The following is a 53,828-nucleotide window of genomic DNA, read 5'->3' on the forward strand; positions in this document are numbered from 1 at the left end:
GGGGAGCTACGCCATCGGCGGGCGGCGTGGCCGGTGGCGTGGCGGAAGCGTCGGTCGCCGGCGTGGCGGGCGCGCCGGTGGCTGCGGCGTCGCGGTCCGGGGGGGTCGCAGGCGCTGGTGCCGCAGGTGGCGCTGGAGCCGGTGGTGGCGGTGTGGTCAGCGCGGCGACGGACTCGCCCTCGCCGATGCCGCTTTGACCGGCCGCGGGACCGGGGTCGGTTTCACCGCCTTCGGGCGACAGGCGCTGGGTGAACTTCGTTCCCTCGCCGGCAGCGGCCGGTGCCGGTGCATCGGCCGCGGGCTTGGCCGGCGCCGGCTTTACCAGCGGTTCGGTCGAGACCGTCTTGGTGTCGCCGCCGAGGCCCAGCATCGAGCCAAAGGCATCCTTGTTCAGCCAGATGCCATAGCCGCCGCCGGCGACCACCAGAAGCGCGACGACAGCCGCGATCAACCCGCCATAGCTGCGCCTGCGCTCGGCGGGGCGCAGGCGTTGGAACGTGTCCGCCGCCGGCTGCTCGTCATTGGCAAAGACATCGGCGCTATCGTCGTCGGCGTCCAGCTCCGCGGCTTGCTTGTCGATGGTTTCTGCACGCGCCACAGGCGGAGGCGGTGTCGGAGCGGGCCTCTGCCAGCTCGGCTCTGTCCTGGTGGTCGGCGCCGGCTGCACGGGTTTCGCCGGCTGCCAGGCCGGCGCAGGCGTGGCGGAAGGCTTTACATGACTGGACTGGTTCTTGTTGCGGTCGATGGAGGAGAAGATGTGCTCCAGCTCCGCCAGTGGGTCGGATGCCGGCAGTGCCCTGGCATAGTCGCGCTCGACGCTCGAGATGGCATCTTCCAGGGATCGCTTCTGCGTGCTTATGGCTTCGGCGGCGAGCGGCGGCGAATACTCCGCAAGCTTCTTCGCCAGCATGGTACGAACGCTTTCATAGATCCGCGTACGCTTTTCGGGCGTTTCGTCGCCGTGCTTGTCGAGCGCCTTTTTCAGAATAGCAACGAAATCTGCCATGCTTCAGTCGACCTGTATTGTGTTTCCGCGCCGGCCCCCGCAAATCGGCCGCGATGCCCGGAAAGGCTTCAGAAAACTAGTCTTGAAACGGATCGGTCACAAGTATCGTGTCGTCCCGTTCCGGGCTGGTGGAAAGGAGCGCGACGGGTGCCCCGATCAGCTCCTCGATGTAACGGACATATTTGACGGCCTGCGCCGGAAGGTCGTTCCAACTGCGCGCGCCGGCTGTGGTGCCTTTCCAGCCTTCGAGCGTCTCGTAGACCGGCTCGACACGCGCCTGAGCGCCCTGGCTGGCCGGCAGATAGTCGATCGTTTCGCCGTCGAGACGGTAGCCGGTGCAGACCTTGATCTCATCCAGCCCGTCGAGCACGTCGAGTTTGGTCAGGGCGATGCCCTTGATACCGTTGACGGCGACGGCCTGGCGCACCAGCACGGCGTCGAACCAGCCGCAACGGCGTTTGCGCCCGGTGACGACGCCGAATTCGTGGCCACGCGTACCGAGAAATTCGCCAATCTCGTTCTTCTGCTCGGTCGGGAACGGGCCTTCGCCGACACGCGTCGTATAGGCCTTGGTGATGCCCAGGACATAGCCGATGGCGCCGGGGCCCACCCCCGAGCCGGCGGCTGCCTGGCCGGCAACGGTGTTGGACGAGGTGACGAACGGATAGGTGCCGTGGTCGATGTCGAGCAGCGTGCCTTGCGCGCCCTCGAACAGGATGCGTTCGCCGGCGCGGCGCTTGTCGTCGAGGATTTTCCAGACGCGGTCCATATAGGGCAGGATCTCATCGGCGACCGAGGTCAGCTCGGACATGATCGCGTCATGCGTGACTTCGCCATGGCCAAGCCCGCGACGCAGCGCATTGTGATGCGTCAGCAGCCTGTCGACCTTGAGGGGCAGCGTTTCCAAATCCGCCAGATCCATCACCCGAACCGCGCGCCGGCCCACCTTGTCCTCATAGGCTGGGCCGATGCCACGACGCGTCGTGCCAATTTTCGTCCCGGAATTGGAGGCGGCGTCCTCGCGGAATCCGTCCAGCTCCCGGTGCAGCGACAGGATAAGCGCGGTGTTTTCGGCTATTTTCAGGCGGTCCGGCGTGACCTCGACGCCTTGCGCCTTGAGTTTTGCCACTTCCGCGACAAAGGCGTGCGGGTCGAAGACGACGCCATTGCCGATGATCGACAGCTTGCCTTGCCGCACCACGCCCGACGGCAGCAGCGACAGTTTGTAGACCTTGCCGTCGACGACCAGCGTATGGCCGGCATTGTGGCCGCCCTGGAAGCGCACGACGACGTCGGCGCGCTCCGACAACCAGTCGACGATCTTGCCCTTGCCTTCGTCGCCCCATTGCGAGCCGACGACCACCACATTGGCCATGTTTCTTTTCCCTTGAGATGCCGCCCTGGCGGCCTGGATATGGTTCGAAACGACAGGCCTCTATAGCGTCAAGACCTCGCAAGCGCGACCTTTCTTTGCCGCCGAAAATGCCCTGAGGCACAACAATTTTCGGCTTTGACATCATTTACTTGCGTCGGCGGGGGCAATAGGCCGGCAAACACAACTCCCCAAGCGGCCGGAATCCCGCAATGCATCGACGCGCCTACCTGTTCCTGCTGCTGACTACCTTGTTGTGGGGCGGCAATTCCGTCGCCGGCAAGCTGGCGGTCGATCACGTCTCGCCGATGACGCTGGTCTTCCTGCGCTGGGTGCTGGCCGTTGCGATCCTGCTGCCGATCGGCTGGCGCACGATCAGGGAGGACTGGCCGGTGGTGCGCAAACACTGGTTCGTGCTGGCTGCACTTGGCGCCAGCGGCTTCACTCTGTTCAACACCATTTTCTACACCGCGCTCAACTACACGACCGCGATCAATGTCTCGATCGAACAGGCGGCGATGCCGGTCTTGATCATCGTTGCCAATTTCTTCTTCTTCCGCCTGCGCGTGAGCTGGGCTCAGATTGCGGGCGTGGTGCTGACCATCTTCGGTGTCATCTTGACTGCCTGCCACGGCGATCCGCGCCGGCTGCTCACATTGGAACTCAATTTCGGCGACGCCATCATGCTGGTCGCGGTCGTCCTCTACAGCGGTTATTCGGTCGGGCTGCGGCTGAAGCCGGTCATGCGCTGGCAGAGCCTGATGTTGTCCCTGGCGATCGCTGCCCTCATCACCTCGCTGCCGTTCTTCCTGTGGGAGGTCGCCGCCGGCAAGGTTATCGTCCCCGATATCAGCGGCTGGGTGGTCATCGTCTATACCGCGATCGGCGCTTCGGTCATTTCGCAGATCACTTACATCCGGGGCAACGAACTGATCGGCGCCAACCGTGCCGGGCTGTTCATCAATCTGGTGCCGATCTTCGGCACGTTGCTGTCAGTGCTGATCGTCGGCGAGACATTCCAGCTCTACCAGGCGCTGGCGCTCGTCCTGGTGCTGGGCGGCATTTCGCTCGCCGAATACAGCGGGCGCAAGATGGCGGCACCGAACCGCCGCGGATAACATTTGGCCGCTGCCGCGCTGCGCCGCCGTCGCGATAACTGCTGCCGCGCGCCGACCTGGAACATTTTACCTCTGGCGGAGTTTGCTGGGGAGGGAGGCAACAAGATGAGCCACAACCCTCGCAGCACGGCAAGCATTGCAGGTCACCCCATTCATCCAATGCTGATTCCGTTTCCGATCGCCTTCTTTGTCGGCACCTTCGTTTGCGATCTGATTTTCTGGCAAACAGCCGATCCAGGGTGGGTCACCGGATCGCTTTGGCTTCTCGGCGCCGGCCTGATCATGGGCGCCTTGGCCGCTCTTACCGGCCTGACGGATGTTCTCGGCGATGTTCGGATCCGCAATCTCACGACGGCATGGCTCCATGCCGGCGGCAACGTTCTCGTCGTGCTGATCGAGCTTTATAACTGGTACTCGCGTTATGTCGCTGGAGCGGCGGCTGTGATCCCGATCGGCTTTATCTTATCGCTGATCGTGGTTCTGATCCTGCTGTTTACAGGGTGGAAGGGCTGGGAACTGGTCTATCGGCATCGCGTGGGCGTCTCCGACGGCTCAGACGAATTGACCTGAACCGGCCTCTGCGACGGCCGCCCCAATGATGGGGGGAGGACCGCCGCATCCGCCAAGCCGTCAACTACATTGCGTTGACGTCGAACTGCAGCCGCTTGGCTGAGTCGATGGACTTGTGCGCCTTGACCTGTTCCAGCACTTTCTCCGGGAACGGCGCGTCGAGATAGAGCAGCGCGATCGCGTCGCCGCCCGGCCGGTTGCGGCCGAGCTGGAAGTTGGCGATGTTGACGCCGTTCTCGCCGCACACCGTGCCGAGCAGGCCGATAATGCCGGGCGCATCGGCATTGGTTGTGTAGAGCATGTGCTGGCCGACCTCGGCGTCGAGATTGATGCCCTTGATCTGGATGAAGCGCGGCTTGCCGTCGGAGAAGCAGGTGCCGGCGATCGAGCGCGTCATGTGCTCGGTCTTCACCGTCAGCTTGATGTAGCCGTCGAACACGCCCGACTTGTCGCGCTTGACCTCGGCGACGATGATGCCGCGCTCCTTCACCATGATGGGCGCCGACACCATATTGACGTCGGCGACCTGCGGCCGGATCAGTCCGGCAAGCGCGGCACTGATCAGGGCACGCGTGTTCATCGTCGCGGTCGAGCCATCGAACAGGATCTCGACCTCGTTGATCGGGTCCTCGGTGACCTGGCCGACAAAGGCGCCGAGCACTTCGGCGAGCTTGACGAACGGCTTCAGCCGCGGTGCTTCCTCGGCCGTGATCGAGGGCATGTTGATGGCATTCGAAACCGCACCCTTGATCAGATAGTCGGCCATCTGCTCGGCTACTTGCAGCGCAACGTTTTCCTGCGCTTCCGCTGTCGAGGCGCCGAGATGCGGCGTTGCCACCACATTCTCCATGCCGAACAGCGCATTGTTTTCCGCCGGTTCGACCTCGAACACATCGACGCCGGCGCCCGCCACCTTGCCGCTCTTCAGCGCCGCGACCAGGTCGGCCTCGACGATGAGCCCGCCACGCGCGCAATTGATGATGCGCACGCCGTTCTTCATCTTGGCGATCGCCGCCGCGTCGATGATGTTGCGCGTCTTGTCGGTCAGCGGCGTGTGCAGCGTGATGAAATCGGCGCGGGCGAAAAGCTCGTCCAGCTCGACCTTGTCGACGCCGAGTTCCTCGGCGCGCTTGTCCGACAGGAACGGGTCGAAGGCGACGACATGCATTTTCAGGCCGACCCCGCGCGTGGCGACGATCGAGCCGATATTGCCGCAGCCGATGACACCCAGCGCCTTGCCGGTGATCTCGACGCCCATGAAGCGGTTCTTTTCCCATTTGCCGGCATGGGTCGAGGCATTGGCCTCCGGGATCTGCCGTGCGAGTGCAAAGATCATCGCCACCGCATGTTCGGCTGTGGTGATCGAATTGCCGAAAGGCGTGTTCATCACGATGATGCCCTTGCGGCTCGCCGCGGGGATGTCGACATTGTCGACACCGATGCCGGCGCGGCCGACGACCTTGAGTCTTGTCGCGGCGTTGATCAGTTTTTCCGTGACCTTGGTCGCCGAGCGGATGGCAAGACCATCATACTGGTCGATGACTTCAAGCAGCTTTTCCTTGTCCTTGCCGAGATCGGGCAAATAGTCGACCTCGATGCCGCGGTCCTTGAATATCTGGACGGCGGTGGTGGAGAGTTTGTCAGAGACGAGAACGCGGGGCGCCATGGCGGCCTCCTTGAATTGGATTGTCGGGAAAGGGCGGCCCGCAGGCCACCACGAAATCTCAGGCTGCGGCCTTCAGCGAAGCCTTCTGCGTGGCGAAGGCCCAGTCGAGCCAAGGCAGCAGCGCTTCGAGATCGGAGGTCTCGACGGTGGCGCCGCACCAGATGCGCAGACCGGAAGGTGCGTCACGATAGGAGCCGATGTCGTACGCGACGCCTTCCTTGTCGAGCACAGAGACGATCGCCTTGGCGAAAGCCGCCTGCCCGTCGGCGTCGAGCGCCGCGACATCGGCGTCGGTGAAGGACAGACATACGGACGTGTTGGACCGTGTCGCCGCATCGACCGCGAGATGGCCTAGCCAGGACGATTTGTCGACAAAGCCATCGAGCACGGCGGCATTGGCATCGGCTCTGGCAATCAAGGCATCGAGACCGCCGATCGACTTCGCCCAATGAAGTGCATCGAGATAGTCCTCGACGCACAGCATCGACGGCGTGTTGATGGTCTCGCCCTTGAAGACGCCTTCGATCAGCTTGCCGCCCGAGGTCAGGCGGAAGATTTTCGGCAGCGGCCACGCCGGCTTGTAGGTTTCCAGTCGCTCGACGGCGCGAGGCGACAGGATCAGCATGCCGTGTGCGCCCTCGCCGCCCAGCACTTTCTGCCAGGAGAAAGTGACGACATCGAGCTTCTGGAAATCGAGCCTCTGCGCGAATGCGGCCGAGGTCGCGTCGCAGATGGTCAGGCCTTTGCGGTCGGCTGGAATGAAATCGCCATTCGGTACGCGCACGCCTGAGGTCGTGCCGTTCCAGGTGAAGACCGCATCGCGGTCGAAATCGATCTTGGTGAGATCCGGCAGCTCGCCATAGCCTGTCTCGATCTTTCTGATATCGACTAGCTTCAGCTGCTTGACCACGTCGGTGACCCAGCCGGAGCCAAAGCTTTCCCATGCCACCATGTCGACACCGCGTTCACCGAGCAGCGACCACAGCGCCATCTCGACAGCACCCGTGTCCGACGCCGGCACGATGCCGATGCGGTAATCGGCCGGAACCTGGAGAATCTCGCGCGTCAGCTCGATCGCCTGTTCGAGCTTGGTCTTGCCGATCTTGGCGCGGTGGGAACGGCCGAGCGCAGCATTCTTCAGTGCCTCGACCGACCAGCCGGGGCGTTTTGCGCAGGGACCTGAGGAGAAATTGGGGTTTGCCGGACGGAGTCCGGGCTTCGTATGCGTCGTCATCGTGGTCTATCCTTCCAGATAGTGGCCCCTCGTTGGGGAGGGGTGGCCCACGGACGGCGATATGCGTTCAGCCCTCAGGCGTCAAGAGGAAAGTTTTTGTCGCTGGCGGGATACCGGCGATACGGGATCAGCATGTCGTGGGCTAAAACGCAAACAGCGGATCGAAGAGATCCGCCGTTGGGCTTCCGAACAGCAAGCTTCCTACCAGAGGTCGTAGCGCAGGCCGAGCTTGACCTGATGATTGCTGATGCCCTTGCGGATCGGATAGGAGGTCAGGCTCTCGGCCGTGACATATTCGGCATCCGGCGCGGAGAAGTACTGGTAGCCGAGATCTACAGAAACATTCTTGGTCACCTGATAGGCCAGGCCCGCATCCAGCGTGTAGGCGAGGGAATACTGGGTCTTGTTGTCGTTCCGGACGAAATCATCCGTAGGGTCGACATTGTCGGTGAAGTAACTCGCCGACAGCTTGTATTTGCTCCGGACCAGCCCAATGCCGGCGCCGAGGTAGGGCGTGATCCCGACATAAGTGCCGAGATCGACATAGCCATTGACCATGCCCGACAGGGAATAATTTTGCAGCGATGCCGACGCGATGGTCGCACCACCCGGCGGCGGCGTCGCCGAATCGTCAAAGCCGACGCCGATCTTGTTGCCGGGCAGATAGCCAAGATTGACGTCGCCGCGCAGATAGTCGTTGAAGTGGTAGCCGAAGCCGATGCTGGCAAAGGCCGGATCCTGCTTCTCGCTGAAGCTCGCGGGGGCGAAGGTGAAATCCTGATCCTCGTAGCTCTTCTGCGCCAGATAAGAGACGTCGCCGCGCAGATACCAGCCCGAGCCGACCTCGACCGGTTGATAGTCCGGCGCCTGATCGACATAGATCGGCGGATCGTAGTCCGCGGCCTGCGCCGGCGTCAGCGGCACAAGGACGAGTGCGGCGAGCGCCGGCGCTGTCAGCGATTTGAAATTCATGGGTCCCCGGCTCCTGAAATTGGCGCCCGTCATTTTGATCGCAAGCGCCGTTTCACCAAGCATTGTTAACCATAGTGGTTAAGTCAGGGTTAAGGATAACGCGGCGTACCGAATTGATTTCGATTGGGTTTCTTCGGCACACGCGGCCGGTTGAAAACGCGCAAACATCGGCAAACGAAAACCGCCCGGCAAGACCGGGCGGTTCGCGAATTCCTAGATTTCGAAGCGACTACTTGGTGTAGATCGGCTCCGGCTCTGGAACGTAGGGCTCCGGCGATGTGCAACCATTATTGCCGCCGAACTGATAGCGCAGACCGCCTCGTACCTCATGTGTGTTGATGCCATGGTCGAAGCCGGGCCCGGAACTGCTCACGTCGAAGTCGAACATGCGGCCCCCCTCAATGTGAGAGTAGCGATAGCCGGCATCCAGGATCACCCTGTCGGTAAGGCAATAGGACGCGCCGGCCATGAGCGCGTAGGCAAAGCGCCAATTCTTCGACCCGGGGTTGGTCTCGGTTGTGTTCGGGTCGTGGACGGTATCCCATTTGACGTGCGCGCCGCCGATGCCAGCGCCAACATAAGGCGTGATGCCGTGCCAGGTGCCGATATCGTAATAGGCGTTGGCCAAGAGCAGCAATGCGCTCATTTTCGACACTTCGACGGAGGTCGTAACGCCATCGTTGGTTGATCCGTTGAAGTCCGAAGCGAACCAATAGTCGGCTGTCAGGTCGGTACGGAAATGATCGTTGATCTTGTAGCCAATGCCGGCGCCGAGTGAGAAGCCGCCCTTAAGCTCGCCGGAATCGAAAACATTGCTGCCGGGAGGCGGCCCGTAGGTGATATAGTCGATGCCGCGCAAATCCGATTTATGATAGTCGATGTCGCCGCGGATGTACCAGCCGCCGAAATCGGCCGGCTGCTCGTAGGCGATCGGCGCCGGCGCCTCTTCGACCACCGGCGGCTCCGCCAGATCGGCGGCGAATACTGGCCCGGCCACACCTGCGAACAGCGCGGCAAGGAGGGCCTTTTTTGCTGTATTGAACATGTTTGTCACCCCTGAGAACCGTCGGGAAAGTCCAACTTGCCCGAATGTGATTGACCTCAGTTGTGGATAATGAATTGGAAAAGTTAAAAGGCGTTTAACCCTGTCGATTAACCACGAATTCTCGACATTTTAGCAAACAGTCTCCGCCGGCATAACGCTGGGACCAACCCTGGCCGAAACAAAAAGCCCGCCTGCAGGCGGGCTTGAAGTCTTGAGCCGGCAGTTCGCCCCTGCCGTTGGAGGCAGCGCAATCAGGCGGCGCTGCGCGTTTCCGAAATGATGTCGACGATGTCGTTGACCACGGCCTCGACCAGCTGTGGGTCGTCGCCCTCGGCCATGACGCGGATCAGCGGCTCGGTGCCGGAGGGCCGTATGACCAGGCGGCCGGCCTTGCCAAGACGGTTGCGCGCATCTTCGATCGCCGCCTTGACCAAGGCTTCTTCAAGCGGCTTGCCGCCGGCGATGCGGACATTCTTCAACAGCTGCGGCACCGGCTCGAATTTCTTCGACAATTCGCTAACCGGCCGGTTCTGCCGCTTGATGCAGGCCAGCACCTGCAGCGCCGAGACCAGCCCGTCGCCAGTGGTCGAGAAATCGGACAGCACAATGTGGCCCGACTGCTCGCCGCCGACATTCAACCCATGCGCGCGCATATGCTCAACGACATAGCGGTCGCCGACCTTGGTGCGATGCAGCTGCAACTTCATGTCGCCAAGGAAGCGTTCGAGGCCGAGATTGGACATCACCGTCGAGACGACGCCGCCGCCGGCCAGTCGCCCGCTCTGGTGCCAGGACTCGGCGATCAGCGCCATGATCTGGTCACCGTCGACGATGGTGCCGTTCTCGTCGACGATGACGACACGGTCGGCATCACCGTCGAGTGCGATGCCGATATCGGCGCGCACTTCATGCACCTTCTTCTGCAGGCCGGCCGGATGGGTCGAGCCGCATTCCTTGTTGATGTTAAAACCGTTCGGATCGACATTGATGGCAATGACCTCGGCGCCCAGTTCCCAAAGTGCGGCAGGCGCCACCTTGTAGGCTGCGCCATTGGCGCAATCGACGACGATCCTGAGACCCGACAGCGACATCGAGCGCGGCAGCGTGCGCTTGGCGAATTCGATGTAGCGGTCATGCACGCCGTCGACGCGCTTGGCGCGGCCGAGCCCGTCGGAATCGGCGAGCGCCAGTTCGATATCCTTGTCGAGCATGCTCTCGATGCGCTCCTCGATCTCGTCGGAGAGCTTGTAGCCATCGGGACCGAACAGCTTGATGCCGTTGTCGTAATAAGGGTTGTGCGAGGCCGAGATCATGACGCCGATATCGGCGCGCAGCGAGCGCACCAGCATGGCGACCGCCGGTGTCGGGATCGGGCCGAGCAGGAACACATCCATGCCGGCCGCGCACAGGCCGGACACCATGGCGTTTTCGATCATGTAGCCGGACAGCCTGGTGTCCTTGCCGAGCACGACGCGGTGGCGATGGCTGCCGCGCTGGAACGACAGGCCGGCGGCCATGCCGACCCGCATCGCGATCTCAGCCGTCATCGGAAACTTGTTGGCGCGCCCGCGAATGCCGTCGGTGCCAAAATAACGTCCTGCCATGCTTGCCAGAATCCCCGTCGGTTTTCAGCCGGCTCGTAATGCCACAATTGGTCCGAGCCCGACTATCACATTGTGTGATTGTATATTACCAATTCTTAGAAAATCATTGTAGCAGGCTGTTCGGAGCGTTGGCAGCGTATCATGACACGGTGTTGCCGCAATATAACATTCACACTGGGCCACACTGCGCAGATTGGGCCGGTAAGCCGGACTGTTGGAGGGGCAGATCGCAAGGGTCCATCACCTTATCGGGAGAACGCCGTTTAGCATCTGGCGCAGCCTAGCGTTGAGAGCTATTGATTGACACAGATACAACCTATGGACGCAGCAACGGGAGAACGCCATGCTCATCCACCGACTTGCAACTTTGACGGGTCTTGCCGTCGCAACCTTGTTCATGGCGGCGCCCGCCAGCGCGCTGACCATGGCCCAGTGTAGTACCAAGTATAATGCCGCCAAGGACGCCGGCACGCTGAACGGGCAGACCTGGAATCAGTATCGGAAGGCCGAGTGCGGCACCGACGCGGCGGCCACCACCGAGACCGCAAAGCCGGCGGCCAAGAAGGCCGCTGCGGCCAAGACGGACACGACCAAGGCCGCCGCCGCTGCTGATGACGGCGCCAAGGGTCTGACGGCCAAGGAATGCAGCGCTAAATACCAGGCTGCCAAGGCCGCCGGTACGCTCAATGGCGCAAAGTGGAACGACTTCCGCAAGACCGAATGCGCCGCCGGCGCATCCGCCGCGGCAGAACCCGCCAAGGCCACGACCAAGGCCGCAGCCACAACCGACGATGGCGCCAAGGGCCTGACAGCCAAGGAATGCAGCACCAAGTACCAGGCGGCAAAGGCCGCCGGCACACTGAACGGCGTGAAGTGGAACGACTTCCGCAAGACCGAATGCGCCGCCGGGGCCTCGGCCGCGGCAGCACCCGCCAAGGCAACCACCAAGGCAGCTGCCGACAGCAGCGGCAAGGGCCTGAGCATGGCCGATTGCAGCGCCAAGTACCAGGCTGCCAAGTCTGCCAATACGCTGGGCGGCAAGAAGTGGAACGACTTCCGCAAGGCCGAATGCGGCGCAGGCGCAGATGACGACGACACCGTGCCCGCTCCGAGCGAGGCGACCTATACCAGCGAGCCCGAGAAGCCCTCGGTCACCGCTCCCAAGGGCGTGAAGTTCCCGGCCGCGATCTCGAAGAAATACGCCGGCGAGACGCCGGCCAAGGGCCGCATGCACACCTGCCTCGAGCTCTACTACGCCAACAAGGATGCCAACACGCTGAATGGCCTGCGCTGGATCCAGAAGGGCGGCGGCTTCTACAGCCTCTGCAATGCCAAGCTGAAGAGCTGATCGCGTAGCCATATTCTCCAGACAGAGGCCCGCGCATCGCAACATGCGCGGGCCTTTTTATTGCGCTCGAAAACATCTGGCGTTGCTCGCGTTTACATATCGCGGAAGGTGTTGGCATCATCTATTCGCCCACACTGCCCACCGCAGACTTACGGTTGGCGCAAAGATTCCAGTTGAACATATGCAGAACAAACGGTATACAAAAGGACATCGAACTTTTGTCAACCAGGAGGGTCTTATGTCCAGATTGAAATTGGCGGCATTGGCTGTGACGGCATGGATTGCGTGGAGCGTCACCCCTGCAAGCGCACTGACAATGAAGGAATGCGGCGAGGCCTATCGCACAGCCAAGGAAGGCGGCACTCTGAACGGCATGGATTGGACCGCTTTCCGCACCGAGAAGTGTGCGACGTCAGCTGCGGAGAGTGCCAATGCGGATGCGGTCAAAACCGAGCCGCAGCCGCAGAAGGAAACCAGCGCGGCGGTCGCCCCCGCTGTAGCGCCGACGGGCGTGACATTCCCGACCACCCTCGCCGCCGAATTCAAGACCGAGAAGCCCTCGAAGGCGCGGATGAAGACCTGCCTGCAGGGCTACCACGGCAACAAGGACGCGGGTACGTTGAACGGCCTTCGCTGGATCCAGAAGGGCGGCGGCTATTACAGCCTCTGCAACGCCAAGCTGAAGAGCTGATCGACCAGCAGCGTTTGAAGATCGAAGGCCCCCAACCGCAAGGTTGGCGGGCCTTCTCTCGGGTCTTGCCCCGTCAAGCGCCTTGTTTCGAGAGCTGGAGCAGTGCGACCAGGCTTGTAAGATCGGCATTGGCCTGGCCGGCAGCCACCCCGCGCTTCATCAGGCTTTGCATCGGCAGGACGAGTTCGGTGCTGACATCAGCCGACCTGCTGGCATCGATGAGATTGACGTAGGCATCAGCCTGCATGCCCAGATTGGAAACGACATTGCTGGTGTGATCGCCACTGTCGATCTGTTCGGCCCACTTCGGCAGCAGGCCTTGCATCGACTGAAGCCAGGAGGCCAGCAGCGGCATGAACTCGCCGGCCGGGATTCCTGCTGCGCCCGTCAATGCCAACGCCTGCAGAACGCCCGCGAACATGCCGTACATGCCGGTCAGAAGCGAGATATCATAGAGCGGCGCGAGGCCAGCATCCTCACCGAGGAATTTGCTGGTGCCGAGCGCTCCGAGCTGCCCCGAACAGGCATCGAACGCCTGGCGCGAACCGCTGTAGAGAATCAGTGCGTGCGGCCCGCCGATCATCGGCGGCACCGCCATGATGCCGCCGTCGATATAGCTGGCGCCTTGGCTCACCGCCCAGCCCGACATCGCCCGCGCCTGCTCGGGCGTGCCGTTGGTGAGATTGACCAATGTGCGGCCCGACAGCGCCTCTCGGCTTGGGCCGAGCACCTCACGAACGGTGTCATAGACAAGCAGGCACGCCACGATCAGTGGACTCGATCTGACGGCTTCCTCGACACTCTTGGCCACAATGGCGCCCTTGGCTGCCAAAGCCTCAGCCCTTGCCGGAGAACGGTTCCACACCGTCACCGCATGTCCCTGGTTCAGAAAGGCTTCGGCAAGCGCCGTGCCCATGGCGCCGAGACCGATCACTGTTATGTCGCTCATTCTGCTTCTCCTTGGTTTGGTTGCGCGGTTACGCCGGTGTCGGGCTCAGGTCCTGGCCAAGGCCACCGTCCACGGTCAGCCGCGCGCCCGTGGTGAAGGTCGCGTCGAACGCCAGGAACAGCACTGCGCGCGCCACCTCCTCCATCGTGCCGTGGCGCCTCATCGGCGTGACCGCGTCGCCGATCGCCATGAAGGCGGCCCGCTCCTCGGCCGACGCGTCGGCCACACCCATCGTCGGCGTATCGATGAAACCAGGGCTGACCACATTCACGCGGATCCGGCGCGGCAGAAGCTCGGCGGCCAGGACCTTGGCGAAGGCGCGCAGTGCCGCCTTCGATCCGGAATAGACGCTCATGCCGCCAGTGCCGGATTCGTCGGCGATCGACGAGGTGAAGACTATGGCGCCACCATCCCTGATGAGGGGCAGCAGGCGCTGCGCGGTGAAGAAAGCGCCTTTGGTGTTGATGTCGAAGGTGCGATCGTAACTGTCCTCGGTGACCCGCTCGACGGGTTCGAGATTGGCCACCCCGGCATTGACGTGAAGGAAGTCGATCTGGCCAAGCTTCTGCCCCACTTCGGCACCGAGCGTGACGATATCGGCCATGTCTGAGATATCGGACCGCACGACATGAGCTCGCGAAAACAGCTTGACTCGCGCGGCCTCGATGTTGCGCTGGTCGCGGCCGGTGACCAGGACCTCGGCGCCGCTTTCGATCAGGGCTTCGGCAACGGCGAGCCCCATGCCGTGCGTCCCGCCGATGACAACGGCCTTCTTGTTTGCGTATCGTGTCATGATCCATCCCTTTTTGACAAAATCCGGCCGCCGACGGCCTTTGCAGGTCGAAGCGAGGTACCGATATGATGTTGTGGTGTTCGCCGATGCCGGCGAGCTGGTTTGAAGCTATGGACCGGCTTGGTTTTTCTCAAGTACCGACAAAAATGTAAGCTACCCACCGATTGCTCAGAATTGGATGAAACATGGGAAAGAAACAGCCAGATAGTTGCGGATTGGGGCCGGCGCTGGAGGTCATCAGCGGCAAATGGAAGGCGCTACTGCTCTGGCAGATTCACAAGGCGCCGGCACGATTCGGTGAGCTGAAGCGGCTGGTGCCTGACATCAGCGAAAAGATGCTGATCCAACAGCTGCGCGAAATGGAGGCCGACGGCATCGTCCATCGCGAAATCTTTCCCGAGGTGCCGCCGAGGGTCGAATACTCGATTACCGAATTCGGCATCGAGCTGGACAATGCCCTGATCCCGCTGGCCAGATGGGGCAAGCAACATGCTGGCCGGACTGACGGTGTGCGCCCCGGCAAAGCAAATGCATCCGTCCCGCATGCTATTTGAGAGACCCTGAATAGCAAAACGCCGCGGATTGAGCCGCGGCGTTTTCTTGCATCAAGTGATGTCAGCTCAGCTCGACGGCTGAGGCTCCATGCCGCCTTCGGGCTCGGGACCCTTCTTGCGGCGGCCGGACTTCGGCACAGCCGAGCCGCGGCTTGTGGGGGTGTCATCCCCCAAATCTCGCGCGGGCTTCTGCCCGGCGATCAGCTGCTTGATCTCTTCGCCCGAAAGCGTCTCGTATTCGAGCAGGCCCTGCGCCAGAGCGATCCATTCCTTCTTCTTCTTGGTCAGAATGGACTTGGCCGTGACATAGGCCTCGTCGATCAGCCGGCGCACTTCGGCGTCGATGATCTGCGCGGTCTCTTCCGAGACGTTCTGCGTGCGCGCCACCGAATGGCCGAGGAAAACCTCTTCCTGGTTGTCGCCATAGGCGACATGGCCGAGCTTGTCGGAGAAGCCCCAGCGCGTGACCATGGCGCGCGCCAGCTTTGTCGCCTGCTCGATGTCCGAAGAGGCGCCGGAGGTGATGTTCTCCTTGCCGAACTTGAACTCCTCTGCGACGCGGCCGCCCATCATGATGGCAAGCCGCGAGATCATGTATTTGTAGCTCATCGAATAGCGATCGCCTTCCGGCAGCTGCATGACCATGCCGAGCGCGCGACCGCGCGGGATGATGGTCGCCTTGTGCAGCGGATCGGCCGACGGCACGTTGAGCGCCAGGATGGCGTGGCCGGCCTCGTGATAGGCCGTGAGTTCCTTTTCGGCCTGGGTCATGGCCGACGAGCGGCGCTCGGCGCCCATCATGATCTTGTCTTTGGCGTCCTCGAACTCGGCCATGGTGACAAGTCGCTTGTTGCGGCGCGCCGCCATCAGAGCGGATTCATTGACCAGGTTCATCAGGTCGGCGCCCGAGAAGCCCGGCGTGCCGCGTGCGATCACCTTGAGGTCGACATTCGGCGCCAGCGGCACGTTGCGCACATGCACCTTGAGGATCTTCTCGCGGCCGACGATGTCGGGGTTCGGCACCACCACCTGGCGGTCGAAACGGCCCGGACGCAGCAGCGCCGGGTCGAGCACGTCGGGCCGGTTGGTGGCGGCGATCAGGATGATGCTCTCGTTGGACTCGAAGCCGTCCATCTCGACCAGCAGCTGGTTCAGCGTCTGTTCGCGCTCATCATTGCCACCGCCGAGGCCGGCGCCGCGATGGCGGCCGACAGCGTCGATTTCGTCGATGAAGATGATGCAGGGAGCATTCTTCTTGGCCTGGTCGAACATGTCGCGGACACGGCTTGCGCCGACGCCGACGAACATCTCGACGAAGTCGGAACCCGAAATGGTAAAGAACGGCACATTGGCCTCGCCGGCGACGGAGCGGGCGAGCAGCGTCTTGCCGGTGCCGGGAGGTCCGACCAGAAGCACGCCGCGCGGGATCTTGCCGCCGAGGCGCTGGAACTTCTGCGGATCGCGCAGGAACTCGACGATCTCTTCCAGATCTTCCTTGGCCTCGTCGACGCCGGCGACATCCTGGAAGGTGACGCGGCCATGCGCCTCAGTGAGAAGCTTGGCCTTCGACTTGCCGAAACCCATGGCGCGGCCGGAGCCGGACTGCATCTGGCGCATGAAGAATATCCACACGCCAAGGATCAGGATCATCGGCAGGTAGGAGATCAGATAGCTGAACAGCGAGTTGGAACCGTCCGACTCAGGCCGCGCATTGATGGTGACGTTCTTGTCCTGCAGCCGCGAGACCAGCTGCGGATCGCCAGGCGAATAGGTCTGGAAGCCATTGGCGTTGTCGGCGTAGGTGCCCGTGATGCGGGCGCCGGCGATGACCACCGTCTTGACCCGGCCGGCCGCGACCTCTTGCAGGAACTGCGAATAGGGAACGTCGGTCGAGGCCCCGCGAGTCTGCGGCGTCTGGAACAGATTGAAGAGAGCAATGAGCAGGACCGCTATGATCGCCCAGAGCGCGAGATTGCGATAATTCGGATTCATCAATTGTCCCGTTGGTGCCCGCTGGGACACGCGTCATGAGAGGAAACTTGCGCCTAACATAGGGAGAGCGCCCCCCCTTGCCAAGCATAACAGCACGTCTGGGTTAAGCTTTCGCGCCATGATCAACCGGCACTGTGGCGGCCAAAGGGCAAGCCGGAACAGGCGGTGCGCCGATCAACTCGGCGACGGGCTGCGCCAACACCAGATCGAAGCAAGGCAGGAAACGGGCAAAGGGGGCAGCGGCGGGGCTGACCGCGATTGCCGCCGCCGCCGCTACATCCCCTGCAAAACCACGGCATTCGCCGCCGCGCCACAGCGCCGGTTCCGCAGCCAGGGCGGCGCGCACAAGGCTTGGCGGCGCGCCATCCCCGGCAATCGGCGTTTTGGCGGCGGCAGCGGCGCCAAGCGGCGCGATCAACCATGCACCCGGACTGTCGTCCAATGTGATCGCCCCGGCTTCGATGTGTGGCGTGATCCGCCGGCGACCGTCCCAAAGCAGAGTGCCAGCTACCGGCGCGGGACGCGGCAGGTCGCGCGATTCACGGCGCAGGAAGATGCCGTTTCGCCTGATATCGACGACCGCCCGCGACAATGTGGCGCAAAGCCGACCGGCCCGCATTTGCTCGAACAGCGCTTCGCTGCGCGCCTGGTCCGGCAACAAGGCGGTGCCGCCCGTCACCGCCAGCAGAACACGCAGCGCATAGACCGCGGCTTGCGTGTCATCCGCTTCCGCCAAACCGAGATCGAGACGGATGAGACCCCTCGCCGGCCGGCTGGCAAATTCACCGATCAGGGCGGCGGCGCGGCGACCGAGTTCCTCGCGATCGCCGGCAGCCCGCCCAGCCAGGCCGATTGCCTCGGCAAAACGCTGCCCGCTCCGGTCTTCGCCGAGCACGGCCCGGATGCGCGGGCGTTCGAAATTCGTGTCGATGTTGGTCGGATCCTCCGCCCAGCCGACATGTTCGCGCTGCAGGAAGGCGCGCAACGCCGCGCGCCGTACGCCGAGCAGCGGCCGCGCGATCCAGATCCGCCAGTCATAGAGGGTGGCCGGCGCCATGCCGGCGAGACCTCGGCCTGCAAGCTCTCGCCCGTCATTCCGCGCGACTCGCATCAGGACGGTCTCGGCCTGGTCGTCGGCGGTGTGGCCGGTCACGATCACACCGATGCCTTGCGCCTGCGCTGCCTCGGCCAGCAACCGGTAGCGCGCCTCGCGCGCCGCCGCGGGCAGGCCGGCCGACGGCTTGGCGCCGGACCAGTTGAGCGTCCGGTGCGCGATGCCGCGCTCGGCACAAAGCTTTGCCACGCTGCGCGCTTCGACTGCTGCTTCCGGACGCAGGCCGTGGTCGATCGTCACCGCCAGCAGCCGGGCTGTCGGGGCGCTGCGGTCGAGGTGAGCCTTGAGGAGAAGAAGGAGGGCGGTCGAGTCGCTGCCGCCGGACACGGCCGCAAGCGCGCCGTTGGTAAAGTCGATCTGCGAAAAATTCGAAAGGTCAGGCTCGGTATCGAGCATCAATGCATGTCGCGCAAAAGTGGTCCCGGTTCTGGGACAACACGGCAAAGACTAGCACGCCGCCAGCGCCCTCTCCTGCTTGACGCGTTCCTTGAGCGCGGCCGAAATATCGGGATAGCGCTTGCCGATCTCGCCGAAGGTGGCGCAGGCGACATCCTTCTGCTTGAGGCCGACCAGCGACACGCCAAGCTTCAGGAGCATGTCAGGCGCCTTCTTGGCCTTCGGATAGTCCTTGCTGGCGGAGAGGAAAACCTCGGCAGCGTCATGATACTTCTGCTGGCCAAGCAGCGATTCGCCAAGCCAGTAATGCGCGTCCGCCGCCTTGGCGTCCTTCGGGAAGCGGGCGATGTGGTCGCGAAAACCCTGCTCGGCGGTGCTGTAGTCGCCCGACAGGATGAACTGGTAGGAGTTGCGGTAGATCTCTTCCGGGTTGTTGGTGGCAGGCAGCGCCGCCACCACCGTGCCGTCCGACTTGCCGGTCTTAGCCCCGGCAGCCGGCGCCTCGGCGGCGGGAGCCGCACCTTCCGCCGGCGCCGCTGCCTGCGTGTTGCCGCCGGCGTCGATTACATTGCCGTTCTTGTCGACGGTAATGGTGCCGAAGGTCTTGGGCGGCGTGCCGTTGATCACCTTGCCGGGATCGCCGGTCTGCGATTCGACGATGACCTCGCCGACGCTCTGGCCGCCATCCGGCTGCGCGCCGGCATCGGCCGGCGCCTGGTCTGCCGGGGCCTCGGCGACGCCGGTGCCCGCGCCACCGTCCTGCGGCGCGGCCTCCGATTTCTTCTGGGCCGGCGGCTGCCCGCTGGAGCCGCCTTCCAACTGCTGGAAGCGGAACTCGTTGTCTTCCTGCTGCTTGCGCATCTGCTCCTGCATCTGCAGGATCTGGAAGTTGAGTTCCTCGAGCTTGCCGTTCATCTGCCGGAGCTGATCTTCCAGCCCCGCGGCGGCGGTGCCGTCCTGCTGCTGCGCGATCTGTTGCTGCTCCGGCTTCTCCTTCTTGCCGAAAATGCCGAGCGTCGGCAGATGGAAGGAAAAGCCGCTATCCGCGGGTTGTCCGGTGCCGCTCGCGGAAGCCGCGAAGCCTGATACGAGCAGCAGCGCAAGCGTGCCGCTCAAGACCGATCTGAAATGCATGTGCCTCTCGCCGTGAATATCGTGAGCCTGTTCGCGCCTTCCGATCACAGTGGGACCGGCACGACGCCCTCGGCTCTTAGCAGGAGGCGAGACTTCGGCCAAATTTTGTTTCCGGGTTTGTTTCCGGGACCGAAACTGAAAAAGGCGGCCACAAGGCCGCCTTTCGCATGGAAGTGTTGCAATTATGCGACTAAGGCCGCCGTCTTACTCATCAGGAGCCGGCGCCGGAGAGCGTGGTGACGGCGCGGCGATTCTGCGACCAGCAGGAGATGTCGTCGCAGACCGCGACCGGACGTTCCTTGCCGTAGGAAATGGTCTTCAGGCGGCTCGCCGAAACGCCCCTGGCGACCAGGAAGTCGCGGGTGGCGGCGGCGCGGCGGGCGCCGAGAGCCAGATTGTATTCACGCGTGCCGCGTTCGTCGGCATGGCCTTCGACGACGATGGCGTACTGCTTGTACTGGTTGAGCCACTGCGCCTGGCGCGACAGCGTCGTCTGCGCATCGGCGCGGATCGCGGTCGAGTCCGTGTCGAAGAAGATGCGGTCGCCAATGTTGACGGTGAAGTCCTGCGCCGAGCCCGGCGTTGCCGCACCCGCGCCATTGAGACCGAGATCGGCAGCGTTGTTAGGGGTTTTCTTCGAGGCGCAACCGGTGATGGCGAGCATCGCGATCAGGGCGATCATCGCCGGGTTTCTGGTAAGTGCTGCGATACGGCCCATGCCGCCTCTCCTTCGTATTCGAGTGACTTCGTTGATCACCCAGTAACCACGTTTGGGTTAACCGGCATTCAAGAAACACGGTTAAAATTTGGTTTCAGCCGCCGTCCCCAGCCAAAATGACCTGATGCCACAATGGTCGCGGACCGTAGGCGGAAATGCGGCCAAAACGCGACTTTGGCGTGAAAAAAGCCCCAAAACGGGGCTTTTAAGGTAGTGTTGCCGAGTTGCAACGAAGCGAGCGGGCCAGGCCGAAACTTAGTTACTCCAGCAGCGGCGACCACGCCGGGTCGGAAGCAAAATTCGCGGTCGGGATCGACTGTTCGTTGCGGCCGGTGAGATCGACGGAAACCAGTTTTGGGCCGCCGGCGGAGTCGCGGAAGAACATCAGCACGCGGCCGTTGGGCGCCCAGGTCGGTCCCTCCTGCTGGAAGCCCGAGGAGAGGATGCGCTCGCCCGAACCGTCGGTCTTCATGACGCCGATCTGGAATTCGCCGCCGGTCTGCTTGGTGAAGGCGACGAGGTCGCCGCGCGGCGACCACACCGGCGTCGAATAGACGCCGTCGCCGAACGAGATGCGGGTCTGGCCCGAGCCGTCGGCGCCCATCACATAGATCTGCGCGCGGCCGCCACGGTCGGAAGTGAATACCACCTTGCTGCCGTCGGGCGAATAAGACGGCGAGGTGTCGATCGCCGTCGAATTGGTGAGCCTGGTGGTCGAGCGGCTGCGCAGATCCATGGCAAAGATGTTGGAATTGCCGTCGTCGCGCAGCAGGCTCATGATCACCTTCTGGCCGTCGGGCGAAAAGCGCGGCGCAAAGGTCATGCCGGGAAAATTGCCGACCAGTTCGCGCTGCCCGGTCTCGATCTGCAGCAGATAGACCCGCGGCTGACCGCTTTCGTACGACATGTAAGTGATTTCCTGCCGGTTGGGCGAGAAACGCGGCGTTAGCACGATCGAGCGGCCATCGGAGAGATAGCGCACATTGGCGCCGTCCTGGTCCATGATGGCGAGCCGCTTCTTGCGCGCATTCTTGGCGCCGGATTCGTCGATGAAGACGACGCGTGTGTCGAAATAGCCCTTCTCGCCGGTGAGCTTCTCATAGATCGCATCGGCGATGATGTGGGCGACACGGCGTTGATTTGCGTCGTTGGCGAAAAACTGCTCCCCGGCTATCTGCTGGTTGCCAAAAATATCCCATAGTCGGTACTGGGCGCGGATTCGGCCGTCCGCCTCCTTGCTCACGCTGCCGGTGACCAGCGCCTGCGCATTGATCACCTTCCAGTCGTCGAAACGGGGCTGCGCATCCGGATTGGCGATCTTCTCGATGAAGGCGTTCTTGTCTATCGGTGCGAAGAGACCGGAGCGCTTCAGGTCGGCGGTGACGATCTCGGAAATCTGCGCGCCGAGCCCTCCCTGGAAATCTGGGATGGCGATCGGCATCGGTTCGACATTGCCTTTGTTGACGTTGAGCTCGAGGGTTGCTCGAGCAGGCAAGGTGACGACGGCGTTCATGCCCATCGCCATCGCGGCGACCATCAGGAGCGGCTTGAGGATGGATTTCATGTCTTCTCGCTTCTCTTGCTGATTTCTGGGTGCTCAGGCTACAGGCCAAGCATCGCTCTGGGATCGAAGTTGACGCGAACGTCGGACCAAATGTCATGCTTTCCGGCGGGCACCTGCAGGCCGGCGACATCGCATTTCTGCACAGCGCGAACCGCGCTGCTGTCGAACTGGGGGTTGCCGCTGGACTTCTCGACGGTCGGACGGCCCTCCAGCTTGCCGGAGGCATCTAGGCTGAAACGGATCACCACGGTGAAATCCTCAGAACCCTCAAGCCCAACCGGGAGGGTCCAGCAGCCACCGAGTTGTTCTTCCAATGCCCCTTGCTCGGACTTCGACAGCTTCTGGCCTTGATCCTTGTCGCCGCCTAGCGATGCTTGCTGGGTCGAGCGCTTAGCGCCGCCGCCGGATGGCTTCTGCTTGTCGAGCAAAGCCTTGATGTCAGCCTCATTGAACTGCTTGTCATCCGACTTCGGCTTCGACGAGGCTTCCTTGACTGGCTTGTCAGCGTCCTTGCGGTCCGGTGCCTTGGCGCTTTCGGCCTGCGCCGGCTGCGGCTTCGGCCGTGCTTCGGGAGCAGGAGCGGAAGTCGGAAGCTGCGCTTCTTCCAGAGGCTGCTGATCCGATATGGCTTCGGCGACCGCGTCGGGCTTCACGCGTGGCTTCGGCTCTATGGCGGCGGTCGTGTCCGGCTGCGGTGTTGGTGCAGGCTCCTTCACCGGGGTCGGCTTCGGTTCAACCTGCTTCACCGGCTCGGGCTTGACCTCTTCCTTCGGCTGCGGCTCCGGCGCCACCTCCGTCGCAGGTGTCGGCTTCGGCGCTTCCTTTGGCTTCGGCGTGTCCTCGGTCTTCGGCTTTTCGGTCGGCGTCGGCGCCGGAGCAGCCGTCGCTGTTTTCTCCACCGGCTTCGGCTTGGGATCGTCCGTCACCGGCTTGTCGGTATCAACGCTGTTCTCGCCGATTTTCTGTGCATCTGGCACGATGTCGGGACGCTTGGTCGGCATCGGCGCCGGCTTTTCATGCATCACCGCCTTCTTGTCGCCCTGCAGCGTCTGCGCAATGGCTTCCATGGGAACGATGTCGACCGCTATCGACTCGACATCCGTGGACGGCAGCGCGGCCGGCGCCGACAGGGTGAACAGGCCGAAAGCCAGTGCCACCGTATGCAGTATCACCGATGTGGTGAGGCCGGTCTTCATCGTGCGTCTACTGATCCTGTTGCTGCAGTGAAATCAGGCCGATATTCTTGTAGCCGGCGGCCTGGATGAGGGCCATGACCTCCATCGCGGCACCATAATTGGTCGCCTTGTCGCCGCGGATGAAGATGCGCTCTTCGTAGCCGGTCTTGGAAATCGCCTGCAGTTTGGCGACCAGCTCTTCCCTTGGGATTTCGGTCTCCTGCAGGAAAATCTTGCCGGCCGCGTCGATCGAAACGGTGATCGGCTGGGTGTCGGCGTTCATAGCCTTGGCCTTCGTCTCCGGCAGGTCGACCGGCACTCCGACCGTCAACATAGGTGCGGCGACCATGAAGATAATCAAGAGCACCAGCATCACGTCGACCATCGGCGTGACGTTGATTTCCGACATCAATGCATGGTGGCGGCCGCGCCGCCTGTGTCCGCGCCCGCCGCGTCCTGCCATGCCAACCGACATACCCATCTTCTTACCTCAGCCCTTAGGCGCTACTTTTTCATCGATTTGGCGCGAGAGTATGGCGGAGAACTCGTCCGAGAACCCTTCCATCCGCACCGCGATCTTGTTCGCGTCGGATGACAGCTTGTTGTAGGCGATAACCGCTGGAATGGCGGCGAGCAGACCGATGGCCGTTGCCAGCAGCGCTTCGGCAATGCCGGGTGCGACAACCGCGAGACTGGTGTTCTTCGAACCGGCAATCGCCTGGAACGAGGTCATGATGCCGATGACGGTTCCGAACAGGCCGATGAAGGGTGCGGCCGAACCAGTGGTGGCGAGAAAGCCGAGACGGCCCTCCAGCTTCTCCATCTCGCGCGTCAACGCCAGGTCCATCGCCTTGTCGATGCGGGTCTGCAGGCCGAGCGGCGATTTGGCCCCCTTCTCGAAGCTCTTCTTCCATTCGCGCATGGCGGCGACGAAGATCGCACCCATGCCCGTGGTCTTGCGGTCGGCAAGCGTGCGATAGAGCTCTTCCAGCGACTGCCCCGACCAGAACACCTGTTCGAAGCGATTGAGCGACAGACGCATGCGGGCATAGCTGACCAGCTTGTCGACGATGATCGCCCAGGTCCAGACCGAGGCGCAGAGCAGACCGATCATGACCAGCTTGACCACCCAGCTGGCCTGTGTGAACAGCGCCCAAATCGACAATTGCGCTGCCGGATCGGCGAGTGCGGTAGTTTCCATGCTTCAGTCCTTAAGATTTTCCGGGCATCGCTGGCGGCTGGCCCATGGGCATCCTTGTGGTCCGTTCGCGCTTGGCTTCCGGATTAACCCCAAAATGCACCGTTGGCGGCCTTTTCAGGGCAAATATTGGTGAAAGGAAGGCGCGCGGATTCTTCCAATCTTCACCGATCTCTTCATGAACCGTTATGGTTAAGGATGGGTTAGGAAATATGGCGCGGCGCATTGCCGCGCCAAGGCACGACGCGGGCCATCCATCCACAATCGAATGCGCTGCCGATTGGCCGCTCGTTGCCGGCCGGCAGGCCTGGATATCAGCTTGCTCCTGGTAGAAAGGCCGCGATCCATTCTTTCGGAAAGCGCTTCGGCCGGCCGTTCTCGCCGATGATCGCCGCCTCGACCTTTGCTTCGACCAGAACCTCTGTCCCGCGTTTCAATTGCTGCGCCATGACGATGCGGGCGCCGGAAATATCCTGCGTTGATGTGTCGATGGTCAGGATATCGTCCATGCGGGCAGGCGAGCGGAAATCTATCTCCATCCGCCGCACCACCCAGACGATCCGTTCGCCGTGCTTGCCTTCGTGAAGTTCTGTGTGGTGGACGCCCGCCAGCCTGAGATAGTCCGAGCGGCCGCGCTCGAAGAATTCGAGATAGCGCGCGTGGTAGACGACGCCGGAAAAATCGGTGTCGGCATAATAGACTCGCGCCATCAGCCGATGGCCGAATTCCGTCAAGGCTCCGGAAAGCCCGCCGGCAAGCGCCGCCGATTCACCATGATCGTCCATCGCGCTTTCCTTTTTGCCCCCGGCGGGGCACCTGTCTTGCCAAAATCACCAGCGCAGCAAACCGGATGGCACTGTTGACGGCGATGATCAAGACCGTGATGGCAGCGCTGCTGGTGCTGGCGGCGTCTGCGCTTCCCGGTCAGGCCGCGAGCTTTTCGATGAAGCGCGGCCTCAACCTCGACCAGTGGACGACCTGGGTCGGGGAAGACAAATGGAACGACCGACAAGCCATCCTGCCCTATCCGGAATGGCGCAAGTTCCTCAACGAGGATGACCTCAAGGCGCTGAAGGCCGCCGGTTTCGACTTTCTGCGCATGCCGGTCGATCCCTCGCCGTTTATGTCGGATCAGACACTGGCGCTGCGTGACGACCTTTATGCCAGCGTGCGGGACTCGGCGCGCATGATCAACCGGGCCGGTCTGAAAGTGATCGTCGACATGCACCTGATCCCGGCCGGCGGCGGCCGCGAGATCGGCATGGGCCAGGTGATGGACGATCCCGCAACCTTCGACGCCTATGTCGAGGTCGTCCGCAAAATGGCGCGCACGCTTGCCACTGAGGACCCGGCGCAGGTCGCTTTCGAGCCGATGAACGAGCCTATCGTCGACTGCGACAGCGATGGCACCAGCCTGTGGCCGGAGCGTCAGCAAAAGCTGTTCGCGGCCGCGCGCGCCTCGGCCACCAGGCTGACGCTGATCCTGACCGGCGCCTGTTATTCCAATGCGGCTTCGCTGGTCAGGATCGACCCAAAGTCGATCCCCGACGACAACCTCATCTGGACCTTCCACTCCTACGACCCGTTCCTGCTGACGCATCAGGGCGCGACCTGGGCCGGCGATTTCATTCTTTATGTTACCGGGCTGCCCTATCCGCTGACCGCGGTGCCGCGCGCCGAGCTCGATGCGACGCTGGATGCGATCCGCGCCAAGATAAAAGCCGAGGCGCCATGGACCAGACGGAACGGCCTGCTCGCCTATCTCGATGAACAAGCCGCCAGCATGGACACGGACGAAAAGCTGCTCGGCGTCATGGATGCGCCGTTCGAAAAGGTCGAGGCCTGGGCGAAGGCCAACGCCATCAAGCCGGAAAACATCACGCTGGGCGAGTTCGGCATGATCCGCCAGGAGTATGGCAACCCCTATGTGATGCCGCCCAAATACCGCGCGGCCTATGTCAAGGACATGATCGCGCGCGCCGAGGCGCATGGCTTCTCATGGTCGGTGTGGAGTTTTGGCGGCGCCTTCGGCATCGTCGACGCTTTCAACGGCGAAAAGGCCGAACCCGCCGTGATGGATGCGATCCGCTCGCTCCATTCGCCCTAGGGCATGTCGATATTCAGGTCAGGCCGAGGGAAAATGAGGGGTTCCGAGAACCGGAACGGAGCGGACTTTGGTCCGTGACTACCGGAAGCGCAGGAACACCTCATTTGCAGGCCGGCATCACCTGAATACCGGCATGCCCAAACCGAGGTCGATCTGCAGGATCTCCGGCCGCATGCCAAAGCGCACCGGCGCGATGCTGAAGCCGAGCCCGCCTGACACGATCAAATTGCGGTCATTCTCGACGACATGGCCATAGGCAAAGCGGTTGCCGAAGCGGGACGGCACCACCGGTGAATAGCCGAACAGCCTGACCTGCCCGCCATGTGTGTGGCCCGACAGCGTCAGCGAAACCCGCCACGGCACTTTCGGGAAAATGTCAGGCTCATGCGCAAGCAGGATGATCGGTGCCTGGTCGGTGATCTTGGCCAGCGTGCCGTCGAGATCGTCGAGGCCTTTAAATTTGTCGCGGCCTGCGGCCTTGTTCGGTAACAGTGCCAGTTGGTCGGCGAGCCCGGCGATCCAGAAGCCGTATCCATTCTTTTCCAGACGCACAGTGTCGTTCTCCAGAACCGAGATGCCGGCTTCCTCCAATGCCTTGCGCGCCACAGTCGGCCCCGCTCCGGCCTGCTGCGCGAAAGGATCGTGCCACCAGTCGTGATTGCCGAGGATCGACAGGACACCAAGCGGCGCCTTCAGTCCTGACAAGGCCGGCGCCCATTCATGGGCCTCCACCCGGTTCGTCACCAGGGACATGCCTGAGATATAGTCGCCGAGCAGTACGATCAGATCGGGCTGCAGCACGTTCGCACCCTCGACGAGCGAAGCGATCCGCTCAGGCGTCATCCAGGGGCGGCAGGCGTGAATATCGGCAAGTGCTACGACGCGCAGCTTCAGACCTGCCGGCCAGTGCGGCGGCGTCAGCCGGTAGCGCTTCACATGGGTCAGCAGCATCGGTTCGATGCCGACCGCATAAGCACTGAGCGAAGCTAGCGAGAGGAACGAACCTCCGGCGAATTTCAGGAACCCGCGTCTGGTGATCACTTTTCTGGCTCCGACCTTGATCGGAGCGGTTCGCGCCGACATTGCGACGCCCGATACAATCGAGGAATGCGCCTTCACGCTGGCAGGTTTGAGGAGATGCTGCACAGAATCCGTTCCGAAGAACAAATGTCCGTTACTCTTCCTGGAACAGGTTGATCTGCTGCTGTGCCAGATCCTTTGGCGCGTCGAGGCCGAGATGGCGCCAGGCGTTGGCGGTCAGCACGCGGCCGCGTGGCGTCCGTTGGATGAAACCCTGCTGGATCAGATAGGGCTCGATAATGTCCTCGATGGCGTCGCGCGGCTCGGACAGGCCGGCGGCGATCGTCTCGATGCCGACCGGGCCACCACCGAAATTGGCCGCGATCATCGAGAGATAGCGGCGGTCGAGCGCGTCGAGGCCGAGCGCGTCGACCTCGAGCCGGGTGAGAGCTTCGTCGGCAATCTGCTTGTCGACGTGGCCGTCGCCGGCGACGGAGGCGAAATCGCGCACGCGGCGCAACAACCGGCCGGCGATGCGCGGCGTGCCGCGGGCTCGGCGCGCAATCTCCAACGCGCCATCGTCGCCGAGCGGCATTTGCAGGATGCGGGCGCCGCGGCGCACGATCTGCTCCAGTTCCTCGACCGAATAGAAATTAAGCCGCACCGGAATGCCGAAGCGATCGCGCAGCGGGTTGGTCAAAAGGCCGAGCCTGGTGGTGGCGGCAACGAGCGTGAAGCGGGCAAGATCGATCTTGACCGAGCGTGCCGCCGGACCTTCGCCGATGATCAGGTCGAGCTGGAAATCCTCCATCGCCGGATAGAGGATTTCCTCGACTGCCGGATTGAGCCGGTGGATCTCGTCGATGAACAGTACATCGCGGTCTTCCAGATTGGTGAGAAGTGCGGCGAGATCGCCGGCCTTGGCGATCACCGGACCGGAGGTCGAGCGGAAATTGACGCCGAGCTCGCGCGCCATGATCTGCGCCAGCGTTGTCTTGCCAAGCCCCGGCGGCCCGACGAACAGCACATGGTCAAGCGCCTCGCTGCGGCCCTTGGCGGCCTCGATGAAGACCTTGAGATTGGCCCGCACCGCGGCCTGGCCGACGAAATCGGCGAGCGTCTGCGGCCGCAAGGTCTGCTCAGCATCCTCGCCGCGCTTTTCCGGGGCAATGAGGCGGGGTGAAAGGCTCATGCGGCCTTCCTCGCACAGGGCAAAGGACCGGACAAGCAATCACTCACCGCGCCAGTTCCTTCAGCCCGAAACGAATGAGCTTCGAGGCATCGGCGTCCTCGCCGGCCGTCTTCAGCGCCGCCGCGACAGCATTGGCTGCGGTGTCGCGCGAATAGCCGAGATTGACCAGCGCCGAGACGGCGTCGGTGATCGGCGCCGGCGCCACGCCTTCCCCGAGTTCCTGCTTCAGGCCGATGGCGCCGGAGGCGGTTCCGGCATAGGCCGGCGCCTTGTTCTTCAATTCGGTGACGATGCGCTCGGCCACCTTCTTGCCGACGCCGGGCGCGCGGCTGACCATGGCGATGTCGCGCAGCGCGATCGCATTGGCGAGGTCGGCCGGCGCCAGCGTCGACAGGATGGCCAGCGCCACCTTGGCGCCGACGCCTTGCACATTGCTCATCAACAGCCGGAACCATTCGCGCTCAAGCACCGATTGGAAACCGTAGAGCCGGATCATGTCCTCGCGCACATAGGTCTCGATGAACAGCACCACCGCCTCGCCGGGCGAAGGCAGCGCGGCCAGCGTGCGCGCCGAGCAATAGGCGACATAACCGACGCCGTGCACATCGACGAGGCAGAAATCCTCGTCGATCTCGTCCAGCGTGCCTTTCAATTTGCCGATCATGCCAGATCTTTCATGGAAGAAGGGCTTTCATGGGTGTGTTTCCGGAGAGATGATGTCGAGCTCCGGGAAATAGCTGCGGTAGCGAGCAGCGTCGCGGGTCAAGAGGCGGTGCCCGGCAACGGTCGCATGGGCGCCAATGAAGAAATCGGGCAAGGTACGCTCCCGCAAGCCGCCCGCCCGGCGGTAGCGCGAATGCGTAACACCGGCAAGAAAAGCCGCGTCCCAAGGCAGAGGCTCGCGACCGATCTCGAGCGTTTCGATTGCCTTTCGAAGCGCCGTCTCCGTCGCGATCAGCGGTGCCAGTTCGGACCAGACAATCGTGTTGACCACCAATGCGCCGTCGCGGCGGCAGGAAACAATCGCCGACGCCGACCATTTTGTATTGGGTCCGGCCGGGCCCCAGACGTCGATGAGGACATTGGTGTCAATCAACGTCGAGATCTTCACGCGGCCCCCTCAACCATTCCATATATTCGTCGGCAGTCATGCCACCCAGATCCAGGGATCCCTCCATCCGGTCAAGCACCTCGCTGAACCTGCGGGCTGCCTCCTCTTCAGACAGATTTTCGGTGACGGCCACAAGACGGGCGCCATCGTCGGTGGCGACAAATTCCACCTCGGAACCAGGCCCGATGCCCAGATGGTCCCTTATCTGCTTGGGTATGGTGACCTGCCCTTTGGTGGTGACACGCATGGTAATACCTCTCAGGTATTACTTACTGCCTTACCGTGAACAAGTCAAGAACGCGCCTAACCGGCCAGCGCCATCCTGTAGGCGACGCTTTGCCGGTGATGCGCGTGACAGATGGCGATAGCCAACGCGTCGGCGGCATGTTCGGTGTCGAAAACGGCTTTCGGCAACAGCACCTTGACCATCATGTGAATCTGCTTCTTGTCGCCATGGCCAACGCCGATCACCGCCTTTTTGACGGCATTGGGGGCATATTCGGCGACGACAAGGCCGGCGCGCGCCGGCACCAGCATGGCTATGCCGCGCGCCTGGCCGAGCTTCAGTGTCGCCACCGCATCCTTGTTGACGAAGGTTTGCTCGACGGCCGCTTCCTGCGGCATGGCCGCATGCAGGATCTCGGCCAGCCCGTCATGCAATTGGCAGAGCCGTGTCGCCAGCGCCGCCTTGTCGTCGGAGCGTACAGTGCCGGAACTGATAAAGCGCAGCGAGTTGCCGAGGCTCTCGACGATGCCCCATCCGGTGCGCCTCAGCCCCGGATCGATACCGATAATGCGAATCGCTTCCCTCATGCGCGAAGTCTACCTCCGGCGCACAGCGATGTCAGGGAAATGTGAACAAACCGGAAACGGGAAGCGTTTAACCTCGAGCGAAAGCCGTATTCAGCAGCGTGATCTGGTCGGAAACCGGATTGGCGCGGCGGCCTGTTACCGGCGTCTCGGCAAACGCGCCGCCATAGATCTCTTCGTCCATGCGGCGCACCAGCGCCTGCAGGCGCAGCGAGCGGGTGACGAGGTCGAGGAAATCCTTCGGCAGTTCGCCCCAGCCGACCGCTTCGTCATGCGCCGAGGCGGTGTCGAGACGCACCTTGGATTTTTCCGAGGCGACCTGGTCGCGGGTCATCTCGCCGGAATTTGCCGCCCGCTGCAAAAGCAGCCAGGAGGCGACCTGCATCAGCCTTGTGGTCAGCCGCATCGATTCGGCCGCATAGAGCGTCGCCGCCAATCTGGACAGCTTCTTGGCCTCGGCCCGGCCCTTGCCGTCGAGATATTCCGCTGCTTGCTCAACCAGGCCCATGCCTTCCTGGTAGAGCGGTTTGAAGGATTGGGAGAAAACCCGGCGTTCCGCCAGCTTGATGGTTTTCGCGCTGCCCTTCGAAGGCTCGTTCATCGATACGCCCCTGCACTGCCCCGTCGGCTGATTCGGCTTCATCGCCGTCACGCCGGCACCCTAGATGACTGAAGCTTGAAAATGCGCTTCGCCGCCGGCGAAGGCAAGCACATGTTTAACAAACGGTTAACGCCTGCGCAGGGGCGCCAAGCGGACCAAAAGCAGACAAAAAAAGAGCCGCGGATAAGGCGGCTCTCAGGAGTTTAACAGGGAGGCGTCAAACGAAGTGGCTCCAACCACTCGGTAAGAATCCAGATCACTGGATGGACATAGTAAACACCTGTAAAGCTTAATGAACCCTTAACGGCGCGGATATTTCTTGATCGACCGCTGCCCTTCTGTGCCGTATCAGCACAACGGCCCCCGAAGCCTGATCGTCAGCTTGTTCATGCCTTCTTCCACACAGCCGGCAAGGAAATGAAGGCGAACAGCAGCATTGCCGCATAAAACCCCATCGAGGAGGAAGCCAGCACCGGCTCGATCTCCGGATGGCCGGCAAGTTCAAAGTAAAGCCCGATCATCAGTGCGATGCCGCAGATTGCCGTCAGCCAGAAATGCACGACGGCAATCGTCTTTTGCCCGACCGCTGGAAACAGGTGGTAGAAGAAGGCAAACACCGCCGACATCAGCCAGCCCGCCACCATGGTGTGCGCGTGGGTCGGCATCTGCCCATGGTCATTGGAGATCGCCATATGCAGGCCGAGCGCCATGCCGCACAGGGAATAGATGACGGCCAGGGTGAAGAAATTTCGTGCTACGCCTTGCATGGGATACCCTCGATGGTTGTTGCAGACTTGGTCCGACCGCGCGCGGCCAAAATGGAGCGTCGGTCGCGAGCGGCTTAGTCCCCGCAGGTTTCAGGATCATGCCGCGAAACCAGCCAATGCCGACACGGCGTCTATCCGGCAAATGCCGGGTATTGTGCGGGCTGGCGGTAAAATCCGGCGACGGCGCCACCGCAACAAGCCGGCACCCACGCGGCATCTTCTGGATACATGTACGGAGATAATCCGCCCTCCTTCGGAAGCAGACGCGCGAAAGCAGCGTTTACCCCCGGAACGATGCACAAGGAGCGGCAATGGACTGGTATTCTCTCTTCAAATTCCTGCATGTCATGGCAGCGATCCTCTGGCTCGGCGGCGGTTTCGCCATGCTGCTGGTTTCGATACTCGCCGATCGCGACGGCGACGACGAGACGCTGATGGTCATGCTGAGAACGACGGACAAACTCGGCTTGCGTCTGTTCGTGCCGGCGTCTATCGCGACCCTGGCTTCTGGTCTGGTGCTGACTTCGCTATGGACCGGCTTCTCCGACCTTTGGGTCGTCATCGGCCTTTGCGGCTACGCCGCCGCGTTTCTGACCGGTATCCTCGTGCTGAAGCCTTCGTTCGAAAAGCTTGCCACAATGCTTGCCGCGGACGGCATGACCCCGGCTGCCATAGCGTTTGGGCGCCGCATGATACGGATCGTCAAGTTCGATTTCGTCATCATGATCGTCGTCGTCGCCGACATGGTGCTGAAGCCGACCGCGCACGACATCGCCACTCTCGGCGCCATGGCGGTCGTGGTCGTTGGTGGTGCATCGCTGACCTTTGCGAGCGCCCCGCGAACCAAACCGGCAGCCGCCTGAGCGGGATTTAGAGCAGGCCGGCGATCCCGTCCCAAAGCAGCTTGACCGCGACCACGGCCACGGTCGCGTAGGTGAAGGGATAAAAAATCTCCGGCCGCATGCGCCGCACCAGCCAGGCGCCGGCGATGGTGGCCAGCGGCGCCAGCGGCATCAGCACGGCCGACGCCGTCAGGTTGGCGGTGTCGAACTGGCCAAGCGCGAAGTAGGGGATCAGCTTCAGCGCGTTGGTGGCGGCAAAGAAGATCGCCGATGTCCCCGACAGCACCTTCGGATCGAGCCGGATCGGCAGCGCATAGACCTGGAAGGGGGGCCCGCCGACATGGGCGACGAAGCTGGTGAAGCCGGCGACGGTGCCCCAGAAGGCGGCGGCGATGCGGTTGGGCGCCGCCGCATGGTCGGAACCGTGGCGGAACTGGAGATAGAGCCAGCGCAGCACGAAGATCAGCGCGACAGCGCCGACGACCAGCCGCACCATCTCTTCGGTGACGAGCGCTGCCGTCAGCCAGCCGAGCCCAATGCCGATCACCGCGCCCGGCATCATGTCGACCAGCATCTTTCTGTCATACACACCCCACCACGTCCACACCGAAACGATGTCCATCAGGCACAGGATCGGCAGCAGGATGGCCGCCGCCTGCACCGGCGGCATGGCCAGCGCCATCAAAGGCACGCCAACGAAGCCTACAGCGCCGCCGAAGCCGCCTTTCGACAGCCCGACAAGTATCACCGCCGGAATGGCGGCGGCATAAAACCACGGATCGGCGAGCAGACCTGACATGAGCTGAAAATGGCTGGAGGGAAGACGGTTGCCCTGCAATAGCCCAGAAACCCTTGCGCCGCGACCGGGAAAATGCCGGGCCGGGTCGATCAACTGTGCGTAAAGCGACGGTTCCGGATTTGCGGCAAGATCGCCGCCGATGCATAAGGGCGCCGTCCCCGCTGCATCAGGTTTTGGCCCCAGGTTTTTGACCCCCAGGTTTTTGACAATTAGCGAACCCCAAATCCGCCGCGCCGAAGCGGCCGACCTGTCTGCCATCGTAGTCATGCTCGCCGACGATCCGCTTGGCCGCAGCCGCGAGGATGCGACCGAACCACTCGCCAAGGCCTATCGCGACGCCTTTGCCGCCATCGACGCCGACCCCAACCAGTTTCTTGCCGTGATGACGGATAGCGGCCGCGTCATCGGCACGTTGCAGATCAGCTATCTCGCCGGGCTGTCGCTGCAGGGCGCCTTGCGCGGCCAGATCGAGGCTGTGCGCGTCGTCGCAGACCGCCGCGGCGAACGGCTGGGACAGCGTCTGCTGGAATGGGCGATCGAACAGTGCCGTGAACGCGGCTGCAAGATTGTCCAGCTGACCACCAACAAGAGCCGCCAGGACGCGCATCGCTTCTATGACCGGCTCGGCTTCAAGGCCAGCCACATCGGCTACAAGCTGGAGCTTAATTCAGTGGCGGCGGACGGCGCCGGATCGGCTGCGCCTTGATGATGGCGGTGCTGGTCTCCGCCTTGTCGGCGATGCGGTCGAGAAGCTTGTCGAGCTCGCCGATGGAGCGCACGTAGAGCCGGGCCACGAAACAGTCGTCGCCGGTGACCTTGTCGCATTCGCCGAATTCCGCGATCTCCTCGATCAGCTTCTGGACGATATGCAGCTTGCCCGGCAGTGGCCGCACCCGCACGATCGCCTGCAACGGAAACCCCAGCGCTTCCGGGTCGATCTCGATGGTGAAGGCGCGGATGACGCCGCGTTCCTCGAGCCGCCGCAGCCGTTCCGAGACGCTCGGCGACGACAGCCCGACCTGCTGCGCCAGATCCTTCAACGAAGTCCGCGAATCCAGGATCAGGATGTCGAGAAGCTTTCTGTCCAACTCGTCCAGCATTTTCATCTCCTCGCAAAAGGGCAGCGCGCGCCTTATTAAATAAGGTGTTGTCCCCTTATAACCTTTCATAGGGCATATAAACCCTCAAGACGGCATGAGATTATGGCCTCAACAGATAGAGGTATTGTCATGGACAACACGGTACGCGGCACGATCGAGATGACGGCGGCGATGACGATCGTCGGCACGATCGGCTGGTTTGTCGTCATGTCGGGCCAGCCCGTCATGGACGTGGTGTTCTGGCGCTGCGCCTTCGGCGCGGTGGCGCTGCTGATCACCTGCGCGGCACTCGGGCTGCTGCGCGGCAGGCTGACGCTGCGCATTGTTGCCATCGCCGCTCTTGGCGGCGCGGCCATTGTCATCAACTGGCTGTTGCTGTTCAGCGCCTTCTCCCGCGCCTCGATCTCGATTGCCACGGCGGTCTACAACACGCAGCCCTTCATGCTGGTCGGCTTCGGCGCGCTGTTCTTCGGCGAGCGGCTGACCCTGGCCAAGCTGACCTGGCTCGGCATCGCCTTCGCCGGCATGCTGCTGATCGTGCAGACAGGGCCCGATGCGGGTGTCGGTTCCGGCATAACCGGCACAGATTATGTCATCGGCATCGTCATGGCGCTCGGAGCGGCCTTCTTCTGGGCTGTCGCGGCAATCGTCGCCAAGAAGCTCAAGGGCACCCCGCCGCATCTGATCGCGCTGATCCAGGTCTGCGTCGGCGTCGTCATGCTGGCGCCCTTCGCCAACCTCTCGCATTTGCCCGCCGATGCCTGGAGCTGGGCCATGCTGGCCACGCTTGGCGTCGTTCACACCGGCCTGGTGTACGTATTGATGTACGCCGCCATCCAAAAACTGCCGACGCATCTCCAGGGGTCACTGTCCTTCATCTATCCTGTCGTTGCGATCCTGGTCGATGTGATGGCCTTCGGCCACCGGCTGCATCCGGCCCAGCTCGTCGGCGCAGCCGCGATCCTGATCGCCGCCGCCGGCATGAATCTCGGCTGGACTTTGTGGAGGGCCAAATCGCCGGCCGAAAGCCCGCAAGCCGTCAAATGAGCCGCAGAGCGTCGGCTCGCCGGCGATCGTAAACCAAAGCCATCGCATCGATCCCCGCCCGCCTGTTCAAGGCGGGCGCTTTGTTCTATGCCGCAATGCAACCATCTTCGCCCGGCATAGGCGAAACCCGGGATCGAAAGCCAATGAACGACGCAACACCCCCCAACCGCTGCCGCATCGTGCTGATCGCACCCAAGGACGCTCCGGCCGAGCGCATTGCGGCTGCCTTCGACGGCGGTGATATCGCTTCGCTGATCCTGCCTGAGAACGGCATGGACGAGGCTGCCTTCCAGGCTTTTGCAGAACAGATCGTACCGGCCGCGCAAGCGGCCGGCATCGCCGTCATCATCGCCGGCGATACCCGCATTGCCGGCCGTGTCCAGGCCGACGGCATTCATGTCGAGGTTTCCAAGGACGCGCTCGCCGAGACCATCGAACACTTCCAGGGCAAGATGATGGTCGGCGCCGGTGGCGCCAAGACGCGCGACGACGCGCTGGAACTCGGCGAAACCAGGCCCGACTACATCTTCTTCGGCCGCTTCGGCTACGACAACAAGCCCGAGCCGCACCAGCGCAACCTGTCGCTCGGGCAATGGTGGGCGGACGTGATTGAGATCCCTTGCGTCGTCATGGCCGGTTCCGCCATCGCTTCGGTAGAAGCGGTGGCCGCCACTGGCGCCGAGTTCGTGGCCGTCTCAAGCGCTGTCTTCGCCGAAGGCGCCGATCCGAAGGCGGCGATTGCTGCCGCCAATGCGCTGCTCGACCAAACCGCGCCGCGCTTCGAGGGCTGACGTGCGCCGACCTGGACTTCCTCTCGCGGTTCTCGTTGCGGCCTTGATGAGCGGGGCAGCGATCGCGGCGGAAACCGTTCCGCTGCCGCAGCCGAGGCCCGACACCAGCGCGCCCGCCCTCAGCGTGCCGGATGCGATCGCTCCCGATGCAGGTGCTCCAAAAGCCGGTGCCACGGATTCCGGCGTCCATATCGACAAGCCGATCGACACCCCGCTGCCGCAGCCGGCGACAACCGCGCCGCTGCCGTCGGCCGACGCGATCAACCCCCAACGTTTCGGCGCCAAGCCGGCGGACCCCGCCTATGGCGCTTTCCAGCGCGGCCTTTACAAGACGGCCTACAATCTGGCGTTGGTGCGAGCTCAGAATGGCGACCCGGCGGCGCAAACGCTGGTGGCCGAGATCCTGTCGCGCGGGTTGGGCGTGCCGCTCAACCAAGCGGAAGCCGCCAAATGGTATGCGCAGGCCGCCGAGCAGGGGATTCCTGAATCGCAGTTCCAGTATGCGCTGATGCTGCTCGACGGCCGCTACGTCAAGAAGGACGAGAAGGGAGCTTATGCGCTGATGCAGGCCGCCGCCGAGGCCGGCAACCGGCTGGCGCAGTTCAACTTCGCGCAATTGCTCGTGCAGCAGGATCCGGGCGATGCCGGCATCGCCAGGGCTGTGCCTTATTATGAGCGTGCCGCGGCGACAGGGCTTGCCGATGCCCAGTATGCGATGGCGCAGGTCTATGCCAATGGCGTCGGCGGCAAGACCCGCGACGATGGAAAGGCCCGCAGCTTGCTGGCACAGGCTGCCAGGCAGAACTACGACACCGCGCAGATCGATCTTGCCGCCTGGATGATCGAGGGCCGGGGCGGTGTTCGCGACCTGAAATCCGGCTTCAACTGGATGAAGCAGGCAGCTGAAGGCGGCAATGTCGCTGCCCAGAACCGGTTGGCAAAGCTCTATATGGGCGGCATCGGAACCGACCCCGACCTGATCCTGGCCGGGGCCTGGTATGTGGTCGCCCGCCGCGCCGGCCTTATCGATCCGGAGATGGACGATTTCCTGCAAGGGCTGACCGACGATCAGACAAAGCAAGCCTTGCAGAAGGCCAACCGCCTGCCCTGACACGCAACGTCACTGTGTATGATCCAGCACGACCTTGCCGAAGGGAGAGCCGTGTTCGAGATGGCGAAAGGCCTGCGCTGCCTCTGCCCATGGGAAGACCCGGTCGATCACCGGCCGCAGCCGATTGACGGCGAGCGCCCGGTTCATCGCTTCGAAGGACTCGCGCGAGCCGACCGGTATGCCGCGTGCTTTCACCTGGCGTCGGAAGATGTCGAGCGGATTGATCACCCCTTCGCTGCCGCCGAGATAACCGATGACGTTGATCTGGGCGCCGCGCGCCGACGCCTTGAGCGACTGCGCGAAACTTTGGGGACCACCGACTTCGATGATGTGATCGGCGCCCCGGCCATCGGTCAGCGCCAGCACGGCCGACGACCAATCCGGATTGTCGCGGTAGTTGACGCCATCATGCGCGCCAAGCCCCTTCGCCCGGGCAAGCTTCTCATCGCTGCTCGACGTAACAATGACGCGCGCGCCGGCCGCCTTTGCCAACTGCACGGCAAACAGCGACACGCCGCCGGTGCCGAGGCTGAGCACGGTTTCGCCTGGCTTGAGCTTGCCCTCGGTGAACAACGCATGCCAGGCAGTGACGGCGGCGCAAGGCAATGTCGCCGCCTCGACATCGCTGAGATGTGCCGGGACGATGACCGCCGCCTGTTCGTCCAGCCGGGCGAATTCGCTCAGCAAACCGTCGATCGGGCCGCCGCGCTGGTAGGAAGGTTCGGCCATCGCGAAGCTGCCGCCGACCCATCGCTGCCAGAACGTGCCGCAGACCCGGTCGCCGACCTTGAAGCGGCTGACCTCGGGGCCAAGCGCCACGACCTTGCCGACGCCGTCGGAAAGCGGCACCAGCGGCAAGGGGAATGTCGTGTGATAACTGCCGCGCGCGATCTCGACATCGCGATAGTTGAGCGCCGTCGCCTTGACGCGGACGATCATCTCCTGACGGCCGGGTTCCGGCATTGGCCGTTCGACCATCTTGAGATTGACGATGCCGCCCGGGCTCTGCAGTTCGATTGCCTTCATTGTCATTGTCCTTCCGTTTGAAAGGAAAATCGCTTGCCAGGCGGTGGATTTCAAATTCATAATGTTCACAATGATTATGCTTGCAAAACGTCGTTCTGACTATGCTTGAGGAATTGCGCACGCTCGCCCTGTTTGCCGAGGAGGGCTCGATCCAGAAGGTCGCCCGGCGCCTGCCGCTGACGCAGCCGGCTGTGACCCGGCAGATCCAGCGGCTGGAGGACATGCTTGGCACGACGCTGCTCGACCGCCGGCAAAAGCCGCCGCGACTGACGCCGACGGGGCTGGAAGTGCTGGCGCGCGGCCGCGATATCATCGCTTCCGTAGAAGCGCTGAAATCCTTCGCCGGAAAGACCGAGCCGGAAGGACTGTTCCGCCTGGGTCTCGCCCATGGCCTCTCGGACCGCGACATAGCGGGGGCCATCGCCAACGCCGCGGCGGCGTTCCCGAAAGTGTCGCTACGGCTCAAGACCGGCTGGAGCGCCGAACTGATCGATCAGTTCGAACGCGGCGAGCTCGATGTGACGATTGTTCTGCGATCGTCGGAGAAGCCAGGTCCGGAAGCGCTTGGCACTGAACGTCTTGGCGTCATAGCTGCGTCCACCGTCGCCGATCCGGAAGACGGTGGCCGGACACCCATGCCGTGGGTGCTTAGTCCGGCACCTTGCGACGCGCGCCAGAAGCTCACGTCCGTTCTGGTCGGCGGAAGGCGTTATTTCGAGATCGCGGCGGAGATACAGGATCCGGCCTTGCAGATGGAATGGGTCCGTCGGGGGCACGGCCTTGGGCTGATGCCGTTGCGTCTTGCAAGGCGCGGACTTCCCGACGGCCTCATGCTCGTCAACACGGAAGATGTCGACCTTTCCTTACAGGTCGCCGCACTTCGTTCGCCTCATCTCAACCGGCTGACTGAGGCTGCGGATGCCATAGTCGAGGCCGTCGGCAAAGTCATTGCAGCCCAGGTTTGAGGCTACCAGCCCTTGTCGGGCGATCTGGCATCCCTTGCCTCTCCTGCCGATTTGTGGTCTTGGGGGCCCGAAATCGCTTGTCCAGCGACCATCCCCATACCAACGGCCAAGCCGTTGGTAGCATCCCGGATCAATCTCATCATGGCCAAGATCAATGGCAACGAAATCCGTCCCGGCTATGTCATCGAGCACGATGGCGGCCTCTGGGTGGCGGTCAGGACCAACACCGTCAAGCCCGGCAAGGGCGGTGCCTACAACCAGGTCGAACTGAAGAACCTGATCAACGGCACCAAGCTCAACGAGCGCTTCCGCTCGGCCGAGACCGTCGAGCAGATCCGGCTCGACCTGAAGGATTTTTCCTTCCTCTACGCCCAGGACGACGCACTGGTGTTCATGGACACGCAGAGCTACGAGCAGCTCGAGCTGGCGAAGGATTTCGTCGGCGACCGCGCCGCCTTCCTGCAGGACGGCATGATGGTGACGGTCCAGCTCTATGAGGACAGGCCGATCGGCATTTCGCTGCCCGACCAGGTGACGCTGACCATCACCGAGGCCGACCCGGTGGTGAAGGGCCAGACGGCCGCGTCCTCGTACAAGCCGGCGGTCCTGGAAAACGGCATCCGCGTGCTGGTGCCGCCATTCATCGGCGCCGGCGAACGCATCGTCGTCGACACCAACGAACTCACCTACATGCGCCGCGCAGACTGACACGTAGGCAGGAACAGATACGATGGCACGCTCCGCACTTCTCAATGTCATGGTCCAGGCCGCCATGAAGGCCGGCCGCTCGCTGTCGCGCGACTTCGGCGAGGTGCAGAACCTGCAGGTGTCGATGAAGGGACCGGGCGACTATGTCAGCCAAGCCGACCGCAAGGCCGAGGACATCCTGTTTGCCGAACTGTCGAAGGCACGGCCGGGCTATGCCTTCCTGATGGAAGAGCGCGGCATGATCGCAGGGGACGACGACCAGCACCGTTGGATCGTCGACCCGCTCGACGGCACCACCAATTTCCTGCACGGCATTCCGATCTTTTCCATCTCGATCGCGCTGGAGCGACAGGGCCAGTTGGTCGCCGCCGTCATCTACAATCCGGCAATGGATGAGCTCTACACCGCCGAGCGCGGCGGCGGCGCCTTCATGAACGATCGCCGGCTGCGCGTTGCCGGCCGCAGCAAGCTCACCGACTGCGTCATCGGCTGCGGCGTGCCGCATCTCGGCCGCGGCCAGCACGGCAATTTCCTCGTCGAGTTGCGCAATGTGATGGCCGAGGTCTCGGGCGTGCGCCGCCTGGGTTCCGCCGCGCTCGATCTCGCTTATGTCGCCGCAGGCCGCATGGACGGCTTTTGGGAAACCGGCCTGTCGGCCTGGGACATTGCCGCCGGCCTGCTGTTGATCCGCGAGGCCGGTGGCTTCGTCTCCGACATGGATGGCGGCCAGGATATGCTCGAGGCGGGTTCGCTCGTCGCTGGCAACGAGGTCATCCAGCGCGCGCTGCTCAAGGCCGTGAAGAAGCCGCTTTCGGCGCGCTGATCACTTGGCATGCCGGCGCGGCGTGCTGAAGCGCCGCAGTCGCAAAACCGCAATCAAAGCTTGAAATACTGCCCGGCGGCCGCCCAGATAAGGGTGACGCAGGATTTTTTATGACGAGCATACCTTCACTATCCTCGCGAGAAGCGCAGCCAGACCAGCCAATTGAAATCCCTTTTGTCGGGCGTTGGCACTATTCGCGTGCGGAGATGATCGCCGATGGCATCGTCCACGCGGTCGGCATCGTGCTGGCAATAGCCGCCGGCTCGGCGTTGCTGGCGCTGGCCGCCTTCCATGCCGGTCCCGGCGAATACATCGCCGCCGCCTTCTTCGTGGTGTCGCTGCTGACTGTGCTGTCGATTTCGCTGACCTACAATCTGTGGCCGGTGACGTCGCCGGCGAAGTGGATCTTGCGGCGCTTCGATCATGCGGCGATCTACCTCCTGATCGCCGCGACCTACACGCCCTTTCTGGCCCAGCTCGACGGCTCGCCGCTGGCGCTGCCGATGATTGTCCTTGTCTGGACCGCTGCTTTGACCGGCATTGCCATGAAAGTGTTCCTGCCCGGCCGCTTTGATCGTCTGGCCATTGTCTTCTATCTCGCCATCGGCTGGAGCGGCGTCGTCCTGGTCAAGCCGCTGGTGGCGACGTTGCCGACGACTTCGATCGCGCTGATTGTCGCCGGCGGCATCGTGTACTCCTGCGGCGTCATCTTCTTCGCCTGGAAACGCCTGCGCTTCCACAATGCCCTCTGGCACGGCTTTGCCGTCACCGGCGCCGGGCTGCATCTTGCCGCCATGGTCGACTGCCTGGTCGTCAACCGCCTCTGAACGGCGTGGTGCGGCCCGACAGTCGGGCAATATTGCCAAGCGCCATTCAATTTGGTCACAATTCCGTTTAGAGTCGCGAATTACGTGATCGGCGGCACTGGAGCGGTTCCAGGGAAGTATGAGCGGCTTCCCGTTCGGAATTGCGTCAAGGCAAATAGAGCATCGGAAACGGGGCACGGATGGCTTTTCTCAGATCCTTCGGCGTGGGCAGGCGTTCTGATGTCCTGATGTACGATCCGCACAAACTGTCGAGCCCGCAGGTCTTCCTCCTGACCATGGTCATCTTCCTGGTCATCGTCGCCTTCATCGCCGCCATCCTCACCCGCCAGATCTCGACCGCTTTCGGGAGCAATCCCGGCCTCAACGGCCTGATCGTCGGCGTCCTTGTGGTCGGCATCCTGCTTGCCTTCGCCCAGGTCGGACGACTGTTTCGCGAAGTGCGCTGGGTCAATTCCTTCCGCGCCGGTTCCGAAACCACCGAGCCGGTGCTGCTGGCGCCGATGAAGGCGATGATCGGCCGCTCCTCGACGGTCGCCTTCTCGACGTCTTCGATGCGCACCATGCTGGATTCGATCGCCACCCGCCTCGACGAAAGCCGCGACACCTCGCGCTATCTCGTCGGGTTGCTGGTGTTCCTCGGTCTGCTCGGCACCTTCTGGGGCCTGCTCAACACCATCGGCTCGATCCGCGAAACCATCGAATCGCTCGATCCCGGCACCGGCGACGCCGCCGCCGTGCTCGATTCGCTGAAGCAGGGGCTGTCGGCGCCGCTGGCCGGCATGGGTACGGCCTTTTCGTCCTCGCTGTTCGGCCTTTCCGGGTCGCTGGTGCTAGGCTTCCTCGACCTGCAGGCCGGCCGCGCGCAGACCCGCTTCTATACCGAGCTTGAAAACTGGCTGTCCTCGGTCACCGATCTCTCCTCCGACATCGCCGTCGCCGACCCGGCCAAGACTGAATCCTCCGACGAGATCCGGGTCCTGTCGGAACGGCTGCGCAGCATGCAGGAAAGCGGCGGCGGCTCCAATCCGCGCGTCGCCACCGCCATGGCCAATCTCGCCGACGGCATTTCCGGCCTGGTCAAGAACATGCGCTCCGAGCAGCAGATCATGCGCGACTGGGTCGAGGCCCAGTCGGACGAGCAGAAGGCGATGCGCAACACGCTGGAAAAGATCGCCGACGCGCTGAAGAAACCCGGGGTCCACTAGCATGGCTCTCGCCAGGGGCCGGCGCACCGATCGCCGGATCGACTATTGGCCGGGCTTCGTCGACGCGCTGTCGACGCTGCTGCTCGCCATCATGTTCCTGCTCACCGTTTTCGTGCTGGCGCAGTTCCTGCTCGGACGCGAACTCTCCGGCAAAGATACGGCGCTCACGCGCCTCAACTCGCAGATCAACGAACTGACGCAGTTGCTGGCGCTGGAGCGCTCGAGCGCGCAGGACAAGGACGATTCGCTGGCCAATCTGCAGGCGTCGCTGTCGGCCGCCGAAGCTGAGAAGAGCCGGCTCGAGCAGCTGCTGGCGCAAGGTGCCGGCGCCGGCGACGCCGCCACCCAGCGCGCCGCGGAACTCGGCGGCGAACTCGACAGCCAGCGCCAGATCAGCCAGCAGGCGCTGAGCCAGGTCGAGATCCTGAACCAGCAGATCGCAGCACTGCGCAAGCAGATCGGCGCGCTCGAGGACGCCCTCAATGTGTCCGAAACGCGCGACCGCGATTCCAACACCAAGATCGCCGATCTCGGCCGTCGGCTCAACGTCGCGCTGGCGCAGCGCGTGCAGGAGCTGAACCGCTATCGCTCCGACTTCTTCGGCCGCCTGCGCGAAATCCTCGCCGACCGCGAGAACATCCGCATCGTCGGCGACCGCTTCGTCTTCCAGTCGGAAGTTCTGTTCCCGACCGGGTCGGAAGTGATCAACGATGCCGGCAAGGTCGAGATGAAGAAGCTCGCCGATGCCATCATCGAGTTGCAAAAGGAAATCCCGCCCGAGATCAACTGGGTGCTGCGCGTCGACGGCCACACCGACAACAAGCCGCTGTCCGGCGCCGGCCGCTATCGCGACAATTGGGAATTGTCGACGGCGCGTTCGACCTCGGTGGTCAAGTTCCTGATCGAGAACGGCGTGCCCGCCAACCGGCTGGTTGCGGCCGGCTTCGGCGAATTCCAGCCGCTCGACCCCGCCGACACCGAAGACGCCCGCAACAAGAACCGACGCATTGAACTGAAGCTCACCGAACGGTGATTTTCAGTCACGCGAAATTGTTTGCCGGCTCAACTCTAGGGCGCAACGCCAGGTCGGCAAGGCCTGAAAACATTATCTTTCTTTAATTACACTTCGCGTTTCCGGGCTCCTACTTTGACGCGCAGGGCCGAGAACCGCCGGCGATGCCTCCCATCGCGACGCGACGGAACCGGACGGCCCGCTTCCGGAAGGCGGAGCGAAAGCGCTTGCCCCTTCCATAGCAGGAGGAGACGCACATCATGCGCTCTTTGAAGACTCTCAGGACCGCAACCCTCACGACACTTCTGATCACTGTTCCACTCGCCGGCGCCTATGCCGCCGGACATCACAAGGGCGCCCTCGACGCCAGCGACCCGACCGACATGACCGGTCCGCGCGTGACCGGCCTGATCGAGCAGGTGCGGGGCGTCGAACAGGGCATCACGGATGCGCGCGAGACGAAGGGCATCTCGACCTCGGAAGCGCAGTGGCTGCATCTGCGTGCTGCGCATATCGGCCAGGCCGCCGAACGGGTCGCCGCTTCGGACCATGGCCGGATCCCGGCCGCGCAATATCACGATCTGCTGCGCCGCCTCGACAATGTCGATCAGAGGCTGATGTCCGACACCGGCAGCGGCTTCATGATCGGTGATGGCTCCGACGGCGGAAATTATCCGAACGGCTGAGATCCGCTCTGATATCTCCAGGAATGAGGAAGGGACTGTCTGACGCCCCCGGATCTGGCTCCGAGGGCGTCTTTTTTGTCACCAGCCCAGCCACAGCGCAGCGAGGGCCAGCACCGCCGGCACGGTCTGAATATAGAGGATCTTCCGGCTGGCAGTCGCCGCGCCATAGAGGCCGGCGACGGCGATGCAAAGCAGGAAGAACACCTTGATCTGGAATCCGGCTGCGCCGAGATAGAGGCCCCAGATCAGCCCGGCGGCAAGGAAGCCGTTGTAGAGCCCCTGATTGGCGGCGAGCACCTTCGATGCGCTGGCGAAGTCCGGCTTGAGGTTGAACGCCCTGTGCCCGCGCGGTGTGTCCCACGCCACCATCTCCAGATAGACGATGTAGAGGTGGATCAGGGCCACCAGCCCGACCAGGATATTGCCGATCATCTTAGTCTCCCCTCCATGGCGGTGTTCCACCGCCAGCCAGCATTCCACGCACAAGCTCATCGGCGCAAGCTGCATCGGCGAAAGCCACCTTTGAGGGTTGCCAATCCTGGCGCGTTGGTATCTTTTCCCGCGGTCCAAAACGCGGAACCTGCCATGTCTTTTCAGAAGCTCGATGATCTCGGCCACAAGCTCGAAGCGCTGGAACATGCGCTCGCTATCCTCGGCGCCGACGAGGCGACCCACATGGCCGTCGGCGGCGGCGAGAAGCGCGCCGAAGCCATGTCGTCCCTGGCCGGGATGCTGCATATCAGGGCTACCGCGCCGGAGATCGCCGACTGGCTCGCCGCCGCCGAACAGGAGGCGCTGAACGAGGAGCAGCAGGCGGCGGTCCGCGAACTGCGTCGCCAATACACCAACCTGACCTGCCTGCCGGTCGAATTCGTCGAGCGCCAGACGGTGGCGCGTATGCGCTCCGAGCAGCTCTGGCGCGACCTGCGCGCCAAGAATGACTGGGCAGGCTTCCTGCCGGCGCTCGAAGGTGTCATCGCGCTGGTGCGCGAGGAAGCCGCTTTGCGCGCCGACGCGCTCGGCCTCGATCCCTACGACGCACTGATGGAGCAATACGATCCTGGCAACCGCGCCGCCGACATCACGCCGGTCTTCACCGAGCTGAAGACATTCCTGAAGGGCTTCGTGCCGGAAGCCCTGGCCGCGCAGGAAGCGCGCCTGGCCAGGCATCCCGTGAAGCCGCTCTCCGGCAGCTATGCGATCGACCGGCAGCGCGAGCTTGGTCTCGCCATGATGGCTTCGGTCGGCTTCGACCTCACCCACGGTTCTCTGTCCGTATCGCACCATCCCTTCTGCGGCGGCGTGCCGAGCGACGTGCGCATCACCACCCGCTACAAGACGTCCGACTTCCTGTCGGCCTTGATGGGCGTGCTGCACGAGACCGGCCATGCGCTCTACGAGCAGAACCTGCCGAAGGCCTGGGCGCACTGGCCGCTCGGCAAGGCGCGCGGCATGGCGGTGCATGAAAGCCAGAGCCTGTTCGTCGAGAAACAGGTCGGCCGCAACCCCGAATTCTGGCGCTGGGCGCTGCCCGTGGTCGAAAAGCATCTCGGCGAAGCCTGGTCGCTCGACGACATCCTGCCGCATGTGCACCGGGTCGAGCGCGGCCTGATCCGCGTCGACGCGGACGAGGTAACCTACCCGCTGCATGTCATCCTGCGCTACGAGTTGGAGCAGGAGCTGGTCTCGGGGCGGCTGCAGGCGGCCGACCTGCCCGAAGCGTGGGACGCCAAGATGCGGGAGTATCTTGGCCTTTCGACCATCGACAACCCAGCCGACGGACCGATGCAGGACGTGCATTGGCCGGGCGCCGCCTTCGGCTATTTCCCGTCCTATACGCTGGGCGCCATGATGGCGGCGCAGCAATGGGCTGCGCTGACGCGCGACCATCCTTCAGCCGACAGCGATCTCGCCAGGGGCAATTTCGCCGCCATCAATGACTGGCGCCGCGACAAGATCTGGTCGCAGGGATCGCGCTGGTCGACGCCCGAACTGCTTGAGCGCGCCACCGGCGAGAAACTGAATGCCGCGCATTTCACCGAGCATCTCCGCAAGCGGTATGGTCCCGCCTGATTGCGGGTTGCTACTCCGCGGCACCCCTGAAGGCGCTTGCTCCGGTTTCGAACTGCAGCTTGGCCAGCCTTGCATAGATTCCGCCCTTGGCGACCAGGCTCTGGTGCGTGCCTTCCTCGACGATGCGGCCGCCATCCATGACCAGGATGCGGTCGGCCTTCAGCACGGTCGCCAGCCGGTGGGCGATGACGATGGTGGTGCGGCCCTGCATCAGCCGTTCCAGCGCCGTCTGCACCAGCGTTTCGCTTTCGGCGTCGAGCGCCGACGTGGCCTCGTCGAGCAGCAGGATCGGCGCGTCGCGCAGGATGGCGCGGGCGATCGCCACGCGCTGGCGCTGGCCGCCGGACAAGGTGACGCCGCGCTCGCCGACCTGGCTGTCGTAGCCCTTGTCGAGCCTGAGGATGAACTCGTCGGCCAGCGCGTCCCTGGCGGCGGCCTCGATCTCGGCATTCGTCGCGCCCGGCCGGCCAAAGCCGATATTGTCGCGCGCGCTTGCCGCAAAGATGGTGACATCCTGCGGCACGATCGCAATGCGCTCCCGCACTTCAGCCGGATCGGCTTCGCGCACGTCGACGCCGTCAATGGCGATGCGGCCGGTTTCTGGATCGTAGAAGCGCAGGATCAGCGAAAAGACGGTGCTCTTTCCGGCGCCCGACGGGCCGACGATCGCCACCGTCTCGCCGGGCTTGACCTGAAAACTCAAGCCGTGGACGGCGGCACGGTCCGGCCTTGCCGGGTAGGAGAAGGAGACGTCGTCGAAGCTGATCGCGCCTGTCGCCTTGGCGGGCAGCGGCAGCGGATTGGCCGGCGGTTGAATCGCCGGCGTCTCGTCGAGTATCTCGGTCAGCCTTTCGGCCGCACCCGCCGCCTGGGCAAGCTCGCCCCAGACTTCCGACAGTGCGCCCAGCGCGCCTGCGGCAAACACGGAGTAAAGCAGGAACTGGCCGAGCGTACCGGGCGACATCGTGCCGGCAAGCACGTCACGCGAGCCGAACCACAACACCGCCACGACCGAGGAAAAGATCATGAAGATGGCAAAGAAGGTGAGCAGCGAGCGGGAGAAGATCGACGAGCGCGCCGCTTGGAAGGCGGCTTCCACCGCGGCCGAGAACCGCCCGGTGACCAGCGTCTCGTTGGTGAACGCCTGCAGCGTGCGCACCGCGCCGATCTGCTCGCTGGCATAGGCGGTCGCTTGCGCCAGCGTGTCCTGCGCCTGCCGTGACCGGCGCCTCACCGAACGGCCGAACGCGACCAGCGGCAGCACGATGAGCGGAATGGCCGCGATCACCAGGCCCGACAGTTTCGGGCTGGTGACGACCATCATCGCCACCGCGCCAAGGCCGAGGATGACGTTGCGCAACGCCACGGAGGCGGTGGCGCCGACGGCGGATTTCACCTGCGTGGTGTCGGCGGCAAGCCGCGAGACGATCTCGCCCGACTGGGCGGTGTCGAAGAAGGACGGCGAAAGCGTCGTGACATGCGAAAACACGTCGCTGCGGATGTCGGCAACGACCCGCTCGCCGAGCGTGATGACGAAGTAGTAGCGTCCGGCCGATGCCGCCGCCAGAATGGCTGCCATCGCCACCAAAGCGGCGAAATATTCGGCGATGAAGACGGTGCCGGAAGCGCTGAAACCGTGGTCGATCATGCGCCGCACGGCCAGCGGCAGCGCCAGCGTCGTCGCTGCGGCGATGGCGAGCGAAATGAGGGCGCCTATGACCAGTTTGCGGTAGCGGAATATGTAGGGATATAGGCGCCTGAGCGGCCCGAGCGAGCGCCTGCGCCCGTCTTGCTCGCCGCTGATGTCCGCCATGACCGTTTCCTCTGGCCGCTCCAGGTGGGCGCGTTCAATATGCGCCTGCCGTGGCCTTGTGATTCAATTCCGGCTGATGTATAGGCTCGCCGACCGTTTTAGAAGCCGTGGCTTTTCAATAGCTGCGGCTTCGAGTTTTAAAAAGGGGCGCATCGACGCAGGCCGCGGGCCCGTCTGTAGCGCCGCAAGCCAGGAAGCACGACAATGAAGGCCGATATCCATCCCGACTACCACACCATCAAGGTCGTCATGACCGATGGCACCGAATATTCGACCCGTTCGACCTGGGGCAAGGAAGGCGATACGATGAACCTCGATATCGACCCGACCACGCACCCGGCCTGGACCGGCGGCCAGCAGACCCTGCTCGACCGCGGCGGCCGCCTGTCGAAGTTCAAGAAGCGCTTCGAAGGGTTCGGCCTTTAAAGTTTACCTGTATCGCTGAATCAAGAACCCGCCTTTGTGGCGGGTTTTTTGTTGCCGCCAAAGTCAGTCGCTTCAAGCTAACGCGCCGATACCTCCCGCTTGTGGGGAGGTCGGCCCAAGGGTCGGGTGGTCCGACGCCTCCACCCTGCTGCTTCGAAGCGACCCTTCCCAGGGTGGTGCGAGCCTACCCGTCCACCAATTCCCGCAGCGCCATGCGCTTGTAGGCGGCGACCAGCCTGTCGCCCTCCTGCCGGTCGACCGAGATCGCCAGCCGCACGGCAGCCTCGCCCATCTGCCAGACGAGGAAGGCCGTCGTCTCCAGCGCCACCGGATCGGCGCCGGGATGCAGCCGCTTCAGCACCGTGGTCAGGAATTCGGCATTCGCCCGGCTGTCGGCAAGTTCGAGCTGGCGCAGCGCCTTGTCGGCCTGCGTGCCCGACCAGATGTCGCGCATCACCGGCTCGGCCAGGAACAGCTGGTAGTAGATATCGACCAGCTCCGAAAACGCCTGCCGCAGGCCCTCGGCGTCGACGACATCCTTGAGCGCCGAGGAGATGCAGGCCTGGCTTTCGGCGGTATAGCGCTCGGCCAGCGCCCAGACGATCGCCCGCTTGTCGGGAAAGAACTGGTAGAGCGAGCCGATCGACACCGCGGCCCGCTCCGCCACCTCGCCCATGCGCATGGCGTCGCTGCCTTGCTCGGCAATCAGCGCCGAGGCTGCGGCCAGCATGCGCTCGACCCGCTCGCGGCTGCGCTGCTGGGTGGGCGCCCGTCGCGGCGATGCGACCTGCTCCTGGGCAGATGCGGGCGTTGCTGTGTCTTCCATGACGGCCTCCGGTCTCGACAAAATCTGCCAACAAACGGCTTGACTCCCAAAATACGAGGGTTTATCACGTTTTGCAAATGTGAGGATTACTCACATTTGCAAACAAAGGAAAACCCCAATGACTAACACCAAACCAGTCCTGATCCTCGGTGGCACTGGCAAGACCGGCCGTCGCCTCGCCGAGCGGCTGACCTCACAGGGCATTCCCGTGCGCATCGGCTCGCGTTCCGGCAGCCCCCGCTTCGACTGGGAGGTTCCGGCGACCTGGGAGCCTGCGATGCAGGGCGTGGGCGCCGTCTACATCAGTTACTATCCCGACATCGCCGTGCCGGGCGCCGCCGAGACCGTCGGCGCCTTCGCCAGGCTTGCGGTAGCAAATGGCGTCACCCGCATGGTGCTGCTCTCCGGCCGCGGCGAGACCGAAGCCCAGCGCGCCGAAGAGATGGTCAAAGCCTCGGGCGCTGACTGGACGATCCTGCGTTGCGCTTGGTTTTCGCAGAATTTCAGCGAAGGTTTTCTCGTCGAGTCCTTGCGGCAAGGCGAAGTGGCTTTGCCTGTCGGCCCTGTTGGCGAGCCCTTCGTCGATGTCGACGACATCGCCGATGCTGCCTTCGTTGCGCTGACCGAACCGGGTCATGTCGGCCAGCTCTATGAGTTGACCGGGCCGCGGCTGCTAAGCTTCGCCGACGCGGTTGCTGAGATCGCCAAGGCGACCGGCCGCGACATCCGCTATATCAAGATCTCGCATGACGAATTCACCGCCGCGACGGCGGCATACGAACTGCCGCCCGAAATCGCCTGGCTGCTCAACGAGCTGTTCACCGAAGTGCTTGACGGCCGCAACGAGACGCTGACCGACGGCGTCCAGCGTGTGCTCGGCCGCGCGCCGAAAGACTTTTCCGCCTACGCAAATGAAACCGCTGCAACCGGCATCTGGAGCAACTGAGATGATCAAGCTTCTTCCCACCCTCACCATCATCGCCGCCATCGGCTCGGGCGTCGTCGGCGGCGTGTTCTTCGCCTTTTCCAACTTTATCATGTCGGCGCTTGCCCGGCTGCCGGTCCCCCAAGGCATCGCAGCGATGAATTCGATCAACATCACGGTGATCACGCCCACCTTCATGACGGCGCTGTTCGGCACCGGCCTGCTCTGTCTGGTGCTTATCGCCGCCGTTCTCATGGGGTGGAGCCAGTCCGGCTTATACTGGCTGCTTGCCGGCGCCGTGATCTATTTGATCGGCAACCCGATCGTGACCATGGTCTTCAATGTGCCGCTCAACGATGCGCTCGCCGCCGTCGACCCGGCCAGCGCCAATGGCGCAGCCGTGTGGGCTAACCATCTGAATCAATGGGTGATGTGGAACCACGTCCGCACCATCACCGCCATCGTGTCGATGGCCTGCTTCATCTTCGCATTGCTCTGAAAGTCGTCAAGCAAGGTAAGCTGTGTTGAGATTCAGGTCAGGTCGAGTCGAAAATGGTGGCTTCCGAGAACCGGAGCGGAGCGTACTCAAGTACGTGTGCACCGGAAGCGCAGGAAGCCGTCATTTGCAGGCCGGCCTCACCTGAATCTCGACGCAGATTAGGTCTTGCGGTCGGAATGGCCTAGATCGCGGTCTGGATCGATGACGTCGCGCACCAGCTGCTTGAGCTTGGCTGCATCTGGAAAGCCGCCGTCGCGCTTGCGGTCCCAGACCAGCACATCGTTGCAGGAAACGGTGAAGATGCCGCCTGTGCCCGGCACCAGCGTCACTTCACCAAGATCCGTGCCGAAGGTGGAGAGCAGTTCCTGCGCCATCCAGCCGGCCCGCAACAGCCACTGGCACTGCGTGCAATAGATGATGACCACGCGTGGCCTCTCCGGCACACTCATGTCTGGGTCTCCTGTATACGCACCGTGGTCTTTGCAAATCGATCGTGTATCGGGTCGTCGCCCAGAGCTATGGATATCGCGATCCAGACCGGCCAGATCAGCACCAAAACGAGAGCGGCGGATGCAACCACTATTTCCAGGCTGGAGTAATCCTGCACGCCACCGGGAGCGGTGCCCCAAGCCTGAAAAGCATACCAGCTTCCCGTCAGGACGATCGGTAATGCGCCGAGAAACTTGATAAGTTGCCGCCGAACAGCCTTTCTCGCCGGCAGGCCGACCCTATGTCTGTCGTCCTCATCATGCACAATGAGCTCCGTGAGCCGCTTGCCGATTGATTGGCCGGACTTCAACTCCATAATGAGGAGATAAGACGCCAGAGCGATCAGCTCGAGGAAACCCAGGTCCAATGCTGCAGGCCTGAAATTTCCTTGCGAATCCAGATCGATCGAGATTGAGGAGGTTTCTCCAGGCTTTGAGCCCGGCGCCGTACCCACGCTCCATATGGCGACCGGCAAACCGAGTACTGATGTTCTACACACCTGCCAGTCATAACGGGCAAGTGTCGGGGCACCGTGAACCGTACCCTCCTGGCATAGTTTCCAGTTCAGCCAAAAGCTGCCTTTTACGCCACCGTTGGTCAGCAGAAATAGAGCCCCTACGAGCAAATAGAGGGCGATCAGGATTACAAGGTAGTCGATGAGTGCAGCGAGAAACCGTCGCCATATGCCGGGCCGGCGAGGCCAGGCCACCGCATCGGCAAAACTTGCCTCTTTATAGTCGGTCATCGGCCCCCCCTGATAACTGACTAATCTATAGGCAGGCCGCCGTCATACAGCAATATTCGCATCCGACTGTATTGCACGGACCTACGCCGCGCTGAGCTTGGCCATGGTCTCGTCGTCGACCTCGAAATTGGCGTAGACGCTCTGCACGTCGTCATCGTCCTCGAGCGTTGCCACCAGTTTCATCAGCGATTGCGCCCGCTCTTCGTCGACCGGGACATTGTTCTGCGGCTGCCAGATCGGCTTCACCGATTCGGCCTCGCCAAGCGAGGCTTCCAGCGCCTTAGACACTTCGCCCATACTCTCGAACGCACAGTAGATGGTGTGGCCTTCCTCGTCGGACTCGACGTCATCGGCGCCGGCCTCGATCGCCGCGTCCATCACCTTGTCGGCGCTGCCGGCGGAGGCCGGATAGTAAATCTCGCCGGCGCGGTTCCACATGAACGACACCGAGCCGGTTTCACCAAGCGCACCCCCGGCTTTGGTGAAGGCGGCGCGCACGTTCGAGGCCGAGCGGTTGCGGTTGTCGGTCAGCGCCTCGACGATCAGCGCCACGCCGCCTGGCCCATAGCCTTCATAGCGCACCGCTTCGTAATTCTCGGCATCGCCCATCGATGCCTTGTTGATGGCGCGCTGGATGTTGTCCTTCGGCATCGACACCGCCTTGGCGTTCTGAATGGCCAGGCGCAAACGCGGGTTCATCGACGGATCCGGTGTTCCGCTCTTGGCGGCGACGGTGATTTCGCGCGCCAGCTTGGAAAACATTTTCGACCGCACCGCGTCCTGCCGGCCCTTGCGGTGCATGATGTTCTTGAACTGTGAATGGCCGGCCATGGCACCCCTGTCGTCTTCGGCTAGAGCATCCCGAAGCGAGGTGGTCTCACCTCGTCCTCCCGGGTACTCGAATTCAAATTTTCAGAGCCGTCCAAGGTGCAACGCGATGGATGCACGGCGTTCTCTGTCGGAATGGCCGGCTTATAGATAAATCGGCTCAATTCGTCCAGCCGCGCCGGTTCAGCCCTCCAGATCGGACTTCAGCCGGTCGATAATGCTGAGCGCATGGCCGGCATACTGGCTGATCCAGCGGTCGTGGATGTGCTTGATCGGCAGCGCGTTGAGATGGTTCCAGCGCTCTCGCCCTTGGCGCTTTGCCACCACCAGTTCGGCTTCTTCCAGCACCTTGAGATGCAGCATGACGGTGCAGCGATCGATGTCGGGAAACGCCTCGCACAACATGCCGGTCGTCTGCGGCGCATCCTTCAGCCGATCCAG

General features: G+C 63.1%; 57 protein-coding genes and 1 pseudogene (1 of these 58 running past the window's edge). 22 read left to right on the top strand and 36 right to left on the bottom strand.

What is annotated here, in order from left to right:
- Together NKK50_RS21420 and NKK50_RS21425 are read right to left on the bottom strand one after the other, a co-directional pair.
- A pseudogene (locus NKK50_RS21420) lies at positions 1-1,006 on the bottom strand (hypothetical protein); the annotation flags it as partial.
- A gap of 76 nt (positions 1,007-1,082) precedes the next feature.
- Complete coding sequence (locus NKK50_RS21425; protein ID WP_023737850.1) at positions 1,083-2,381, bottom strand: adenylosuccinate synthase; 1,299 nt, start codon at positions 2,379-2,381, stop codon at positions 1,083-1,085.
- A gap of 209 nt (positions 2,382-2,590) precedes the next feature.
- Here NKK50_RS21425 and NKK50_RS21430 point away from each other — a divergent pair, with 209 nt between their 5' ends.
- Both NKK50_RS21430 and NKK50_RS21435 read left to right on the top strand, forming a co-directional pair.
- Positions 2,591-3,496, top strand: a complete 906-nt coding sequence (locus tag NKK50_RS21430) for a DMT family transporter (RefSeq protein ID WP_023834649.1) — start codon at positions 2,591-2,593, stop codon at positions 3,494-3,496.
- 105 nt (positions 3,497-3,601) lie between these two features.
- Positions 3,602-4,066, top strand: coding sequence for a DUF2231 domain-containing protein (locus NKK50_RS21435; RefSeq protein WP_023737852.1), 465 nt, complete (start codon positions 3,602-3,604; stop codon positions 4,064-4,066).
- Between the two features lie 64 nt (positions 4,067-4,130).
- Here the strand turns inward: NKK50_RS21435 and serA are convergent, their stop codons facing one another.
- From serA to glmM, 5 genes are all read right to left on the bottom strand, one after another.
- Complete coding sequence (serA, locus tag NKK50_RS21440; protein ID WP_023745014.1) at positions 4,131-5,732, bottom strand: phosphoglycerate dehydrogenase; 1,602 nt, start codon at positions 5,730-5,732, stop codon at positions 4,131-4,133.
- A gap of 58 nt (positions 5,733-5,790) precedes the next feature.
- On the bottom strand, positions 5,791-6,966 hold the full coding sequence (locus NKK50_RS21445; protein ID WP_023742248.1) for a phosphoserine transaminase: 1,176 nt from the start codon (positions 6,964-6,966) through the stop codon (positions 5,791-5,793).
- 201 nt (positions 6,967-7,167) lie between these two features.
- The gene (locus NKK50_RS21450) at positions 7,168-7,938 is read right to left on the bottom strand and encodes an outer membrane protein (protein ID WP_023684192.1); all 771 of its coding nucleotides are present in this window, start codon (positions 7,936-7,938) and stop codon (positions 7,168-7,170) included.
- A gap of 229 nt (positions 7,939-8,167) precedes the next feature.
- Complete coding sequence (locus NKK50_RS21455; protein WP_023684191.1) at positions 8,168-8,983, bottom strand: outer membrane protein; 816 nt, start codon at positions 8,981-8,983, stop codon at positions 8,168-8,170.
- Between the two features lie 251 nt (positions 8,984-9,234).
- A complete protein-coding gene (gene glmM / locus NKK50_RS21460; RefSeq protein WP_023704880.1) occupies positions 9,235-10,587 on the bottom strand; it encodes a phosphoglucosamine mutase in 1,353 nt (450 codons plus the stop codon).
- 343 nt (positions 10,588-10,930) lie between these two features.
- Here glmM and NKK50_RS21465 point away from each other — a divergent pair, with 343 nt between their 5' ends.
- A complete protein-coding gene (locus tag NKK50_RS21465; RefSeq protein ID WP_023699185.1) occupies positions 10,931-11,935 on the top strand; it encodes a hypothetical protein in 1,005 nt (334 codons plus the stop codon).
- A gap of 238 nt (positions 11,936-12,173) precedes the next feature.
- A complete protein-coding gene (locus NKK50_RS21470) occupies positions 12,174-12,626 on the top strand; it encodes a hypothetical protein (RefSeq protein WP_023744990.1) in 453 nt (150 codons plus the stop codon).
- A gap of 73 nt (positions 12,627-12,699) precedes the next feature.
- Here NKK50_RS21470 and NKK50_RS21475 read toward each other — a convergent pair whose 3' ends face one another.
- Both NKK50_RS21475 and NKK50_RS21480 read right to left on the bottom strand, forming a co-directional pair.
- On the bottom strand, positions 12,700-13,575 hold the full coding sequence (locus NKK50_RS21475) for an NAD(P)-dependent oxidoreductase (RefSeq protein ID WP_023726187.1): 876 nt from the start codon (positions 13,573-13,575) through the stop codon (positions 12,700-12,702).
- Between the two features lie 28 nt (positions 13,576-13,603).
- Positions 13,604-14,368, bottom strand: coding sequence for an SDR family oxidoreductase (locus NKK50_RS21480; protein ID WP_023726186.1), 765 nt, complete (start codon positions 14,366-14,368; stop codon positions 13,604-13,606).
- Between the two features lie 215 nt (positions 14,369-14,583).
- Here NKK50_RS21480 and NKK50_RS21485 point away from each other — a divergent pair, with 215 nt between their 5' ends.
- Complete coding sequence (locus tag NKK50_RS21485) at positions 14,584-14,922, top strand: winged helix-turn-helix transcriptional regulator (RefSeq protein WP_023703179.1); 339 nt, start codon at positions 14,584-14,586, stop codon at positions 14,920-14,922.
- Between the two features lie 66 nt (positions 14,923-14,988).
- Here NKK50_RS21485 and ftsH read toward each other — a convergent pair whose 3' ends face one another.
- The 9 genes from ftsH to ybgC form a co-directional block, all read right to left on the bottom strand.
- Positions 14,989-16,914, bottom strand: a complete 1,926-nt coding sequence (gene ftsH, locus NKK50_RS21490) for an ATP-dependent zinc metalloprotease FtsH (protein WP_023673598.1) — start codon at positions 16,912-16,914, stop codon at positions 14,989-14,991.
- A 103-nt stretch (positions 16,915-17,017) separates the two neighbouring features.
- On the bottom strand, positions 17,018-18,424 hold the full coding sequence (gene tilS / locus NKK50_RS21495; protein WP_023824258.1) for a tRNA lysidine(34) synthetase TilS: 1,407 nt from the start codon (positions 18,422-18,424) through the stop codon (positions 17,018-17,020).
- A gap of 51 nt (positions 18,425-18,475) precedes the next feature.
- Complete coding sequence (gene ybgF / locus NKK50_RS21500) at positions 18,476-19,558, bottom strand: tol-pal system protein YbgF (RefSeq protein ID WP_023694601.1); 1,083 nt, start codon at positions 19,556-19,558, stop codon at positions 18,476-18,478.
- 211 nt (positions 19,559-19,769) lie between these two features.
- The gene (gene pal, locus NKK50_RS21505) at positions 19,770-20,276 is read right to left on the bottom strand and encodes a peptidoglycan-associated lipoprotein Pal (RefSeq protein WP_023684182.1); all 507 of its coding nucleotides are present in this window, start codon (positions 20,274-20,276) and stop codon (positions 19,770-19,772) included.
- Between the two features lie 259 nt (positions 20,277-20,535).
- Entirely contained in the window at positions 20,536-21,840 is a 1,305-nt protein-coding gene (tolB, locus tag NKK50_RS21510; protein WP_023673841.1) for a Tol-Pal system beta propeller repeat protein TolB, read from the bottom strand.
- A 38-nt stretch (positions 21,841-21,878) separates the two neighbouring features.
- A complete protein-coding gene (tolA, locus tag NKK50_RS21515) occupies positions 21,879-23,036 on the bottom strand; it encodes a cell envelope integrity protein TolA (RefSeq protein ID WP_023733017.1) in 1,158 nt (385 codons plus the stop codon).
- Positions 23,037-23,043: 7 nt separating this feature from the next.
- Positions 23,044-23,496, bottom strand: a complete 453-nt coding sequence (tolR, locus tag NKK50_RS21520) for a protein TolR (protein ID WP_023673843.1) — start codon at positions 23,494-23,496, stop codon at positions 23,044-23,046.
- A 9-nt stretch (positions 23,497-23,505) separates the two neighbouring features.
- Positions 23,506-24,216, bottom strand: a complete 711-nt coding sequence (gene tolQ / locus NKK50_RS21525) for a protein TolQ (protein WP_023673844.1) — start codon at positions 24,214-24,216, stop codon at positions 23,506-23,508.
- Positions 24,217-24,527: 311 nt separating this feature from the next.
- On the bottom strand, positions 24,528-24,998 hold the full coding sequence (gene ybgC, locus NKK50_RS21530) for a tol-pal system-associated acyl-CoA thioesterase (protein WP_023673845.1): 471 nt from the start codon (positions 24,996-24,998) through the stop codon (positions 24,528-24,530).
- A gap of 65 nt (positions 24,999-25,063) precedes the next feature.
- On the opposite strand from ybgC, the gene NKK50_RS21535 reads away from it, so the two are divergent.
- Positions 25,064-26,320, top strand: a complete 1,257-nt coding sequence (locus NKK50_RS21535) for a glycoside hydrolase family 5 protein (RefSeq protein ID WP_352543834.1) — start codon at positions 25,064-25,066, stop codon at positions 26,318-26,320.
- Between the two features lie 117 nt (positions 26,321-26,437).
- Here the strand turns inward: NKK50_RS21535 and NKK50_RS21540 are convergent, their stop codons facing one another.
- From NKK50_RS21540 to NKK50_RS21575, 8 genes are all read right to left on the bottom strand, one after another.
- Positions 26,438-27,361, bottom strand: coding sequence for a metallophosphoesterase (locus NKK50_RS21540; protein ID WP_023834642.1), 924 nt, complete (start codon positions 27,359-27,361; stop codon positions 26,438-26,440).
- A 133-nt stretch (positions 27,362-27,494) separates the two neighbouring features.
- Positions 27,495-28,532, bottom strand: coding sequence for a Holliday junction branch migration DNA helicase RuvB (gene ruvB / locus NKK50_RS21545; protein ID WP_352543835.1), 1,038 nt, complete (start codon positions 28,530-28,532; stop codon positions 27,495-27,497).
- A gap of 43 nt (positions 28,533-28,575) precedes the next feature.
- Positions 28,576-29,196: a Holliday junction branch migration protein RuvA gene (ruvA, locus tag NKK50_RS21550; RefSeq protein ID WP_023684176.1), complete on the bottom strand. Its 621-nt coding sequence runs from the start codon at positions 29,194-29,196 to the stop codon at positions 28,576-28,578.
- A gap of 27 nt (positions 29,197-29,223) precedes the next feature.
- Positions 29,224-29,643, bottom strand: a complete 420-nt coding sequence (locus NKK50_RS21555) for a type II toxin-antitoxin system VapC family toxin (protein WP_023834640.1) — start codon at positions 29,641-29,643, stop codon at positions 29,224-29,226.
- Positions 29,621-29,890 carry an AbrB/MazE/SpoVT family DNA-binding domain-containing protein gene (locus NKK50_RS21560; protein WP_023737866.1) on the bottom strand — a complete coding sequence of 90 codons (270 nt, stop codon included), beginning with the start codon at positions 29,888-29,890 and terminating at the stop codon, positions 29,621-29,623. Before NKK50_RS21560 ends, NKK50_RS21555 begins: the two co-directional genes overlap by 23 nt.
- Before the next feature lie 56 nt (positions 29,891-29,946).
- Entirely contained in the window at positions 29,947-30,456 is a 510-nt protein-coding gene (gene ruvC / locus NKK50_RS21565; protein ID WP_023834639.1) for a crossover junction endodeoxyribonuclease RuvC, read from the bottom strand.
- Between the two features lie 67 nt (positions 30,457-30,523).
- On the bottom strand, positions 30,524-31,054 hold the full coding sequence (rcdA, locus tag NKK50_RS21570; protein ID WP_023688956.1) for a protease adaptor protein RcdA: 531 nt from the start codon (positions 31,052-31,054) through the stop codon (positions 30,524-30,526).
- Between the two features lie 386 nt (positions 31,055-31,440).
- A complete protein-coding gene (locus NKK50_RS21575; protein WP_023668767.1) occupies positions 31,441-31,821 on the bottom strand; it encodes a hypothetical protein in 381 nt (126 codons plus the stop codon).
- Positions 31,822-32,132: 311 nt separating this feature from the next.
- Between NKK50_RS21575 and NKK50_RS21580 the strand changes: the two genes are divergently transcribed.
- A complete protein-coding gene (locus NKK50_RS21580) occupies positions 32,133-32,684 on the top strand; it encodes a DUF2269 family protein (RefSeq protein ID WP_023694595.1) in 552 nt (183 codons plus the stop codon).
- 7 nt (positions 32,685-32,691) lie between these two features.
- Here NKK50_RS21580 and NKK50_RS21585 read toward each other — a convergent pair whose 3' ends face one another.
- A complete protein-coding gene (locus NKK50_RS21585; RefSeq protein ID WP_352499916.1) occupies positions 32,692-33,462 on the bottom strand; it encodes a sulfite exporter TauE/SafE family protein in 771 nt (256 codons plus the stop codon).
- A gap of 208 nt (positions 33,463-33,670) precedes the next feature.
- On the opposite strand from NKK50_RS21585, the gene NKK50_RS21590 reads away from it, so the two are divergent.
- On the top strand, positions 33,671-34,168 hold the full coding sequence (locus NKK50_RS21590; protein WP_352543869.1) for a GNAT family N-acetyltransferase: 498 nt from the start codon (positions 33,671-33,673) through the stop codon (positions 34,166-34,168).
- Here NKK50_RS21590 and NKK50_RS21595 read toward each other — a convergent pair.
- Positions 34,125-34,562 (bottom strand): Lrp/AsnC family transcriptional regulator, encoded by a 438-nt coding sequence (locus NKK50_RS21595; RefSeq protein ID WP_352499917.1) that lies wholly within the window; start codon positions 34,560-34,562, stop codon positions 34,125-34,127. The genes NKK50_RS21590 and NKK50_RS21595 overlap by 44 nt on opposite strands.
- Before the next feature lie 129 nt (positions 34,563-34,691).
- Between NKK50_RS21595 and NKK50_RS21600 the strand changes: the two genes are divergently transcribed.
- From NKK50_RS21600 to NKK50_RS21610, 3 genes are all read left to right on the top strand, one after another.
- Complete coding sequence (locus tag NKK50_RS21600; protein ID WP_352543836.1) at positions 34,692-35,609, top strand: DMT family transporter; 918 nt, start codon at positions 34,692-34,694, stop codon at positions 35,607-35,609.
- 143 nt (positions 35,610-35,752) lie between these two features.
- The gene (locus NKK50_RS21605) at positions 35,753-36,400 is read left to right on the top strand and encodes a thiamine phosphate synthase (protein WP_352499919.1); all 648 of its coding nucleotides are present in this window, start codon (positions 35,753-35,755) and stop codon (positions 36,398-36,400) included.
- 46 nt (positions 36,401-36,446) lie between these two features.
- On the top strand, positions 36,447-37,511 hold the full coding sequence (locus tag NKK50_RS21610; protein ID WP_352543837.1) for a tetratricopeptide repeat protein: 1,065 nt from the start codon (positions 36,447-36,449) through the stop codon (positions 37,509-37,511).
- Positions 37,512-37,520: 9 nt separating this feature from the next.
- Here the strand turns inward: NKK50_RS21610 and NKK50_RS21615 are convergent, their stop codons facing one another.
- A complete protein-coding gene (locus NKK50_RS21615; protein WP_352543838.1) occupies positions 37,521-38,537 on the bottom strand; it encodes a zinc-dependent alcohol dehydrogenase family protein in 1,017 nt (338 codons plus the stop codon).
- A gap of 80 nt (positions 38,538-38,617) precedes the next feature.
- Here NKK50_RS21615 and NKK50_RS21620 point away from each other — a divergent pair, with 80 nt between their 5' ends.
- From NKK50_RS21620 to NKK50_RS21650, 7 genes are all read left to right on the top strand, one after another.
- Positions 38,618-39,502: a LysR family transcriptional regulator gene (locus NKK50_RS21620; protein ID WP_352543839.1), complete on the top strand. Its 885-nt coding sequence runs from the start codon at positions 38,618-38,620 to the stop codon at positions 39,500-39,502.
- Positions 39,503-39,643: 141 nt separating this feature from the next.
- The gene (gene efp / locus NKK50_RS21625) at positions 39,644-40,210 is read left to right on the top strand and encodes an elongation factor P (RefSeq protein ID WP_023668757.1); all 567 of its coding nucleotides are present in this window, start codon (positions 39,644-39,646) and stop codon (positions 40,208-40,210) included.
- A gap of 22 nt (positions 40,211-40,232) precedes the next feature.
- Positions 40,233-41,033 (top strand): inositol monophosphatase family protein, encoded by an 801-nt coding sequence (locus tag NKK50_RS21630; protein ID WP_023684166.1) that lies wholly within the window; start codon positions 40,233-40,235, stop codon positions 41,031-41,033.
- A gap of 110 nt (positions 41,034-41,143) precedes the next feature.
- Positions 41,144-41,860: a PAQR family membrane homeostasis protein TrhA gene (trhA, locus tag NKK50_RS21635; protein WP_502896560.1), complete on the top strand. Its 717-nt coding sequence runs from the start codon at positions 41,144-41,146 to the stop codon at positions 41,858-41,860.
- A 179-nt stretch (positions 41,861-42,039) separates the two neighbouring features.
- A complete protein-coding gene (locus tag NKK50_RS21640; protein WP_023668754.1) occupies positions 42,040-43,065 on the top strand; it encodes a MotA/TolQ/ExbB proton channel family protein in 1,026 nt (341 codons plus the stop codon).
- A gap of 1 nt (position 43,066) precedes the next feature.
- Positions 43,067-44,098, top strand: coding sequence for a peptidoglycan -binding protein (locus tag NKK50_RS21645; RefSeq protein WP_023684164.1), 1,032 nt, complete (start codon positions 43,067-43,069; stop codon positions 44,096-44,098).
- 239 nt (positions 44,099-44,337) lie between these two features.
- Positions 44,338-44,763 carry a hypothetical protein gene (locus tag NKK50_RS21650; RefSeq protein WP_023688945.1) on the top strand — a complete coding sequence of 142 codons (426 nt, stop codon included), beginning with the start codon at positions 44,338-44,340 and terminating at the stop codon, positions 44,761-44,763.
- Positions 44,764-44,841: 78 nt separating this feature from the next.
- Here the strand turns inward: NKK50_RS21650 and NKK50_RS21655 are convergent, their stop codons facing one another.
- A complete protein-coding gene (locus tag NKK50_RS21655; protein WP_023806573.1) occupies positions 44,842-45,195 on the bottom strand; it encodes a DUF1304 domain-containing protein in 354 nt (117 codons plus the stop codon).
- Between the two features lie 153 nt (positions 45,196-45,348).
- On the opposite strand from NKK50_RS21655, the gene NKK50_RS21660 reads away from it, so the two are divergent.
- On the top strand, positions 45,349-46,836 hold the full coding sequence (locus tag NKK50_RS21660; protein WP_023694585.1) for a carboxypeptidase M32: 1,488 nt from the start codon (positions 45,349-45,351) through the stop codon (positions 46,834-46,836).
- Positions 46,837-46,846: 10 nt separating this feature from the next.
- Here the strand turns inward: NKK50_RS21660 and NKK50_RS21665 are convergent, their stop codons facing one another.
- Positions 46,847-48,649, bottom strand: coding sequence for an ABC transporter transmembrane domain-containing protein (locus NKK50_RS21665; protein WP_023668749.1), 1,803 nt, complete (start codon positions 48,647-48,649; stop codon positions 46,847-46,849).
- 204 nt (positions 48,650-48,853) lie between these two features.
- Between NKK50_RS21665 and rpmE the strand changes: the two genes are divergently transcribed.
- On the top strand, positions 48,854-49,075 hold the full coding sequence (rpmE, locus tag NKK50_RS21670) for a 50S ribosomal protein L31 (RefSeq protein ID WP_023668748.1): 222 nt from the start codon (positions 48,854-48,856) through the stop codon (positions 49,073-49,075).
- Between the two features lie 184 nt (positions 49,076-49,259).
- Here rpmE and NKK50_RS21675 read toward each other — a convergent pair whose 3' ends face one another.
- On the bottom strand, positions 49,260-49,901 hold the full coding sequence (locus NKK50_RS21675; protein ID WP_023700270.1) for a TetR/AcrR family transcriptional regulator: 642 nt from the start codon (positions 49,899-49,901) through the stop codon (positions 49,260-49,262).
- Between the two features lie 118 nt (positions 49,902-50,019).
- Between NKK50_RS21675 and NKK50_RS21680 the strand changes: the two genes are divergently transcribed.
- Together NKK50_RS21680 and NKK50_RS21685 are read left to right on the top strand one after the other, a co-directional pair.
- Positions 50,020-50,847 (top strand): NAD(P)H-binding protein, encoded by an 828-nt coding sequence (locus NKK50_RS21680; RefSeq protein ID WP_023806576.1) that lies wholly within the window; start codon positions 50,020-50,022, stop codon positions 50,845-50,847.
- A 1-nt stretch (position 50,848) separates the two neighbouring features.
- Positions 50,849-51,325, top strand: coding sequence for an anthrone oxygenase family protein (locus NKK50_RS21685; protein WP_352543841.1), 477 nt, complete (start codon positions 50,849-50,851; stop codon positions 51,323-51,325).
- Positions 51,326-51,483: 158 nt separating this feature from the next.
- On the opposite strand, the gene NKK50_RS21690 is transcribed toward NKK50_RS21685, so the two are convergent.
- The 4 genes from NKK50_RS21690 to NKK50_RS21705 all read right to left on the bottom strand — a co-directional run.
- Complete coding sequence (locus NKK50_RS21690) at positions 51,484-51,774, bottom strand: Rdx family protein (RefSeq protein WP_352543842.1); 291 nt, start codon at positions 51,772-51,774, stop codon at positions 51,484-51,486.
- Positions 51,771-52,559 carry an RDD family protein gene (locus tag NKK50_RS21695; protein WP_352543843.1) on the bottom strand — a complete coding sequence of 263 codons (789 nt, stop codon included), beginning with the start codon at positions 52,557-52,559 and terminating at the stop codon, positions 51,771-51,773. Before NKK50_RS21695 ends, NKK50_RS21690 begins: the two co-directional genes overlap by 4 nt.
- A gap of 81 nt (positions 52,560-52,640) precedes the next feature.
- The gene (locus tag NKK50_RS21700; RefSeq protein WP_023668740.1) at positions 52,641-53,390 is read right to left on the bottom strand and encodes a YebC/PmpR family DNA-binding transcriptional regulator; all 750 of its coding nucleotides are present in this window, start codon (positions 53,388-53,390) and stop codon (positions 52,641-52,643) included.
- 180 nt (positions 53,391-53,570) lie between these two features.
- Positions 53,571-53,828: the 3' portion of an ArsR/SmtB family transcription factor gene (locus NKK50_RS21705; protein ID WP_023668739.1), read on the bottom strand. The gene runs 66 nt beyond the window's last position; only the last 258 of its 324 coding nucleotides appear in the window; its start codon lies off the right edge, out of view; its stop codon occupies positions 53,571-53,573.

This window comes from Mesorhizobium sp. M0001 (assembly GCF_040324255.1).
Classification (GTDB): domain Bacteria; phylum Pseudomonadota; class Alphaproteobacteria; order Rhizobiales; family Rhizobiaceae; genus Mesorhizobium.

Excerpts from the sequence above, each read along its gene's own strand:
- NKK50_RS21675 (WP_023700270.1), bottom strand. The coding sequence starts at position 49,901 with ATGGAAGACACAGCAACGCCCGCATCTGCCCAGGAGCAGGTCGCATCG.
- rcdA (WP_023688956.1), bottom strand. The coding sequence starts at position 31,054 with ATGAACGAGCCTTCGAAGGGCAGCGCGAAAACCATCAAGCTGGCGGAA.
- rpmE (WP_023668748.1), top strand. The coding sequence starts at position 48,854 with ATGAAGGCCGATATCCATCCCGACTACCACACCATCAAGGTCGTCATG.
- NKK50_RS21595 (WP_352499917.1), bottom strand. The coding sequence starts at position 34,562 with ATGCTGGACGAGTTGGACAGAAAGCTTCTCGACATCCTGATCCTGGAT.
- pal (WP_023684182.1), bottom strand. The coding sequence starts at position 20,276 with ATGGGCCGTATCGCAGCACTTACCAGAAACCCGGCGATGATCGCCCTG.
- serA (WP_023745014.1), bottom strand. The coding sequence starts at position 5,732 with ATGGCGCCCCGCGTTCTCGTCTCTGACAAACTCTCCACCACCGCCGTC.
- NKK50_RS21480 (WP_023726186.1), bottom strand. The coding sequence starts at position 14,368 with ATGACACGATACGCAAACAAGAAGGCCGTTGTCATCGGCGGGACGCAC.
- NKK50_RS21695 (WP_352543843.1), bottom strand. The coding sequence starts at position 52,559 with ATGACCGACTATAAAGAGGCAAGTTTTGCCGATGCGGTGGCCTGGCCT.
- NKK50_RS21665 (WP_023668749.1), bottom strand. The coding sequence starts at position 48,649 with ATGGCGGACATCAGCGGCGAGCAAGACGGGCGCAGGCGCTCGCTCGGG.
- NKK50_RS21680 (WP_023806576.1), top strand. The coding sequence starts at position 50,020 with ATGACTAACACCAAACCAGTCCTGATCCTCGGTGGCACTGGCAAGACC.
- NKK50_RS21475 (WP_023726187.1), bottom strand. The coding sequence starts at position 13,575 with ATGAGCGACATAACAGTGATCGGTCTCGGCGCCATGGGCACGGCGCTT.
- ftsH (WP_023673598.1), bottom strand. The coding sequence starts at position 16,914 with ATGAATCCGAATTATCGCAATCTCGCGCTCTGGGCGATCATAGCGGTC.
- tolQ (WP_023673844.1), bottom strand. The coding sequence starts at position 24,216 with ATGGAAACTACCGCACTCGCCGATCCGGCAGCGCAATTGTCGATTTGG.
- NKK50_RS21455 (WP_023684191.1), bottom strand. The coding sequence starts at position 8,983 with ATGTTCAATACAGCAAAAAAGGCCCTCCTTGCCGCGCTGTTCGCAGGT.
- ybgF (WP_023694601.1), bottom strand. The coding sequence starts at position 19,558 with ATGCATTTCAGATCGGTCTTGAGCGGCACGCTTGCGCTGCTGCTCGTA.
- NKK50_RS21700 (WP_023668740.1), bottom strand. The coding sequence starts at position 53,390 with ATGGCCGGCCATTCACAGTTCAAGAACATCATGCACCGCAAGGGCCGG.
- NKK50_RS21435 (WP_023737852.1), top strand. The coding sequence starts at position 3,602 with ATGAGCCACAACCCTCGCAGCACGGCAAGCATTGCAGGTCACCCCATT.
- NKK50_RS21585 (WP_352499916.1), bottom strand. The coding sequence starts at position 33,462 with ATGTCAGGTCTGCTCGCCGATCCGTGGTTTTATGCCGCCGCCATTCCG.
- NKK50_RS21685 (WP_352543841.1), top strand. The coding sequence starts at position 50,849 with ATGATCAAGCTTCTTCCCACCCTCACCATCATCGCCGCCATCGGCTCG.
- ruvC (WP_023834639.1), bottom strand. The coding sequence starts at position 30,456 with ATGAGGGAAGCGATTCGCATTATCGGTATCGATCCGGGGCTGAGGCGC.
- NKK50_RS21445 (WP_023742248.1), bottom strand. The coding sequence starts at position 6,966 with ATGACGACGCATACGAAGCCCGGACTCCGTCCGGCAAACCCCAATTTC.
- tilS (WP_023824258.1), bottom strand. The coding sequence starts at position 18,424 with ATGCTCGATACCGAGCCTGACCTTTCGAATTTTTCGCAGATCGACTTT.
- tolA (WP_023733017.1), bottom strand. The coding sequence starts at position 23,036 with ATGAAGACCGGCCTCACCACATCGGTGATACTGCATACGGTGGCACTG.
- NKK50_RS21655 (WP_023806573.1), bottom strand. The coding sequence starts at position 45,195 with ATGATCGGCAATATCCTGGTCGGGCTGGTGGCCCTGATCCACCTCTAC.
- NKK50_RS21430 (WP_023834649.1), top strand. The coding sequence starts at position 2,591 with ATGCATCGACGCGCCTACCTGTTCCTGCTGCTGACTACCTTGTTGTGG.
- NKK50_RS21535 (WP_352543834.1), top strand. The coding sequence starts at position 25,064 with ATGGCACTGTTGACGGCGATGATCAAGACCGTGATGGCAGCGCTGCTG.
- NKK50_RS21600 (WP_352543836.1), top strand. The coding sequence starts at position 34,692 with ATGGACAACACGGTACGCGGCACGATCGAGATGACGGCGGCGATGACG.
- NKK50_RS21575 (WP_023668767.1), bottom strand. The coding sequence starts at position 31,821 with ATGCAAGGCGTAGCACGAAATTTCTTCACCCTGGCCGTCATCTATTCC.
- ruvB (WP_352543835.1), bottom strand. The coding sequence starts at position 28,532 with ATGAGCCTTTCACCCCGCCTCATTGCCCCGGAAAAGCGCGGCGAGGAT.
- NKK50_RS21660 (WP_023694585.1), top strand. The coding sequence starts at position 45,349 with ATGTCTTTTCAGAAGCTCGATGATCTCGGCCACAAGCTCGAAGCGCTG.
- NKK50_RS21650 (WP_023688945.1), top strand. The coding sequence starts at position 44,338 with ATGCGCTCTTTGAAGACTCTCAGGACCGCAACCCTCACGACACTTCTG.
- NKK50_RS21610 (WP_352543837.1), top strand. The coding sequence starts at position 36,447 with ATGAGCGGGGCAGCGATCGCGGCGGAAACCGTTCCGCTGCCGCAGCCG.
- NKK50_RS21470 (WP_023744990.1), top strand. The coding sequence starts at position 12,174 with ATGTCCAGATTGAAATTGGCGGCATTGGCTGTGACGGCATGGATTGCG.
- NKK50_RS21425 (WP_023737850.1), bottom strand. The coding sequence starts at position 2,381 with ATGGCCAATGTGGTGGTCGTCGGCTCGCAATGGGGCGACGAAGGCAAG.
- tolB (WP_023673841.1), bottom strand. The coding sequence starts at position 21,840 with ATGAAATCCATCCTCAAGCCGCTCCTGATGGTCGCCGCGATGGCGATG.
- NKK50_RS21630 (WP_023684166.1), top strand. The coding sequence starts at position 40,233 with ATGGCACGCTCCGCACTTCTCAATGTCATGGTCCAGGCCGCCATGAAG.
- NKK50_RS21615 (WP_352543838.1), bottom strand. The coding sequence starts at position 38,537 with ATGAAGGCAATCGAACTGCAGAGCCCGGGCGGCATCGTCAATCTCAAG.
- tolR (WP_023673843.1), bottom strand. The coding sequence starts at position 23,496 with ATGGGTATGTCGGTTGGCATGGCAGGACGCGGCGGGCGCGGACACAGG.
- ruvA (WP_023684176.1), bottom strand. The coding sequence starts at position 29,196 with ATGATCGGCAAATTGAAAGGCACGCTGGACGAGATCGACGAGGATTTC.
- NKK50_RS21465 (WP_023699185.1), top strand. The coding sequence starts at position 10,931 with ATGCTCATCCACCGACTTGCAACTTTGACGGGTCTTGCCGTCGCAACC.
- ybgC (WP_023673845.1), bottom strand. The coding sequence starts at position 24,998 with ATGGACGATCATGGTGAATCGGCGGCGCTTGCCGGCGGGCTTTCCGGA.
- NKK50_RS21450 (WP_023684192.1), bottom strand. The coding sequence starts at position 7,938 with ATGAATTTCAAATCGCTGACAGCGCCGGCGCTCGCCGCACTCGTCCTT.
- NKK50_RS21690 (WP_352543842.1), bottom strand. The coding sequence starts at position 51,774 with ATGAGTGTGCCGGAGAGGCCACGCGTGGTCATCATCTATTGCACGCAG.
- glmM (WP_023704880.1), bottom strand. The coding sequence starts at position 10,587 with ATGGCAGGACGTTATTTTGGCACCGACGGCATTCGCGGGCGCGCCAAC.
- NKK50_RS21605 (WP_352499919.1), top strand. The coding sequence starts at position 35,753 with ATGAACGACGCAACACCCCCCAACCGCTGCCGCATCGTGCTGATCGCA.
- trhA (WP_502896560.1), top strand. The coding sequence starts at position 41,144 with ATGACGAGCATACCTTCACTATCCTCGCGAGAAGCGCAGCCAGACCAG.
- efp (WP_023668757.1), top strand. The coding sequence starts at position 39,644 with ATGGCCAAGATCAATGGCAACGAAATCCGTCCCGGCTATGTCATCGAG.
- NKK50_RS21560 (WP_023737866.1), bottom strand. The coding sequence starts at position 29,890 with ATGCGTGTCACCACCAAAGGGCAGGTCACCATACCCAAGCAGATAAGG.
- NKK50_RS21640 (WP_023668754.1), top strand. The coding sequence starts at position 42,040 with ATGGCTTTTCTCAGATCCTTCGGCGTGGGCAGGCGTTCTGATGTCCTG.
- NKK50_RS21580 (WP_023694595.1), top strand. The coding sequence starts at position 32,133 with ATGGACTGGTATTCTCTCTTCAAATTCCTGCATGTCATGGCAGCGATC.
- NKK50_RS21645 (WP_023684164.1), top strand. The coding sequence starts at position 43,067 with ATGGCTCTCGCCAGGGGCCGGCGCACCGATCGCCGGATCGACTATTGG.